The organism is Rhizobium sp. 01T437, assembly GCF_056398505.1.
The window spans coordinates 113,587-170,000 of sequence record NZ_JBFTPM010000013.1 but is presented as its reverse complement, the minus strand read 5'-3'; the positions used below and the strand labels follow the sequence as shown (position 1 = coordinate 170,000).

At 61.6% G+C, this 56,414-nt stretch carries 55 protein-coding genes (1 of these 55 running past the window's edge); 21 read left to right on the top strand and 34 right to left on the bottom strand.

Features of this window, described 5'->3' with window-relative positions; translation table 11 throughout:
* From AC1DM5_RS25065 to glpK, 8 genes are all read left to right on the top strand, one after another.
* On the top strand, positions 1–522 hold a 522-nt coding region (locus AC1DM5_RS25065), incomplete at its 5' end, for a glycerol-3-phosphate dehydrogenase C-terminal domain-containing protein (protein WP_477975916.1).
* A 42-nt stretch (positions 523–564) separates the two neighbouring features.
* Positions 565–1,641, top strand: a complete 1,077-nt coding sequence (locus AC1DM5_RS25060) for an ABC transporter ATP-binding protein (RefSeq protein WP_477820451.1) — start codon at positions 565–567, stop codon at positions 1,639–1,641.
* A 9-nt stretch (positions 1,642–1,650) separates the two neighbouring features.
* The gene (locus AC1DM5_RS25055) at positions 1,651–2,721 is read left to right on the top strand and encodes an ABC transporter ATP-binding protein (protein WP_477820452.1); all 1,071 of its coding nucleotides are present in this window, start codon (positions 1,651–1,653) and stop codon (positions 2,719–2,721) included.
* A 3-nt stretch (positions 2,722–2,724) separates the two neighbouring features.
* Positions 2,725–3,591 carry a carbohydrate ABC transporter permease gene (locus tag AC1DM5_RS25050; RefSeq protein WP_007812230.1) on the top strand — a complete coding sequence of 289 codons (867 nt, stop codon included), beginning with the start codon at positions 2,725–2,727 and terminating at the stop codon, positions 3,589–3,591.
* Between the two features lie 14 nt (positions 3,592–3,605).
* Positions 3,606–4,427, top strand: coding sequence for a carbohydrate ABC transporter permease (locus tag AC1DM5_RS25045; RefSeq protein ID WP_477820453.1), 822 nt, complete (start codon positions 3,606–3,608; stop codon positions 4,425–4,427).
* Positions 4,428–4,439: 12 nt separating this feature from the next.
* A complete protein-coding gene (locus AC1DM5_RS25040) occupies positions 4,440–4,721 on the top strand; it encodes a DUF2160 domain-containing protein (protein ID WP_477820454.1) in 282 nt (93 codons plus the stop codon).
* An 80-nt stretch (positions 4,722–4,801) separates the two neighbouring features.
* Complete coding sequence (locus AC1DM5_RS25035; protein ID WP_477820455.1) at positions 4,802–6,532, top strand: ABC transporter substrate-binding protein; 1,731 nt, start codon at positions 4,802–4,804, stop codon at positions 6,530–6,532.
* 116 nt (positions 6,533–6,648) lie between these two features.
* Positions 6,649–8,145, top strand: coding sequence for a glycerol kinase GlpK (glpK, locus tag AC1DM5_RS25030; protein ID WP_477820456.1), 1,497 nt, complete (start codon positions 6,649–6,651; stop codon positions 8,143–8,145).
* 78 nt (positions 8,146–8,223) lie between these two features.
* Here glpK and AC1DM5_RS25025 read toward each other — a convergent pair whose 3' ends face one another.
* The 14 genes from AC1DM5_RS25025 to oiaX all read right to left on the bottom strand — a co-directional run bounded on the left by AC1DM5_RS25025 (position 8,224) and on the right by oiaX (position 25,047).
* Positions 8,224–9,297 carry an ABC transporter ATP-binding protein gene (locus AC1DM5_RS25025; protein WP_477820457.1) on the bottom strand — a complete coding sequence of 358 codons (1,074 nt, stop codon included), beginning with the start codon at positions 9,295–9,297 and terminating at the stop codon, positions 8,224–8,226.
* Between the two features lie 17 nt (positions 9,298–9,314).
* Positions 9,315–10,835, bottom strand: a complete 1,521-nt coding sequence (locus tag AC1DM5_RS25020) for a DUF5060 domain-containing protein (protein WP_477820458.1) — start codon at positions 10,833–10,835, stop codon at positions 9,315–9,317.
* Between the two features lie 31 nt (positions 10,836–10,866).
* Positions 10,867–11,751: a carbohydrate ABC transporter permease gene (locus AC1DM5_RS25015; protein ID WP_477820459.1), complete on the bottom strand. Its 885-nt coding sequence runs from the start codon at positions 11,749–11,751 to the stop codon at positions 10,867–10,869.
* Complete coding sequence (locus tag AC1DM5_RS25010; RefSeq protein ID WP_477820460.1) at positions 11,748–12,647, bottom strand: carbohydrate ABC transporter permease; 900 nt, start codon at positions 12,645–12,647, stop codon at positions 11,748–11,750. The genes AC1DM5_RS25015 and AC1DM5_RS25010 overlap by 4 nt, the downstream gene beginning before the upstream one ends.
* Before the next feature lie 94 nt (positions 12,648–12,741).
* The gene (locus AC1DM5_RS25005; protein ID WP_477975914.1) at positions 12,742–13,995 is read right to left on the bottom strand and encodes an extracellular solute-binding protein; all 1,254 of its coding nucleotides are present in this window, start codon (positions 13,993–13,995) and stop codon (positions 12,742–12,744) included.
* Between the two features lie 233 nt (positions 13,996–14,228).
* Positions 14,229–16,088 carry a D-apionate lactonase gene (apnL, locus tag AC1DM5_RS25000; RefSeq protein ID WP_477820462.1) on the bottom strand — a complete coding sequence of 620 codons (1,860 nt, stop codon included), beginning with the start codon at positions 16,086–16,088 and terminating at the stop codon, positions 14,229–14,231.
* On the bottom strand, positions 16,085–17,119 hold the full coding sequence (locus AC1DM5_RS24995; protein WP_477820463.1) for a Gfo/Idh/MocA family protein: 1,035 nt from the start codon (positions 17,117–17,119) through the stop codon (positions 16,085–16,087). Before AC1DM5_RS24995 ends, apnL begins: the two co-directional genes overlap by 4 nt.
* A 1-nt stretch (position 17,120) precedes the next feature.
* Positions 17,121–18,185 (bottom strand): ABC transporter permease, encoded by a 1,065-nt coding sequence (locus tag AC1DM5_RS24990; protein ID WP_477820464.1) that lies wholly within the window; start codon positions 18,183–18,185, stop codon positions 17,121–17,123.
* Positions 18,182–19,732 (bottom strand): sugar ABC transporter ATP-binding protein, encoded by a 1,551-nt coding sequence (locus AC1DM5_RS24985; RefSeq protein WP_477820465.1) that lies wholly within the window; start codon positions 19,730–19,732, stop codon positions 18,182–18,184. Before AC1DM5_RS24985 ends, AC1DM5_RS24990 begins: the two co-directional genes overlap by 4 nt.
* Positions 19,729–20,373 (bottom strand): DUF2291 family protein, encoded by a 645-nt coding sequence (locus AC1DM5_RS24980; RefSeq protein ID WP_477820466.1) that lies wholly within the window; start codon positions 20,371–20,373, stop codon positions 19,729–19,731. The genes AC1DM5_RS24985 and AC1DM5_RS24980 overlap by 4 nt, the downstream gene beginning before the upstream one ends.
* Before the next feature lie 77 nt (positions 20,374–20,450).
* Entirely contained in the window at positions 20,451–21,392 is a 942-nt protein-coding gene (locus tag AC1DM5_RS24975; RefSeq protein ID WP_007820525.1) for a D-ribose ABC transporter substrate-binding protein, read from the bottom strand.
* A gap of 137 nt (positions 21,393–21,529) precedes the next feature.
* A complete protein-coding gene (locus AC1DM5_RS24970; protein WP_477820467.1) occupies positions 21,530–22,357 on the bottom strand; it encodes a phosphogluconate dehydrogenase C-terminal domain-containing protein in 828 nt (275 codons plus the stop codon).
* Between the two features lie 96 nt (positions 22,358–22,453).
* Positions 22,454–23,788 (bottom strand): four-carbon acid sugar kinase family protein, encoded by a 1,335-nt coding sequence (locus AC1DM5_RS24965; RefSeq protein ID WP_477820468.1) that lies wholly within the window; start codon positions 23,786–23,788, stop codon positions 22,454–22,456.
* A 2-nt stretch (positions 23,789–23,790) separates the two neighbouring features.
* A complete protein-coding gene (oiaX, locus tag AC1DM5_RS24960; RefSeq protein ID WP_477820469.1) occupies positions 23,791–25,047 on the bottom strand; it encodes a 3-oxo-isoapionate-4-phosphate decarboxylase OiaX in 1,257 nt (418 codons plus the stop codon).
* 182 nt (positions 25,048–25,229) lie between these two features.
* Between oiaX and AC1DM5_RS24955 the strand changes: the two genes are divergently transcribed.
* Positions 25,230–25,934, top strand: a complete 705-nt coding sequence (locus AC1DM5_RS24955; protein WP_025668500.1) for a transcriptional regulator NanR — start codon at positions 25,230–25,232, stop codon at positions 25,932–25,934.
* A 55-nt stretch (positions 25,935–25,989) separates the two neighbouring features.
* Here AC1DM5_RS24955 and AC1DM5_RS24950 read toward each other — a convergent pair whose 3' ends face one another.
* Complete coding sequence (locus tag AC1DM5_RS24950; RefSeq protein ID WP_477975912.1) at positions 25,990–26,733, bottom strand: SDR family NAD(P)-dependent oxidoreductase; 744 nt, start codon at positions 26,731–26,733, stop codon at positions 25,990–25,992.
* A 176-nt stretch (positions 26,734–26,909) separates the two neighbouring features.
* The gene (locus AC1DM5_RS24945; RefSeq protein WP_477820471.1) at positions 26,910–27,476 is read right to left on the bottom strand and encodes a hypothetical protein; all 567 of its coding nucleotides are present in this window, start codon (positions 27,474–27,476) and stop codon (positions 26,910–26,912) included.
* A 244-nt stretch (positions 27,477–27,720) separates the two neighbouring features.
* Between AC1DM5_RS24945 and AC1DM5_RS24940 the strand changes: the two genes are divergently transcribed.
* On the top strand, positions 27,721–28,461 hold the full coding sequence (locus AC1DM5_RS24940) for a DUF6683 family protein (RefSeq protein WP_477820472.1): 741 nt from the start codon (positions 27,721–27,723) through the stop codon (positions 28,459–28,461).
* 7 nt (positions 28,462–28,468) lie between these two features.
* On the opposite strand, the gene AC1DM5_RS24935 is transcribed toward AC1DM5_RS24940, so the two are convergent.
* Both AC1DM5_RS24935 and AC1DM5_RS24930 read right to left on the bottom strand, forming a co-directional pair.
* A complete protein-coding gene (locus AC1DM5_RS24935) occupies positions 28,469–29,101 on the bottom strand; it encodes a pyridoxamine 5'-phosphate oxidase family protein (protein ID WP_477820473.1) in 633 nt (210 codons plus the stop codon).
* Positions 29,102–29,156: 55 nt separating this feature from the next.
* Entirely contained in the window at positions 29,157–29,702 is a 546-nt protein-coding gene (locus tag AC1DM5_RS24930) for a carboxymuconolactone decarboxylase family protein (RefSeq protein ID WP_477820474.1), read from the bottom strand.
* 121 nt (positions 29,703–29,823) lie between these two features.
* Between AC1DM5_RS24930 and AC1DM5_RS24925 the strand changes: the two genes are divergently transcribed.
* From AC1DM5_RS24925 to AC1DM5_RS24900, 6 genes are all read left to right on the top strand, one after another.
* The gene (locus AC1DM5_RS24925; RefSeq protein ID WP_477820475.1) at positions 29,824–30,744 is read left to right on the top strand and encodes a LysR substrate-binding domain-containing protein; all 921 of its coding nucleotides are present in this window, start codon (positions 29,824–29,826) and stop codon (positions 30,742–30,744) included.
* Positions 30,745–30,864: 120 nt separating this feature from the next.
* Complete coding sequence (locus AC1DM5_RS24920; protein WP_477820476.1) at positions 30,865–31,341, top strand: MarR family winged helix-turn-helix transcriptional regulator; 477 nt, start codon at positions 30,865–30,867, stop codon at positions 31,339–31,341.
* Positions 31,338–33,407, top strand: a complete 2,070-nt coding sequence (locus AC1DM5_RS24915) for an FUSC family protein (protein WP_477820477.1) — start codon at positions 31,338–31,340, stop codon at positions 33,405–33,407. Before AC1DM5_RS24920 ends, AC1DM5_RS24915 begins: the two co-directional genes overlap by 4 nt.
* Positions 33,408–33,412: 5 nt before the next feature.
* Positions 33,413–33,622: a DUF1656 domain-containing protein gene (locus AC1DM5_RS24910; RefSeq protein ID WP_025668935.1), complete on the top strand. Its 210-nt coding sequence runs from the start codon at positions 33,413–33,415 to the stop codon at positions 33,620–33,622.
* The gene (locus tag AC1DM5_RS24905; RefSeq protein ID WP_025668936.1) at positions 33,619–34,482 is read left to right on the top strand and encodes an HlyD family secretion protein; all 864 of its coding nucleotides are present in this window, start codon (positions 33,619–33,621) and stop codon (positions 34,480–34,482) included. The genes AC1DM5_RS24910 and AC1DM5_RS24905 overlap by 4 nt, the downstream gene beginning before the upstream one ends.
* A gap of 153 nt (positions 34,483–34,635) precedes the next feature.
* On the top strand, positions 34,636–35,238 hold the full coding sequence (locus AC1DM5_RS24900) for a hypothetical protein (RefSeq protein WP_477820478.1): 603 nt from the start codon (positions 34,636–34,638) through the stop codon (positions 35,236–35,238).
* Between the two features lie 184 nt (positions 35,239–35,422).
* Here the strand turns inward: AC1DM5_RS24900 and AC1DM5_RS24895 are convergent, their stop codons facing one another.
* The 8 genes from AC1DM5_RS24895 to AC1DM5_RS24860 all read right to left on the bottom strand — a co-directional run bounded on the left by AC1DM5_RS24895 (position 35,423) and on the right by AC1DM5_RS24860 (position 42,248).
* Positions 35,423–35,845: a PIN domain-containing protein gene (locus tag AC1DM5_RS24895; RefSeq protein WP_477820479.1), complete on the bottom strand. Its 423-nt coding sequence runs from the start codon at positions 35,843–35,845 to the stop codon at positions 35,423–35,425.
* Complete coding sequence (locus AC1DM5_RS24890) at positions 35,842–36,087, bottom strand: FitA-like ribbon-helix-helix domain-containing protein (protein ID WP_113320197.1); 246 nt, start codon at positions 36,085–36,087, stop codon at positions 35,842–35,844. The genes AC1DM5_RS24895 and AC1DM5_RS24890 overlap by 4 nt, the downstream gene beginning before the upstream one ends.
* 104 nt (positions 36,088–36,191) lie before the next feature.
* On the bottom strand, positions 36,192–36,521 hold the full coding sequence (locus AC1DM5_RS24885) for an L-rhamnose mutarotase (RefSeq protein ID WP_477820480.1): 330 nt from the start codon (positions 36,519–36,521) through the stop codon (positions 36,192–36,194).
* A gap of 4 nt (positions 36,522–36,525) precedes the next feature.
* Positions 36,526–37,644 (bottom strand): mandelate racemase/muconate lactonizing enzyme family protein, encoded by a 1,119-nt coding sequence (locus AC1DM5_RS24880; protein ID WP_477820481.1) that lies wholly within the window; start codon positions 37,642–37,644, stop codon positions 36,526–36,528.
* 26 nt (positions 37,645–37,670) lie between these two features.
* Positions 37,671–39,176 carry a sugar ABC transporter ATP-binding protein gene (locus AC1DM5_RS24875; RefSeq protein WP_477820482.1) on the bottom strand — a complete coding sequence of 502 codons (1,506 nt, stop codon included), beginning with the start codon at positions 39,174–39,176 and terminating at the stop codon, positions 37,671–37,673.
* A 1-nt stretch (position 39,177) separates the two neighbouring features.
* Positions 39,178–40,134: an ABC transporter permease gene (locus tag AC1DM5_RS24870; protein ID WP_477820483.1), complete on the bottom strand. Its 957-nt coding sequence runs from the start codon at positions 40,132–40,134 to the stop codon at positions 39,178–39,180.
* Positions 40,131–41,150 carry an ABC transporter permease gene (locus AC1DM5_RS24865; RefSeq protein ID WP_477820484.1) on the bottom strand — a complete coding sequence of 340 codons (1,020 nt, stop codon included), beginning with the start codon at positions 41,148–41,150 and terminating at the stop codon, positions 40,131–40,133. The genes AC1DM5_RS24870 and AC1DM5_RS24865 overlap by 4 nt, the downstream gene beginning before the upstream one ends.
* A gap of 72 nt (positions 41,151–41,222) precedes the next feature.
* The gene (locus AC1DM5_RS24860; protein WP_477820485.1) at positions 41,223–42,248 is read right to left on the bottom strand and encodes a sugar ABC transporter substrate-binding protein; all 1,026 of its coding nucleotides are present in this window, start codon (positions 42,246–42,248) and stop codon (positions 41,223–41,225) included.
* A 150-nt stretch (positions 42,249–42,398) separates the two neighbouring features.
* On the opposite strand from AC1DM5_RS24860, the gene AC1DM5_RS24855 reads away from it, so the two are divergent.
* Both AC1DM5_RS24855 and AC1DM5_RS24850 read left to right on the top strand, forming a co-directional pair.
* A complete protein-coding gene (locus AC1DM5_RS24855; protein ID WP_477820486.1) occupies positions 42,399–43,388 on the top strand; it encodes an alpha/beta hydrolase in 990 nt (329 codons plus the stop codon).
* The gene (locus tag AC1DM5_RS24850) at positions 43,360–44,376 is read left to right on the top strand and encodes a GntR family transcriptional regulator (protein WP_477820487.1); all 1,017 of its coding nucleotides are present in this window, start codon (positions 43,360–43,362) and stop codon (positions 44,374–44,376) included. The genes AC1DM5_RS24855 and AC1DM5_RS24850 overlap by 29 nt, the downstream gene beginning before the upstream one ends.
* 22 nt (positions 44,377–44,398) lie before the next feature.
* On the opposite strand, the gene AC1DM5_RS24845 is transcribed toward AC1DM5_RS24850, so the two are convergent.
* From AC1DM5_RS24845 to AC1DM5_RS24810, 8 genes are all read right to left on the bottom strand, one after another.
* Positions 44,399–45,694 carry an amidohydrolase family protein gene (locus AC1DM5_RS24845; protein ID WP_477820488.1) on the bottom strand — a complete coding sequence of 432 codons (1,296 nt, stop codon included), beginning with the start codon at positions 45,692–45,694 and terminating at the stop codon, positions 44,399–44,401.
* A 37-nt stretch (positions 45,695–45,731) separates the two neighbouring features.
* Positions 45,732–46,676 (bottom strand): ABC transporter permease, encoded by a 945-nt coding sequence (locus tag AC1DM5_RS24840; protein ID WP_477820489.1) that lies wholly within the window; start codon positions 46,674–46,676, stop codon positions 45,732–45,734.
* Positions 46,673–47,722: an ABC transporter permease gene (locus AC1DM5_RS24835; protein ID WP_477820490.1), complete on the bottom strand. Its 1,050-nt coding sequence runs from the start codon at positions 47,720–47,722 to the stop codon at positions 46,673–46,675. The genes AC1DM5_RS24840 and AC1DM5_RS24835 overlap by 4 nt, the downstream gene beginning before the upstream one ends.
* Positions 47,712–49,238, bottom strand: a complete 1,527-nt coding sequence (locus AC1DM5_RS24830; protein WP_477820542.1) for an ABC transporter ATP-binding protein — start codon at positions 49,236–49,238, stop codon at positions 47,712–47,714. The genes AC1DM5_RS24835 and AC1DM5_RS24830 overlap by 11 nt, the downstream gene beginning before the upstream one ends.
* Positions 49,238–50,686 (bottom strand): amidase, encoded by a 1,449-nt coding sequence (locus AC1DM5_RS24825; RefSeq protein WP_477820491.1) that lies wholly within the window; start codon positions 50,684–50,686, stop codon positions 49,238–49,240. Before AC1DM5_RS24825 ends, AC1DM5_RS24830 begins: the two co-directional genes overlap by 1 nt.
* A gap of 12 nt (positions 50,687–50,698) precedes the next feature.
* Positions 50,699–51,685: a BMP family protein gene (locus tag AC1DM5_RS24820; RefSeq protein WP_477820492.1), complete on the bottom strand. Its 987-nt coding sequence runs from the start codon at positions 51,683–51,685 to the stop codon at positions 50,699–50,701.
* A gap of 142 nt (positions 51,686–51,827) precedes the next feature.
* Complete coding sequence (locus tag AC1DM5_RS24815) at positions 51,828–52,604, bottom strand: SDR family oxidoreductase (RefSeq protein ID WP_477820493.1); 777 nt, start codon at positions 52,602–52,604, stop codon at positions 51,828–51,830.
* A 33-nt stretch (positions 52,605–52,637) separates the two neighbouring features.
* A complete protein-coding gene (locus AC1DM5_RS24810; RefSeq protein WP_477820494.1) occupies positions 52,638–53,528 on the bottom strand; it encodes an aldose 1-epimerase in 891 nt (296 codons plus the stop codon).
* Positions 53,529–53,818: 290 nt separating this feature from the next.
* Between AC1DM5_RS24810 and AC1DM5_RS24805 the strand changes: the two genes are divergently transcribed.
* The 3 genes from AC1DM5_RS24805 to araH form a co-directional block, all read left to right on the top strand.
* Positions 53,819–54,802, top strand: a complete 984-nt coding sequence (locus tag AC1DM5_RS24805; RefSeq protein ID WP_477820495.1) for an arabinose ABC transporter substrate-binding protein — start codon at positions 53,819–53,821, stop codon at positions 54,800–54,802.
* A 68-nt stretch (positions 54,803–54,870) separates the two neighbouring features.
* Positions 54,871–56,376, top strand: a complete 1,506-nt coding sequence (gene araG / locus AC1DM5_RS24800) for an L-arabinose ABC transporter ATP-binding protein AraG (protein WP_477820496.1) — start codon at positions 54,871–54,873, stop codon at positions 56,374–56,376.
* 17 nt (positions 56,377–56,393) lie between these two features.
* Positions 56,394–56,414, top strand: the beginning of a protein-coding gene (gene araH / locus AC1DM5_RS24795; RefSeq protein ID WP_477820497.1) for an L-arabinose ABC transporter permease AraH. 936 nt of this gene lie beyond the right edge of the window; 21 of the gene's 957 nt are visible here — the first part of the coding sequence; it begins with the start codon at positions 56,394–56,396; the stop codon falls past the right edge of the window.

Below are 56,414 nucleotides of genomic sequence, written 5' to 3'. Positions count from 1 at the left end.
GCGCAGGAAGCCACGCGTGACTATGTCTTGAAGGTCGAGGGCAAGCAGGGCGAGGCACCGCTTCTCAATGTCTTCGGCGGCAAGCTCACCACCTATCGGCGGCTGTCGGAACATGCGCTCGAAAAGATCGGCGAGGCGATCGGGATCAAGGGCAGGCCGTGGACGGCAGGCAGCCACCTGCCGGGCGGCGACTTTCCGGTGCAGGGCTACGAGGGTGAGGTCAGCAGGCTCAAGGCGCGCTATCCGTTCCTGACCGAGCCGCATGCCCGCCGGCTTGTCCGTCGCTATGGCACGAAGGCTGCCACGCTTCTCGGCAATGCCCAGAAGATCGACGATCTCGGCAGGCTGTTCGGATCCGATCTCTACGAGGCCGAGGTTCGCTACCTGATCGAAAATGAATGGGCCAGGCAGGCGCAAGACGTGCTCTGGCGAAGAACAAAGGATGGCCTGCGTCTTTCGAAGGAGCAGGTGAGATCACTGGAGGAGTACATGGCTGCCATACCGGCACAGATGGCCGGATAAGGTGGCGTGTGGTCCCCGTTGCGAGGAGGCACGGGAATCGGAATGCTGGAGCTGCGAAACGCCGCCAAGATGGTGGGCGCGGACTATCATATCTATCCGACCGATCTGGTTCTCGAGCGGGGCACGCTGAATGTCCTGCTGGGGCCGACCTTGTCGGGCAAGACGTCGCTGATGCGGCTGATGGCGGGGCTTGATCGGCCGACCGAAGGCTCCGTGCATTTCGACGGCGCCGATGTCACCGGCATGCCGGTGCAGAAGCGCAAAGTCGCCATGGTCTACCAGCAGTTCATCAACTATCCGGCGCTGACCGTCTATGAGAACATCGCCTCGCCGATGCGCATTTCCGGCAAGGATGCGGCTGCGATCGACCGCGACGTGCGCAAGGCAGCCGAACTTCTGAAACTGACGCCCTATCTCGACCGCACGCCGCTCAATCTCTCTGGCGGCCAGCAGCAGCGCACCGCGCTTGCTCGCGCTCTTGTCAAGAATGCGAGCCTCGTGCTGATGGATGAGCCGCTCGCCAATCTCGATTACAAGCTGCGCGAGGAATTGCGCGAGGAACTGCCGAAGATCTTCGCCCAGTCGGGCGCGATCTTCGTTTACGCCACCACCGAACCTTCCGAAGCGCTGCTGCTCGGCGGCAATACGGCGACACTGAACGCCGGCCGGATCACGCAGTTCGGGCCGACGATCGATGTCTATCGGCGACCGGTCGATCTGGCCACCGCCGGCATCTTCGCCGATCCGCCGCTGAACGCCATCGAGGTCACCAAATCAGGTCATGTCTTTGTGCGCCCAGGCGGGGGCACACTTCCGGTTCCGGCCCATCTTTCCACCGTGCCTGATGGACCTGTCACCATCGCGTTCCATCCGCACCACCTCGGGCTCGCGCCGCAGACCGGCGATGCAGCCCGCCTCAAGGCGCGCACGCTGGTGTCGGAAATCACCGGTTCGGAGAGCTTTGTACACCTGGACTATGACGGCGTGCGCTGGGTGATGCTGGCACACGGCATTCACGACATCGATCCCGACATGGAAATCGAAGCCTTTCTCGACATGCGCCACCTGATGGCCTTCGGCGCCGACGGGCAGGCCATCGCCACGGTTGGAAAGGTATAGGAGAGCACAATGGCACGCATCACGCTCGACCATATCCGCCACGCTTACGGCGCCAATCCGAAGAGCGACAAGGATTATTCGCTGAAGGAAGTCGACCACGAGTGGAACGACGGCGGCGCCTATGCGCTTCTAGGCCCCTCCGGCTGCGGCAAGACCACGCTGCTCAACATCATCTCCGGTCTTCTGCAGCCGTCGCATGGCCGCATCCTGTTCGACGGCAAGGATGTCACAGACCTTTCGACCCAAAGCCGCAATATCGCGCAGGTCTTCCAGTTTCCGGTCATCTACGACACGATGACGGTTTACGACAATCTCGCCTTTCCGCTGCGCAATCGCGGCGTGGCTGAGGCAGATGTCGACCGGCGCGTGCGCGACATTCTCGAGATGATCGACCTTGCCGGCTGGGCGAGGCGCAAGGCGCAGGGCCTGACCGCCGACCAGAAACAGAAGATCTCGCTCGGGCGCGGGCTTGTGCGCAACGACGTCAACGCCATCCTCTTCGACGAGCCGCTGACCGTCATCGACCCGCATATGAAATGGGTGCTGCGTTCGCAGCTGAAGCGGCTGCACAAGCAGTTCGGCTTCACCATGGTCTATGTCACCCATGACCAGACCGAGGCTTTGACCTTCGCCGAGAAGGTGGTGGTCATGTATGATGGCCAGATCGTCCAGATCGGCACGCCGGCCGAACTCTTCGAGCGGCCAAGCCACACCTTCGTCGGTTACTTCATCGGCTCGCCCGGCATGAACGTCATGCCGGCAAAGATCGACGGCAGCACCGTCAGGGTCGGCGACGAGACGCTGATGCTCGACTATGCGCCGAAGACCGAGGGCGCGGCCAAGACCGAGCTCGGCATCCGGCCGGAATTCATCCGGCTCGGACGCGAGGGCATGCCTGTCTCGGTGAGCAAGGTCGAGGATATCGGCCGCCAGAAGATCGTGCGCGCCCGTTTCGCCGGCCAGCCGATTGCAATCGTCGTGCCTGAGGATGGCGAAATCCCTGATGACGCCCGCGTCAGCTTCGATCCGTCAGCCATCAGCATTTACGCCGACAGCTGGCGCGTCGGCAGGGAGGCCTGAGCCATGCAGAAGACGTGGAACAACAAAGCCTGGTTTCTGGTCCTGCCGGTGCTGCTGCTCGTGGCGTTTTCGGCCGTCATCCCGCTGATGACCGTCGTCAACTATTCGGTGCAGGATACGTTCGGCAACAACGAGTTCTTCTGGGCCGGCACCGACTGGTTCGTCCAGACCCTGCATTCCGACCGTTTCTGGGAAGCATTGCAGCGCAACCTGCTCTTCTCCTTCATCATTCTGGCGCTGCAGATTCCGCTCGGCATCTTCATCGCGCTCAACATGCCGAAATCGGGGCCGGGCGTTCCTGTCTGCCTCGTCTTGATGGCGCTGCCGCTGCTCATTCCGTGGAATGTCGTCGGCACGATCTGGCAGGTTTTCGGCCGTGTCGATATCGGCCTGCTCGGCCATACGCTGGAAGCGATCGGCCTCGACTACAACTATGTGCGCGATCCGGTCGATGCCTGGGTGACAGTCATCATCATGGACGTCTGGCACTGGACGAGCCTCGTCGTGCTGCTCTGCTATGCCGGCCTCGTTTCGATCCCTGATGCCTATTATCAGGCGGCCAAGATCGACGGCGCCTCGCGCTGGTCCGTCTTCCGCTACATCCAGCTGCCGAAGATGAAGCGCGTGCTTCTGATTGCCGTGCTGTTGCGCTTCATGGACAGTTTCATGATCTATACCGAACCCTTCGTCGTCACCGGCGGCGGCCCCGGCAACTCGACGACCTTCCTCTCCATCGATCTGGTGAAGATGGCGGTCGGCCAGTTCGACCTTGGCCCGGCGGCGGCAATGTCGATCATCTACTTCCTCATCATCCTGCTGCTCTCCTGGGTGTTCTACACCGTGATGACCAGCGGCGACGCGAACGGCTGAAGGAGGGCGCAGACATGACCAGCAAATACAAACCTGCAGGCAGCCTTTCCTGGCTCGTTCCGACAATCTATATCGTCTTCCTGATCCTGCCGATCTACTGGCTCGTCAATATGAGCTTCAAGGAGAATGCCGAGATCACCGGCGCCTTCTCGTTGTGGCCGACGAACCCGACGCTGCGCAACTATGCGGTCATCTTCACCGATCCATCCTGGTACAACGGCTATATCAACTCGATCATCTACGTGGTGATGAACACGGTGATCTCGGTCGCCGCAGCGCTGCCGGCGGCTTACGCCTTCTCGCGCTATCGCTTCCTCGGCGACAAGCACCTGTTCTTCTGGCTTTTGACCAACCGCATGGCGCCGCCGGCGGTCTTCGCGCTGCCCTTCTTCCAGCTCTATTCGGCTTTCGGCCTGATCGACACGCATATTGCCGTCGCACTCGCCCACTGCCTGTTCAACGTGCCGCTGGCGGTCTGGATCCTCGAAGGTTTCATGTCCGGCGTGCCGAAGGAGATCGACGAGACGGCCTATATCGATGGCTATTCCTTCCCGCGCTTCTTCGTGAAGATCTTCATTCCGCTGATTGCGAGCGGGGTGGGTGTCGCGGCCTTCTTCTGCTTCATGTTCTCCTGGGTCGAGCTCTTGCTCGCCCGCACGCTGACGACGACGGCGGCAAAGCCGATCTCGGCGATCATGACGCGCACTGTCTCGGCCTCCGGCATGGACTGGGGCGTGCTGGCAGCAGCCGGCGTGCTGACCATAATTCCCGGCGCCCTCGTCATCTATTTCGTCCGCAACTACATCGCCAAGGGCTTTGCCCTGGGCCGCGTCTGAGGAGGACCGGACATGACCTTTTCCTGGATGGCCTGGACGCTGCCGACGGCGCTCTTCTTCCTGACGATCCTGGCGTTGCTGATTGCCATGAGCGTCTGGGAATATTTTTCGCCGGGCGGCTCGCCGCGTGTCGGCCTGCTGCGCTTCGAGACGACGCGCGGCGACCGGCTCTTCATTTCGCTGCTTGGCGCAGCATTCATTCATCTTGCATGGCTGGGTCTCATCGGACCCGACCTGTGGTGGGCTCTTGGCATCTCCGTGATCTATGCGATCGGCGTGTTCCGCTACGTATGATGCCAAGGTGATACGGATGGCCGGGGGTACTTGGCCGCCTGAGACGTGAGACCTGCAATCGCAAACCCTGGGAGGATATTATGCGAAAGCACTTACTGACGACGACAGCAGGCTTACTGCTGGCAATGACCGCATCGGCCTATGCCGGCATGGATGAGGCCAAGACATTCCTCGACAAGGAGGTCGGCGATCTCTCGACGCTTTCCCGCGCTGACCAGGAAAAGGAAATGCAGTGGTTCGTCGATGCCGGCAAACCCTTCGCCGGCATGGATATCAAGGTCGTCTCCGAAACGCTGACGACGCATGAATATGAATCGAAGGTGCTGGCGCCCGCCTTCACCGCGATCACCGGCATCAAGGTCACCCATGACCTGATCGGCGAAGGCGACGTGGTCGAAAAGCTGCAGACGCAGATGCAGTCGGGCGAAAACATCTATGACGCCTATGTCAACGATAGCGACCTCATCGGCACCCATTGGCGGTACCAGCAGGCCCGCAGCCTGACTGACTGGATGGCCAAAGAAGGCAAGGATGTCACCAATCCTGGCCTCGATCTCGACGACTTCATCGGCACCAAATTCACGACCGCGCCGGACAAAAAGCTCTATCAGCTTCCCGACCAGCAGTTCGCAAACCTCTACTGGTTCCGCTACGACTGGTTCAACGACGAAAAGAACAAGGCTGACTTCAAGGCGAAATACGGCTACGACCTCGGCGTTCCCGTCAACTGGTCTGCCTATGAGGACATTGCCGAATTCTTCACCGGTCGTGATGTGAACGGCAAGAAGGTCTTCGGACATATGGACTATGGCAAGAAGGACCCGTCGCTCGGCTGGCGCTTCACCGATGCCTGGCTGTCGATGGCCGGCAATGGCGACAAGGGCCTGCCAAACGGCCTTCCGGTCGATGAATGGGGGATCAAGGTTGACGAGAATTCGCGTCCGGTCGGCTCGTGCGTTGCACGCGGCGGCGATACCAACGGTCCGGCTTCCGTCTATTCGATCGCGAAATATCTCGATTGGATCAAGGCCTACGCTCCGCCGGAGGCAGGCGGTATGACCTTCTCCGAATCCGGCCCGGTGCCGGCGCAGGGTGCGGTCGCCCAGCAGATCTTCTGGTACACGGCCTTCACCGCCGACATGGTCAAGCCCGGCCTGCCGGTCATGAACGATGACGGCACACCGAAGTGGCGCATGGCTCCGAGCCCGCACGGCGTCTACTGGAAGGATGGCATGAAGCTCGGCTATCAGGACGTCGGCTCCTGGACGCTGATGAAGTCGACGCCTGACGACCGCGCCAAGGCCGCATGGCTCTATGCGCAGTTCGTCACCTCGAAGACCGTGGACGTGAAGAAGAGCCATGTCGGCCTCACCTTCATCCGCGAATCCACCATTCGCGACAAGAGCTTCACGGAACGTGCGCCGAAGCTCGGTGGCCTGATCGAGTTCTACCGCTCGCCGGCTCGTGTTCAGTGGTCTCCGACAGGCACCAACGTTCCTGACTATCCGAAGCTCGCGCAGCTGTGGTGGCAGGCGATCGGCGACGCTGCTTCCGGCGCAAAGACCGCGCAGGAAGCAATGGACTCGCTGTGCGGCGAACAGGAAAAGGTGCTGCAGCGCCTGGAACGCGCCAAGGTACAGGGCGATATCGGCCCGAAACTCGCCGAGGAGCATGATCTCGCCTATTGGAACGCGGACGCGGTGAAAAAGGGCAACCTTGCGCCGCAGCTGAAGGTCGAGAACGAGAAGGAAAAGCCCATCACCGTCAATTATGACGATCTCGTCAAGAGCTGGGCCGACGCCAAGAAGTAGGCGTCAAACCGGCCGGGCGCTGTGGCGCCCGGCCATTCCTTGATTCTCCATAATAATAACGGGGGCAGAGCTGCCGTTCCGGCGGAACGATGGCTGCTGCGCAGGAAACAGATGTCATGAGCGGCCATATCCTTGCCATCGACCAGGGCACGACATCGTCACGAGCCATAGTTTTCGACCCTCAGATGCGGATCGCATCGTCGGCTCAGACGGAGATCACCCAACATTTCCCGCAGACCGGCTGGGTGGAGCACGATGCGAACGAAATCTGGGACACGGTGCTTTCGACGGCCCGTGATGCCCTGGCAAAGAGTGGCGCAGCCCCTGGCGCAATTGCTGCCATCGGCATCACCAATCAGCGGGAAACGACCGTCGTCTGGGAAAAAGCCACCGGCCGGCCGCTCCACAAGGCAATCGTCTGGCAGGACCGGCGCACGGCGGAAATGTGCGACCGGCTGAAAGTCGATGGCTATGAAAAGCTCTTCACCGCCAAGACCGGCCTGCTTCTCGATCCCTATTTTTCCGGCACGAAGCTGCGCTGGCTGCTCGACAATGTCGAGGGGCTGCGTGCCCGTGCCGAAGTCGGAGAAGTCTGTTTCGGTACCATCGACAGCTGGATCATCTACAAGCTGACCGGCGGGCGGACGCATGTCACCGATGCGACCAACGCCTCGCGAACCCTGCTTTACAATATCGCCGAGAACCGTTGGGACGACGAGCTTCTCGAGATCCTGCGCATCCCGCGGGCGCTTTTGCCCGAGGTCAAGGACAGTGCCGATGATTTTGGCACGGTCGATCCTGATATCTTCGGCGCGGCGATCCCGATCCTCGGGGTTGCTGGCGACCAGCAGGCGGCGACAATCGGCAATGCCTGTTTCGAACCGGGCATGGTGAAATCGACCTACGGCACCGGCTGTTTTGCGCTCCTGAATACCGGTGACGATCGCGTGCACTCGAAGAGCCGGCTGCTCACCACCATCGCCTACCGTTTGAACGGCAAGACCACTTACGCGCTGGAAGGGTCGATCTTCATTGCCGGTGCTGCCGTGCAGTGGCTGCGTGACGGTCTCGGCATTATCGGGAAGGCATCGGAAACCGGTGCTCTGGCTGACAGAGCCGATCCACAGCAAAGGGTCTATGTGGTGCCCGCCTTCACCGGCCTCGGCGCTCCCTACTGGGATCCGGAGGCGCGGGGCGCGATTTTCGGCCTGACGCGCAACAGCGGCCCGGCGGAACTGGCGCGCGCCGTCCTGGAATCGGTCGCCTACCAGACGCTCGACCTGCTGGTGGCGATGCGCAGCGATTGGGGCGACCATCCGATCGAAACGGTCCTGCGCGTCGATGGCGGCATGTCGGCCTCCGAATGGACCATGCAGCATCTCGCCAACATTCTCTCAAGTCCCGTCGACCGGGCGGCGACCTTGGAGACGACAGCGCTCGGTGCAGCCTGGCTTGCCGGATCGAAGGCCGGTGTCTGGCCGGACCGGAAGGAGTTCGCACGCGCCTGGACGAGCGACCGTAGCTTTGAGCCCGATATGACTGACGTAGACAGGCAGGCGAGAATTGTCGGCTGGCGCAACGCGATTGCGCGAACGCTCAGCACGGTGACCTGACCTAGGCGGACCACCACCGTAGAGAAAGAGCCGGGCGGTGTCAGGCCGCCCGGTTCATCGATCTATCTATTGCCCGTCTCAAGCGTCGAGCCGGTTCTGTGTCTGTCGGTCGAAGAAATGCACCTTCGGGGTCGCAAAGGACAGCTTGATCCGCTGTTCGGGTGTAAGGTTCACACGCTCGCGCACAACCCAGGTGAGTTCCTTTCCCTCGACCTCGACGGCGACATGGGTTTCCGAACCGGTCGGCTCGATGACCTTCACGATCGCTTCGACGCCGCCCTCATCGCCACCAAGCGAAATATCCTCCGGTCGGATGCCGAGCGTCAGCGACTTGCCCGCCGAATTCTCTGGCGCTTGCAAGAGTTTGACGCGCGCGCCGCCGGGAAGAGCGAGGCTCGGGCTACCGGAATTCTCAAGCGTGCCCTCGAGGAAATTCATTGCCGGTGAGCCGAGGAAACCGGCGACGAAGATATTGCGCGGCCGGTCGTAGAGTTCGAGCGGGCTGCCGATCTGTTCGACGTGGCCGCCCTGCAGCACGACGATCTTGTCGGCCATGGTCATGGCCTCGATCTGGTCATGCGTGACATAGACGATCGTCGTCTTCAGGCGCTGATGCAGCGCCTTGATCTCCGCCCGCATCTTGACGCGCAGCTTCGCGTCGAGGTTCGACAGCGGCTCGTCGAAGAGGAAGACCTTCGGATCGCGAACGATGGCACGGCCCATGGCGACGCGCTGGCGCTGGCCGCCCGAAAGCTGCGCTGGCTTGCGTTCCAGCAGCGGCTGCAGACCGAGGATCGCGGCGGCTTCCGCCACCTTCCTGTCGATCTCCGGCCGCTTGGCGCCGGCCAGTTCCAGGGCAAAACCCATGTTCTGGGCGACCGTCATCTGCGGATAGAGCGCGTAGTTCTGAAAGACCATGGCGATATCACGGTCCTTCGGCTGCAGATTGTTGACGACGCGCCCGTCGATACTGATCTTGCCGGCGCTGATCTCCTCAAGACCGGCGATCATGCGCAAGAGCGTGGACTTGCCGCAGCCGGACGGGCCGACGAGGATGACGAACTCGCCATCGGCAATCTCGACATCGATGCCGTGGATGATGTCGACCGAACCGAAGGATTTCTTGACTTTGTTGATGCTCAATCCGGACATGGGGGCTCCTTCTATCCTTAGCGCTTCCTGCGCACGCGCAGCGCCTGATGCGGCTTGCGCGGCAGTTTGACGCCGAAAGCAGCATCAGGCTTGCCGCCGCGCACGATCGCGCCGTGACGGGTCGGATGCGGGACGGGTGCGGCGACCTTCTCGGCCGGCGTGATCGTCATCTCCCAGGTGTCGATGACATCGACATCGTAATTGTCGTCGTCGAGCGGCAGGCCTGATGACCAGATGACGGGCTGGTGCTCGCCGAGATAGATCAGCCGGAAATCACCGTCACCGTCCCGTGCGCCCGAGACGCGCGACCAGGGCCATTCGCCGATGACGCCGAGCGGCTCCAACCCGTGCTTCACATCCGCTTCGAGCAGATCGCGCAGGAAGCCGATGCGCTTCCAGGCCTCGCCACGCAACTCACCGCCCTTGGCCCACCAGATCAGGTCCTCGGGATGCGAATAGGTCTCGCCGTGGCCGGCATAACCGCCGCGCGCCATGGTGATCCAGTAGCGATGAACCAGTTCCTGCGCCGAAAGATTGCCCCAGGACTGCAGGATGTCGCCCTCATATTCCGGCTCGTCGTTGACGACCGGCTTGCCATAGGCGTTGCGCCATTCCTGCGTGCGCTTGACGTCGGGGTTCTGGATGCAGGTATGGGTGACCCAGGGCTTGCGATGATCGAAATTCGCCGTCACGTCGCCATTATGGATCGAGCGCAGGTGCTGGTAGGGATCGTTTTCTTCCAGGATATGGAAGTAGCGGTCCCACTGCTCCATCGGCTTGGTATCGATCAGGAAGTCATATTCATTGGCAAGCGACCACCAGACATTCCGGTAAGCAGAAAGCCGCGCCGCGAGATAGGCGACATAGCGGAAATCCTGCTCGGCCGACATGTCGGCATAGCCCCAGCGGTCATAGGGGTGAAAGATGATGATATCGGCCTCGATGCCGAGCGCGCAAAGGGCTGCCACCTGCCGGTCGAAATGTTGGAAGAGGGCAGGGTTCGGCCGGTCGAAATCCTCCCTGCCGTCAGCGCCTTTTTCGAAGCAGGCATGCAGGGGCTCGTTGACGTTATAAGGATAGTCCTTCGGGAAGACGCCCATGCGGATCTTGTTGAAGCGGGTTTTCTTCAGCGTCTCCAGTGTCTGGTTCTGCATCTCCAGCGGCTGATGCGTCCAGGCATAGCAGGTCGTGCCGAAGGAGAAGAAGGGCGTGCCGTCGGCATAGCCGAAATGGAACTTGTTGCGCACGCGCACCGGCCCATGATTGCCTTTCGACGGCGCGGCTGCTGTAAACGAACCCGTCTTGCCGCCGAGTGCCGACGTCTTTGAGCGCGTCTTGAAGGACCATTCGCCCTCGACGTCGGGCATGAAGCGGATACGATAGGTGCCGTTGCCGTCATAAAAGCCCGGCACGCGGACCTCGCGGCTCTTGTGCGTGAACACGGCATCGAATGCCACGTCGAGATAGGGATTGCCTTCGGACGGGCCGGCAAAGGCCGCTTCGAACACGCCCCATTTTTCGACTGCTGCATCGGACATTCTGTCTCTCCTCGTAAACAAGATTTCGGTATCAGCCCTTGACGGCCCCGGAGGTCAGTCCGGACACGAAGTAGCGCTGGAACATGAGATAGACGATCGTCGCCGGTAGCACGGTCATGACGATCGCGGCGTTGAGCTGGCCGTAATTGCTGGAAAACTGACCCTGGAACGACATGAGGCCGAGCGGCAGGGTCCACATGTGCTGGTCCTGCAAAAGGACAAGCGCCATGGCGAATTCGTTCCAGGTGGAGACGAAGTCGAGGATCAGCAAGGCGGCGAGAACCGGCAGGCAGACGGGCAGGAAGATCCGCCGGAAAATGGTGAAATGCGTCGCGCCATCGATGAGGGCCGCTTCCGACAGCTCCTTCGGAATGCCCTTGAAGAAGCCGTGCAGGATGAAGACCTGATAGGGAACGCCGAAGGCGATATAGGGCAGGATGACGCCCGGATAGGTGTCGATCAATCCGAAGGAATTCACCAGCGTGAAGAGCGGTGCGAGCATCACCTGGAAGGGGATCATCGTGCCGAAAACGACGAGCAGCAGGAGCGCCTTGCTGATCTTAAGCTTGATCTTGGCAAGCGCGTAGGCGGCCATTGCCGACAGAGCGAGGCCGAGCGGCACCTTGATGACGGTGATGATGACGCTGTTGAAGAAGGAACTGGCGAAATTGCCGCGGCTCCAGGCGTCGGCGTAGTTTTGAAAGGCGAGTTCGGTCGGCGGCATGAAGGCGCCGGTGCTGGTGACCGCGGCCGGCGTCTTCAGCGAGGTGAAGACGATGAAGACGAAGGGTGCTACCCAGATCAGCGCGACAAGGACGAGGGCGATCCACAAGCCGATTAGGATGGGATCGCGCTTCAGGCGAAGGGGCTTGGTATCGATGTCGAGATCATCGGCTTGCGCTCCGAGAACTGTCACGATTCGACCTCCTCATGCTTTTGCGTCCAGCGCAGATAGGGGATGACGATCGCCATGGTGATCAAAAGCAGCACCACCGAGATCGCCGCACCACGGCCGAAATCGAAGATCTGCATGGCCTGGGTGAAGGCCCAGAGTGCCAGCATCTGGGTCGACTGGGCGGGACCGCCGCCAGTCAGGCCATAGACGATGTCGAAGGCCTTCAGCGACGAGATGATGGAGAGAACCAGAACGATGGTGATGGTGGGTCGCAAGGCCGGCAGCGTAACATGCTTGAAGACGGCCCAGCGACCGGCGCCATCGATGCGGGCGGCTTCCACCAGCGTCTGCGAGACGTTCTGGAGGCCTGCCAGGAAGAGCACCATCGAGAAGCCGACGGTCTGCCAGAGATAGGCGATGAAGACGGAATAAAGCGCGATATCCTTGTTGCCGAGCCAGTCCTTGATCCAGGTCTGCATGCCCCAGGAGGTCAGCATCTGGCTGAACAGGCCGAAGAAGGGATCGTACATCCACTTCCACATGGTGGCGACGGCGATCGGCGCAATGATGACGGGCAGGTAGAAGATGGCGCGCAGGCTGTTGCGGCCAAAAATCTTCTGGTTGAGGCTGAGCGCCAAGAGCAGCCCGACCAGCGGCGGGAAGACCAGGCTCATCAGCGTCCAGATCACGGTATTCCGAAAAGCGACCCAGAAGACCGGATCGCGCGTGAAGATCGCCGTATAATTCGCGAGGCCGACGAAGGGCCGTTGCGGATCGAGCCCGTTCCACTTCTGGAAGCTGATAATAACCACGTTCAGCATCGGGTAGAGCGCGAAGATCGCGTAGATGGCCAGAGCCGGGACGAGCAGGATGAAGGCCTGCACGCGTGGATCATGAGTTGTTTGGCGCAATGACATGCTCACCTCCGGGCGGGACGTTGCCCCTGCCGGTCTTGCGAATGCGGCGCCAGCCGACCGACATTGTGTCGGCCAGCCGGCGTCTCGGGAGGAGTTAGGTTCTACCGGCGATGAAGGCCTGCATCTGCTTGGCTGCTGCGGCCGGCTCGATACTGCCGGAGGCAACATCGTTGATGACGCGGAAATATTCCGTCGTCACGTCAAGCGGAAAGGCCTGGTCGCCGTTCATGTAGATCTTGCTGTAGGTCTTGAAGATATCCAGCCACTCGGCTTCCAGAGGCTTCTGGTTGGTGTACTGGACATTCTTGTTGACCGAGATCGAGCTGATCTGGCCGACGAGATCCTGCTGCACCTTCGTCGACAGGAAATAGTCGATGAATTTCGCAGCCATGTCCGGGTTCTTGGTCTTGGTGCTGATGTAGTTGTACTCAGCGAAACCGTAGAGACGGTTGGTGTTGGTCGGGAAGGGGAAGATCCCGTAATCGTCGAGATTGACGCCGCTGCCGGAAAGCTGGCCGACCAGCCAGTCGCCTTCCAGCATCATCGCCGCGCGACCGGCGGTGAAGAGACTATAGGATTGCTTGTTGTCGATGCCCATGAAAGGCTGCAGCGTATAGTCCTTCGTCCACTTGGCGAATTCGGTGAACGCGTCGGTGGCGCAGGGCTCCTTCGACCAGTCGAGCTTCATCAGCTTCAGCTGGTCGTGCTTTTCGGGCCCGCATTTGGTTTCCAGGATCACATCCATCAGGCGCATGACGTGCCAGTTGACTGTGCCGCCGAAGGTGAAGCCAGGAATGCCGGCTGCCTTCAGCTTGTCGGCTGCTGCCAGAAGCTCGTCATAGGTCTTCGGCTCTTCGGTGATGCCGGCCTGCTGGAAGAGCTTCTTGTTGTAATAGACGGCCTCACCCTTGAAGGTGAAGGGCGTGCCTTGCTTGCCGCCCGGATAGAGATCGGCAAAGGCAGCCGCAGAGGGAAGCAGCTCGTCGTTCCACTTGTATTCGGTGTAGTATTTGTCGAGCGGCAGCGACAGGCCGGCCTTCACATATTCGCCGCCGAGGCCAAGGCCTGCCCAGCTGAAATAGATGTCCGGGCCGCGGTTGGAACCGGCAGCGACGCGCAGCGCCGTCTTGTGCTCGTCGACGGCGCGCTGGACGATCTCGATATGGGTTCCGGGGTTTGCCGCTTCGAAGTCGCTCGCAACCTTCTTCAGTGCCACGTTGGCGGCATTGTTGTCGAAGTTCAGCGTCCAGAGCGTGATGTCCTCAGCCTTGACGGGGGTGACCGCAATAGCCGCAATTGCGATGGCGGCCATGCATGAAGACTTCAATTTTGCAGAAAGCGTCAGCATTACGTCCTCCTCTTGTAAGCTGGAGCCTTTCTTGCCGGATGCTCATTGACATGTCAACTGGTATGATGAGCTAACCATGGAGAGTCTGCTCACATTTCTTTCAGTGGGTGTTGCAGATGAAAGAAATGCCCGGTCGGCAAGCGAGGCCTTACCGGCGCGACAGCGGCCGAATGCGACAAGGCTAGCGGCGCCCGTTGGCGTTCGGGTCGATGAGACGACCGATGATTTACCGGTTAATCGGCGAGGCGAATGGCCGTCGTCGCGAAGGCACCAAGGGTCACGCTTCCCCCCTGTGAAGCCGATCTGAAGGCCGCAATATCGACGCTTCGCTCCTCTGCGGCCAGATTGACGATATGCAGTATCGCAGTTGATGACTGCCGGGATACGAAAGCCAACAGCTCTGCCGGACGCGAAGAAACACAGCCGCTCCAGGCCGATCCGGCAAGGTCGGCCAGCAGCTTCACCACGTTAAAGAGCGGCCTGTTGCCGCCTTCTTCCGTTGGTTCTGCCTTACCGGCAACCAGGCCGAAGGGGCCGGTCGGCGCTGCGAGCGTCAGGCATTCGAGATCGGCGTCCAGCACGCGGATAGCATAACCGAGCGCAAACGCTTCCGCGAAGCGGCCATTGTGGCGTGGATCGCGGTTTGCCATCGGAATGCGGCCGCCGGCGGGATTATCCATCGTGCGGCTGCCATAGGGGTTTTGCCGCATGGGAATGGTCGATGGACCGATCCGGTAGGGCTTGTCGCCATAGATGGCGCGTACCGAGCCCGTGATGAAGGGCAGCGCTTCCAGTGTCTGCATGACGCTCAGATCATCGGCGGCATGGACGATCGGGTTGGTGCAGTGGCTGATAAAACCGAGGCGATCGGCCGGCACGCGCTTGCGGTTGAGCTCGGTGAAGTAGCTCAGCATGCCGCCGCCGATGCGAATACCGGCAAAGGCCTCGTGCGCTGCGGCATAGATCTCTTCAAGCGGTGGGCATTCCGGCCACTTGCTGCCCGGAGGCGTCGACTGCCGGTCGACGGAGGGGGAGATCATGATGGCATTGGGGCGGAAACCCGCAGCCTGCATCTGCTTGGCAATTTCGGCAGTTTCGGATGCTGGCGACTGCTCGCAGGGCAGGGCGATCTCCAGCGTCGACCGTCCGCGGTGAAGCGCGGCAATCGCGGCAAAATCCTGCAATGCTTCGGCGCCATGCCCGGCATTTGGGTCGAAGTGGAAAAGCAATTCCTGCGGGGCAATCCCGGAAAGCAGATCACGGGCCGCAAGCACGGCCTTGGCTTCATCAGGCGCGACGATCAGGCCAATGGCCGGCATGGTGCCGCTGTGCTCACCCGGTTCTAACTGGATGGCGCCAGCAGCCGAGCCGGCGGCTGATATCTGTCCGCTTCGGGTGTCGCGGATGGAAAGGACGATCCTCTGCCGCACCGGTTCGTTGGCGGCGATCTGGTAGGGCCAGGGAAGCGCCAGCGGGCGCACATAGGTCTTGTAGGAGGCATCCGACCAGTTGCGCTGGTCTTCCATCTCGAATGTATCGCCTTCCATACGGCATTCGGCTGAAACGCCCGGCAGCACCTGATGGGTGATCGCCCGCATATCCTTGAAGGGCTGCCAGGGGTCGATCCGGTCGGGAAAGCGCGTCTCGTTCACGCGACCATCGACATGCTCGACCTTGGCCGGGCTTCCGGCAATGCCGACGATCGGGTGCAGGATGCAGAAGCCGCAGCGATTGGTCTCGAAACCGGTCGGCGAGAGCGCTCCGGCTTCGAAGATCAGTTCATGCTCGGTTGCCGCAATATGCACGGAAATGGCAAGCCTGTTATCCTCGGGTCCCTTGCAATGGGCGACATAGCGGACGGAAAAGGCGCCGTTGCCCTGCTCGACCCAGAGATCCTCGATCCGGGGGTGATAGGTCCCCCAGTCGCGGTCGCGCACCAGATAGGAGACGGCACGCAGCACCTCGATACCGTCATAGCGGATCGTGCGCAGATTGCCGTTGGCAAGACCGGCCGAGAGGCGCCCGGCGGTCAGGCGGGCCGGATGCTCTTCGGCCTCATGCGTGCCGTAGAGGGCGAAGGCGTCCGTGGTCATCTCAGCATTGCCTCCACGTCGATCGTCTTGCCGGACGCGGCACTGTCATAGGCCGCTTCGACAAGGGCAAAGGTCTTGAGATTGTCGGCGCCGGACGTCGCGGGCTCGCCGCCATTTTTCAACCGGTCGACCCAGTGCTTCTGGATTGCATAGACGCTTTCCTGAATATTGTGCCAGGGCCGAGAGGCCCAGGAGAGCAGCTGCGGCGAGGCATCGGTGACGACTGTGCCGGCAGCATTGGTCACTTCGAGCCGATAGCCGGCCGAAAGGCGGATCGTGCCATCGGTGCCGTCGAGCTCGATCAGCGTTTCCGGGAAGGGCTCGGTGCCAAGCTTCGTCGCATAGCTGACGTCGACGATGGAGGTCGCGCCGCTTTCATGGTCGAGCAGGATCGTCGCCACATCCTCGCCCTTGATCTTTGGGTTGACGCGCTTTGTACGCGCCGTCAGCGTGTTGACGTCGCCGAGGATGAAGCGGGCAATATCCAGCGTGTGGATGCCGAGATCTTCGATGATGAAGCGTTCGCCTTCGGCGAGATAGGGCTGACCGGAAAATACGTCATAGCCGGAGCGGAATGAGAAACGGCCCCAGAAGGGTATGCCGATTGCCTTGTTGTCCAAGAGCCGGCGCACCGTCTGGATCGGCGTCTGCCAGCGGAAATTCTCGTGCACCATCAGCGGAATGCCGGCCTTCCGGCAGGCTTCGACCATCGCCTTGGCATCGGCAAGCGTCTTGGCGAAGGGTTTTTGGCAGATGGCCGGGATCTTGTGGCTGGCCGCCATTTCCACCAACGTCCGGTGGCTCTGGACCGTGGTGGCGATATCGACGAAATCGAAGCCGCCATCGGCAAACATGGCAGCCGCATCCGTATAGCGCCTGTTAATGCCGAACTGGTCGCCGACGATCTTCAGCCGCTCCGGATCGCGGTCGCAGATTGCCACGATCGTGGCACCATCAACATCCTTCCATGCGTGCAGCTGATTGATCGCAAAGAAGCCGCAACCGATCAAAGCACCTTTCACGTCAGTCATTTCAACCTGCCTTTGCCATCTGCATGAGGGTCACGCGCTGCTGCAGCCGACGCTGCGCCTGGTCTACGACGACGGCGATGATGATCACCAGACCCTTGATGACCATCTGCCAGAACGAGGAAACCCCCATCATCACGAGGCCGTCGGAAAGAATGCCGATCACAAACGCGCCGATGATCGTGCCCCCGATCGTACCGCGCCCGCCAGACATCGAGGTGCCGCCGAGCACGGCTGCGGCAATCGCGTTGAGTTCGAAGCTTTCGCCCGTTGCCGGATGCGCGGCCATCAGCTCCGAGGAGATGACGATGCCGACGATCGCGGCGCACAGGCCGGAGAACATGTAGACGAAGATCTTGACCAGATCCACGCGGATGCCCGACATGCGGGCGGCGCGCTCATTGCCGCCGACGGCGAAGATGTGTCGCCCGATCGGCGTCGAGCGCGCCACATAGGCGGCAACGAGCGCCAGCACGATCAGGATCCAGATCGATACCGGCAGGCCAAGAACGCGGCCCGCACCGAAGAAATCGAAGCCGGTCGTCGCATATTCCGGCCGGCCGACAAGGTTCGGAAAGGTCTGGCCGTCGGAGGAGAGCAGCGCCAGGCCGCGGGCGACATAGAGCGTGCCGAGTGTGGCGATGAAGGGCGCGACATTGAGCTTGGTGATCAAGAGGCCGTTGATCAGGCCGATGAAGAGGCCGATTGCCAGCGTGATCAGCACGATCTCGACGAGGTTGAAATAGACCGTATAGCCGATCGGCAGTTCGATGCCATAAAGGATCAACCCGCCGGCGACCATGCCGCACAGGCCGACGATCGAGCCGACCGAGAGGTCGATACCGCCGGTGATGATGACGAAGGTCATGCCCATCGCCAGGAAGGCGTTCAGCGCCACATGTTTCGACATCAGGATCATATTTGCGGTCGAGGTGAAGTTCGGCGCGAAGATCGAGAAGAAGATGATGACGGCAAAGAGCGCGATGAAGGTTCGAAGCTTCATTAGCGTCAAGAGGAAGGAGCCGTTCGCGCTCTTTGGCGCGGAAGTGGATGCGGTAGCCGCCGTCATGACGCGAGTTTCCCTTGATGTTCGTGCCCCTTGGCGGAGGCCGCGATAATGGCCTCTTCCGTTGCTTGCGCGCGGTCGAAGACGGCGATGAGATGGCCGTTGCTGAGCACCGCGATGCGATCGGAAAGCGCCATGACCTCTTCGAGATCGGATGTTGAAAACAGGATGGCGAGGCCATTGGCGGCAAGCCGGCGCATGGTGCGGAAAACATCCGCCTTGGCGCCGACATCGATGCCGCGGCTCGGCTCGTCCATCAGCAGAACCTTCGGATTGGTCATCAGCGCCTTACCGATGACAACCTTCTGCTGGTTGCCGCCGGACATCGAGGTCACCTCGAAGTCCGGGTTCGGTGCCTTGATGGAGAGATCGCGGATCGCCTCGACGATGGCGTTCTTCTCGGCCTTGGCATTGATATGGAAGAGGCGCGTGAAGCGGCCGAGGCTCGCAAGCGTCAAGTTGGATGCGATCGAGAGGACCTGCACCAGGCCCTCGCGCTGCCGGTCCTCGGGAATGAGGGCGAGACCCCGGCGGATGCGCCGCGTGGTGTCGCGCGCCCGTACTTCCTTGCCGTCGATGAAGATCTTGCCGGTCGAGTGCGTATGGCGGCCGATGACGCATTCGAAAAATTCGCTGCGCCCGGCGCCCATCAGCCCGTAAATGCCGAGGATCTCGCCTGCCTTGACCGACAGTGAGACATTATCGACCGCAAGCCCGCCGGTCTGGCGCGGGAGGCTGATATTTTCGGCGCGGAACATTTCCTTGCCGAGCGCATGATCCTCGGATTTCGCAAAATCCTTGGCATCCGAGCCGATCATCGAACGCACGATCCAGCGGGTGTCGATATCCCTGACCATGGCATGGCCGGTAATCTGCCCGTCGCGCAGCACGGTGATGTAATCGCCGATCCGCATCAGCTCTTCGAGGCGATGCGAGATATAGACGATCGCGACCCCTTGCGCCTTCAACTCGCCGATCACCTTGAAGAGGATCTCGACTTCGGCTGCCGACAGCGCCGATGTCGGCTCGTCCATGATGAGGATGCGGGCATTCAGCGACATCGCCTTGGCGATCTCGACAAGCTGTTGCTGACCGATAGGCAGGTCCTCGACCATGGTCTCGGCATCGATGCCGGCATCGAGACGCCCAAGGAATTCGTTGGCCTTGCGAACCTGTTCCTTATGGTCGATGCCGAGCACGCCGCGGGTCAGTTCGCGCGTCGCAAAGATGTTTTCGGCAACCGACATGTTGGCGAAGAGATTGAGCTCCTGGAAGATCATGCCGATGCCATGCGCCTGCGCATCGGCGGGGCTGGCGAAGGAAACGGTTTCGCCGTCCAGAATGATATTCCCGAGTGTCGGCCGTTCGACGCCGGCGATGATCTTCATCAGCGTCGATTTGCCGGCACCGTTTTCGCCGACCAGCACGTTGACGGCGCCGCGGCGCAGCTCGAGATTGGCACGCTTGACGGCGACGATGCCGGAATAGACCTTCGACACGTCGTCGAGGCGCAGGATGATCTCGTCCTTTGGAGCCTCGGCGATAGTCATGGTGCCACCTTCAGCGCCGAAGGGGTCACGAGCGGCAGATCGCTGCCCGACGGTAGCGGGAAAGCGCCGGTCACGGTCACCGTCTTGCCGACCAGGCCGTCGCGCGGGATCGCCGACAGGAAGGCGCCATTGGCCTTCTCATTGAAGGACTTGCCGAACTGTGCCCATTCGATCTGGTTCTTGAACTCGTTGAAATTGACGAAATCCAGCGTGTCGCGCAGCGCCGTGCCACGAATGGCAGGCCCGATCTGTACTTTTGCGTCGGCTTTGCCGTCGCCATTGGCATCGACATCGAGCGTCGCCGCCCGCGAGGCGGTATCGGCGGCAACGACCTTGCCGCTGAACTTGACGGCATAGGTCCAGGGCGAGCTCGCCTGCTTGTGCGGATTGCCGTATTTCTCGCCGGCCTGGTCGGGGCTCGAAGCGGCAAGTGCTGCGACATCCTTCAGCTCGCCGGCGCGCTTTTCATAATAGGGCACGACTTGCGGCTGCCAAATGGCATCGACCTTGGCATTCGGATCGAAAGCGCTCTTTGCCGCCGCTGCGGCTTTTTCTTCCGCAGTCGGCGTCTTGATGATCTTGCAGCCGGGCAAAGCCGCCGCGACAAGCGCGGCGATCAGGGCGCCCCTGATCCTCAACATGCGATAAACCTCGAAATGAAAGAGAATAGGCTGCAGGGAGCGCGGTCTCCCGCGCTCCCTGCAGCAGTCGGTCCGCCTTACTTTGCGATGGCAAAGGTCTCGAGCTTGCCCGCATTGTCGGCATTGATGAGGACGCAGTCCATGAGCTGCTTTTCTTCCTTCGGTGCCGTCTTGTTCTTGATATAGGCATCAGCCTGCTCGACAGCCATCTGGGCCTGCGCATAGGCCGGCTGCAGCACGGTTGCCTTGATGCCGCCTGATTTGATGGAGTCGCGCACATCGTTGGAACCGTCGAAACCGACGACGATCACGTCCTTGCGGCCGGCAGCCTGAAGAGCGGCGATTGCGCCCATGGCCATCGTATCATTGCCGGAGATGACGCCCTTGATATCAGGGTTTGCCTGCAGGATGGTTTCCATCTTGGCGTAGGCTTCCGTCTGGCTCCAGTTGGCCGACTGCTTGGCGACAGACTTCAGATCAGGATAGTCGTCGATGACGTCATGATAGCCCTGCGAGCGGATGCCGGCATTGGTGTCCGACTCTTTACCGACGAGCTCGACATAATTGCCCTTCTCACCCATGAGCTTGACGAATTCCTGCGCGCCGAGCTGGGCGCCCTGATAGTTGTTCGACACGATCTGGGCGACGGCAACGCCGGTCGCATTGATTTCGCGGTCGATGAGGAAGGAGGGGATGCCGGCATCCTTGGCCTTCTTGACGGCGGCAACTGAAGCATCGGCGCCGGCATTGTCGAGGATGATCGCCTTGGCGCCGCGGCCGATGGCGGTATCGATCATTTCCGACTGCTTGTTGGCGTCGTCGTCATGGGTCATGACGAGCGCCTCATAGCCAAGCTCCTTGGCCTTGGCTTCGGCGCCGACGGCTTCCGCCTTGAAGAAGGGGTTGTCGTGGGCCGGCGTGATGATGGCGATCAGGTCAGCCGAAAAGGCCGGCATCGCAACACCAAGCGACAGGGCACCGGCGAAGGCTGCAAGGGTCAGTCTACGGGTAAGCTTCATGGTTTCTCCTCCCAGGTTTGACGCATGGCCGAACCAATCCCGGTTCGGTTCAATCCATGCGAAATCGAAAACCGGCCCGTCTTCAAAGTCCCCCCGGGCCGGCAAGGCGGCAAGGCCCGAGCCCTGCCGCGGCAGTATCAGGTGATGCGCCGGATGCTGTCGGCGATCTCCTGAGGTTCGAAGACCTTCTTCCAATCGTCGCGCATAAGGGCCGGAATGCCGAACTCGATTGCCTTGTTGCAGGCATCTGAGAACACGCCGTCGACTTCCTTGAAGATGACGGCGCCGAGCACGTTCATATGCCCGAGCAGAAAGTCGCGGGCGGCTTCCGCCGGAACACCGCGGGCGACACATTCGTCCATCGCCTGGCGCATGATGACGAGCAGCGAGGCGCAGACGGTTTCCGAAAGGCCGGGCTCCAGCATCGCCATCTGCTCGACCGTGACGCGATGCGAGCGCATGACCGGCGCCCAGATCACCTTGGCGATCTCTTCGCCGAGGCCGTATGCGCTTTCCGGGCCCTGCATCAGGGCGGAGACGATATGCTGCTTGGCAAAGAGGCCGCCGAAATGGTCCTTCTTCGCCTGCATCTCCGTCTCGTCGTTGAAGATCGGCGGATGGCAGGGATGGGTGACGAAATAGGTAAGATCGTCACGATCAGGCAGATGGCCGGCAAAGGGGGCTGCCGCGTCGAGAGCGACGACCATCGTGCCGGGCTTCAGCTTGTCAACGATACCAGCTGCAACCTTGCCGATCGCGGTATCCGGTACGGCGAGGATCACGACGTCAGCACCGTCGAGTGCGGCATCGGCCGGCGTGCAATCGATGCCGAGATCGTTCTTCAGGCGCGCCTTGCCGGCATCGCTGACCTCGACATGGCGAACATCAAAACGGGAACCTTTGAGATTTTTGGCCAGCCGGTATCCCATTTTTCCGCCGGCGCCAAAGAGGGCAATTGCAGTCATGTTTCCTCACCTTCATATGCGGGATTGGTATCGTAACTGGTATGATGAGTCAATCACCATCCCATTATCGTTCGCGGACGGAGTCACCCGGTTGCATCATGCCTTCCGTCCATCCCGGATCTGCGCGAAATAACCGTCGGCGCCGACCTGCCCGCCCTTCAGCGCAATCTGCAGCCCGTCCGTCGGCGCGTAGCCGCCATGGGCGGTGCAGAGCGGCGAACCGGGGGTCTGCGGCAGCGGCAAGAGGGTCGTCAGTGCATCGACGCGCAATTCCTTCAGCGCATGGCTCGACGTGTCGCCGCCGGCGATGACGGCGCGCGAAAGCCCTTCGGTTTGGACAAGGCGGCGCAGGATGGTTCCGAGCGCGCGACCCAGCCGATGGCGGGCGCCAGGCAACTGGTCGATATCGGTACCGCGATCGGCCGAGGGTCCAAGGGCGGTGTGCAGGATGACGCTGCGGCCGGCTTTCAGGGCGGCAAGGCCTGCGGCGACCGCGACGTCAAGTGCCGCCTCGGCATTGGTGCCGACCAGTGCCAGGGGATCGAGCGGAATATCATGAAAGCCGTCAGCAACTGCCGTGCGGATCTGCCGTTCCGTCGTCGGCGAAACGCTGCCGGAGACGACGGCGAGCCGATCCACCTTAGCCGGCGACTGGAACTCGACGCTCTGGCCGATCAGGCCTTTTTCGCGCCACGCATTGATGAGCGAATATTCTATGCCGGAGGAACCGGCCACGAACGCGCCCTTGGCAGCCGTGATGCGCTGCAGCTGCCGGCCGGCGGAAGCCTGGCTCTCGACGGAATCGACATCGAGCAGCAGGATGCCTGACGCCTCGGCGATCAGCTGATCGGTTCTCGCGTCCGCATCAGGTGATGCAAGTAGCGTCAGGTCGGCGAGCGAAACGGCAAGGTCGGTCTGTTTGCCGAGATGAACGGCAAGATCCGCCTCATGCATCGGTGTGACGGGATGACGGCTCATGACCGGGTGGCGGTCGATGCGGAAAACGCGCCCCTGATAGGCGGCAAAGAGATTGCCGAAGGCTGTATAGCGCTTGAGTTGCGGCGCACCGACGATGACGGGCACCAGCTGCTGCTCGAAGATCTCTTTGCCGATCTCGATCGCCTTGCCGATATTGCCGACCTCGGGCGCGGAGTCGAATGTCGAGCAGACCTTGTAGTGGCAGATATTCGCCTGCAAGCCTTTCAGCCATTGGAAGGCCGGGGCAAGATGTTCCTGCATCCAGGCCGGGCTCTCGCTGCGGCTCGTTCCGGCAATGCCAACGGCGCGGCAATCTCGGAAGCGGTCGAGCAGTGCCTGATCAGGAATGCCGAGGAAGAGCACGGTCGGAATGCCGTTGCTGGCGAGCGCTTCCATCACATCGGTGGAGCCGGTGAAATCGTCGCCGTAATAACTGACGAGCAGGTCGCGCATCCTCACGGCGCCTTGCCGTCGCTGAACTTGGCGATCGAAGCGGCAAGCTCGGGATGATCTTTGGCGTAGTCGTCGAGCGGAATGTCGGCGACTGCTGCCTGCCAGGCCTGCTGCACGGCGCGTACGCCGGCTGCCGGTCCCTGCGGATGGCTGACGATGCCGCCGCCGCAGAGATAGAGAAGATCGGTGGTGCGGCCGGTGCGCTGATAGGTTTCGGGCGCCTGGCCGCCCCACTGGCCGGAGCCGGCAACGGGAAGCGGGCAGTCGGAGGGGGTAAAGAGTGGCGTGCTGATCGCCTTGAAGGAAGCAACGAAGCTTTCGTCCGGCTCCCAGTATTTGACACGGATGCCGTTGATCTGGAACTGGTCGACGCCGAGCAGCCGCCAGAGCTGTTGATAGACCTTGAAGTCGAGGCCGATGCCGGGGTGGCGCGTCAGGACGTCCCAGCCGTTGCGATGCGCATGCAGCACGAGGCCCGAGCGCTTGCGCAGGAAGCTCATGCCGCCAAAGCCGATCGAATTGATGTTGACGACGGCGCAGTTGCCGCCAGCCGCAAGCACGAGATCGTGGTTGCGCATCATCTCGTCGGGATCGGCATGCGAGATGCCGAACGCATACATGACCTTCTTGCCGGTCTTCTGCTCGTGATCGAGAATGCGGGGCATAATCGCCGCCACGCGCTCTTTCAGCGGCGAATAGGCGGGGCTCATCAGCTTCTCGTCGTCCTTGATGAAGTCGACGCCGGATTCGATCAGTTCGCCGACAAGCTCCGCCGTTTCATGCGGGCGCAGACCGAGCGCCGGCTTGACAATCGTGCCGATGATCGGCCGGCCCTCGACGCCGGTCAGGCGCCGGCTGCCGGGAATGCCGAATTGCGGGCCGGGATGGGCTTGTCTGAAGGCCTCCGGAAGCTTCATGTCAACGACGCGCAGGCCGGTCATGCCCTTGATGGAAAAGGTCCCGCCGATCGCGATCGTCATCAGGGCCGAAAGATCCGTGCCGATCGCATCGAGCGGGAATGCGATATCGACATCGGCGCGCTGCAGCCGCACGCCCTCGGGCGCCTCCGGCCAAGAGGGATGGCTCGCATCTTCCAGCGGACGGATGGCGAGCACCCGGGCGGCGACCCGCGACTTCAATTCCTCTGTCTCGCCCGGAACCGAAACAAAGGTGCCGGTCGATTGATCAGAGGCGATTTTGTTCGCCATCGCTTCGACGCTGCCCGGCGTCTCGACGCGGTAGGTGAGGGTTATCATCATGAAATTGCCGGTTGCTCCTCTCGCCACGTCAAGAAGCCATGGCGCCAACTTGTAATCTGGTATAATGAGTATTCCATTTTCTGCAACGGAAATTTTCAACAGGTGTGAATTTCGCTTGGCGCGCTTTGTCGTCGGTCGGTGAAAATGCTAAGGGGAGAGAAGATTTGAGCCAGCGAGACGCCATGACCTCAGCCATCGAGCCAATTGTCCGTCGAAAACTGTCTGATGAGGTTTTTGACCGGCTGGAACGGCTGATCACTTCAGGAGAGTTGCAACCGGGCGACGAGATGCCCTCCGAGCGCGTTCTAATGGAACGCTTCGGCGTCGGCCGTCCGGCCATCCGCGAGGCGATGCAATCTCTCGCCAACAAGGGCCTCGTCAGCATCTCGCACGGCGAGCGGGCGAAGGTCCTGAAACTGACTGCGCAGTCGATCTTCCGGCAGGTCGACCTGACGGCGAAGATCATGCTGTCGCAATCGGCGGATTCGCTGGAGCACCTGAAAAGCGCCCGTATCTTCTTCGAGCGCGGCATGGCGCGCGAGGCCGCCCAGCGCGCCAAGCAGGCCGATGTCGAAGCGCTTCGCGAGATCATCGACCATCAGCGCGCTTCGCTCGGCCACGCCGAAGAATTCATTTCCGCAGACATGCGGTTCCATACCCGCATCGCCCAGATCTCCGGCAATCCGATCTATGTGGCCGTCAGCGAAGCCATGCTGGCATGGCTGAAGGAATATCATACGGAAATGCTGATCTGGACCGGCAAGGAAAAATATACGCTCGCCGAACATGAAGAGATCCTGGAGCAGCTTGCCGCCAACGACGCCGATGGCGCCGAAGCGGCGGTGCTCAAGCATCTGGAGCGTTCGCGTTCGCTTTATATGAAGTAGAGCCAGCCGCTTGCGGCGAACGGCGCAGCAATGCCATTCACTCGCAAACAGAATGTCAGTGGTGACAGCAATCCTGAGCCACTTCAGGCGCTGGCGGAACGTAAGCGGCAAATTCCTGCTCAAGTGCCTTTACGACGCCGGTGCGCCAGCCATCGGCAACGCGTTCGGAATAGGGGTCGGGGAAGATATCCTCCTCGCCTCTTTCGAAACCGTCGAGGATTCCCGCTGCCACCAGGGCAGGCGTCGACTTCGGCACCTCGAAGCCGCGTGTCATGTCGGTATCAACCGGCCCCGTGAAGCAGCTGTGCACCGCGACACCGCGCGCTGACAAGAGCGCTCGGAAGGCCTGCATGAGATTATGTGCCGCCGCCTTCCAAATCGAATAGGCCGGCGTGGAAGGGACCGGCACGAGTGCCGACAGGGAGAGGTTGTTGATGATGGCGCCTTTCGACCGCGTCAACGCCGGCACAAAAGCCTGGGTCACCCTCAGCGGCCCGAAAAAATTGACCGCCAGATGGCGATTGATGATGTCTGTATCACCGAGATCGTCGGGCATGAAGATTCCGGCATTGTTGATGAGGATATCGAGGTTCTCGACGGTGGCGGCCACCTGCCGGACATCATGCTCGTCGGTGATATCGAGTTTGAAGAAGGTGACGCGCTCATCCCCATGCTGATGCTCGCTGCGCGATCCCGCGTAAACGCGCTTTGCACCGCGCCGCAGCGCTTCGTCCAAGAGAGCCCGGCCGATGCCGCGATTGGCGCCGGTGATCAAGACCGTTTTGTTTTCGATGTTCAAGACATGCTCCTATAATTGACCATGCCATCAGGAGGGGTTCCCTGATGATCGCCGAGGAGCCTAGGCCGGGCCGCCAATGAGCGGGAGTAACAAGTCTGGCGGGATTTCTGGAGCGCTGATGACGGCAACAGTCGCCCGTTTCGCGTTGTATAATGCCCTCTATTCTCGGTTCTTTGCTACTTAGGCAGCTTGCCCAATTGCTGCGCCACCGACGGGTCGATCACCACAAGGAACATCAAGGCGCCCGCGGGCGCAAAGGCATTGGCAAGGCTGATGCCGAAAAAGGCTTTTCGTCCGCTGCCATCAACGATCCAGTAGCGAAAGCCCGGAGTGATTGACGACTTCATCTCGCCGACGAACTGGCTTGTCTGGAATGTCGCGAGCAAAGTCTCTTCCTGAAGGCTGCCGCCACCCATTCCGAGAACCATGCAACCCTTTGCGGGCTTTTCCAGGACGGTGCCTTCGCTCACCTCCAGCAGAAAATCGTCGGGTGATTTCTTCCCCGGTGTTCCGACCTCCCAGAAGGTCTTGCTGGTCGGCATCATCATCGGCACGTTCGCCGGGCTGAGCCTATCGGTGGTGGTCGAGCTCTTGGAGGGTTGATAGGGCGCCATATCGATATTCTTGAAATCCGGAAACTGCGCGAGACAGGTCTTCATGAAGACCTCGGCGACCCTGCCTTCAGCCATTGCCGACGATGCCAGGAGAGTGAGGCCAAGACATGCCGCAAGATGAGCCTTCACCGGAGCCTCCATCGTTTCTGTCCGGATATTGCTCAAACTATCCCCGGAGGCTGGGGCAAAGTCCAGTTGCTGCTCAGGCTACAGGCGGGATATGTTCGATGCCGGTCAATGTCGCACATTCGCAATACGGTTCTGCGAGGATACGAAACTGCGGGCAAGCGAAGTAGGCCGCAAGCCATCTCTCCACCTTGCCGACCCGAACACGCCGCATATATTCGCCTCGGCTGCGCCTTGGGGTTCCTTGATGAGACATGTTCGGATTATCGTCGTTGGGTTCATTCTCTGCCTGCCGGTGAGCGCAAGCGCCCAGGCAGATTTTGCCGGGCCGCTGAGCCCCGGCGCCTTCGAGGCCACCTTGAATATGGGGCCGATCGCCGAGACGCTGCGCCGGCAAATACAGCCCCCGTTGCCGCAAGGGAAGGCAGGAAAGCAAGCGCCTGCCGCCACCAAGCCGGTCAGCGTCGCAGACTTTCGCTATACACCGTCGAAGTCGCGCCGTTCCGCCAATCTCGAGAATTTCGTATCGAAGACCAAAGCCGTCGATCCGAAAGGTGCTGACACGCTCGCCAAACTCGTTGCCTCGCAGGATATCATCGAGGCAATGCGCCCACCGCTTGCCCGCTACGGCCTGAGGATCGACAATGTTGTCGATGCCTATACCGTCTGGCTGATCAACAGCTGGCAGGCGACGCGCGGCACGACCGACGATCCGAGCCCGGCATCCACGGCTGCCGTGCGCCGGCAGGTCATGAATGCCATGGCATCGGCCGCCATCGTCACCACCGCAGACGACGCGTCGAAACAGGAGATGGCTGAAGCCCTGCTGCTGCAGGCGCTGCTGGTCGAAAGCGCCGTCGAGCAGTCTCAGAGCAATCCCGACCAGCTCCAGGCCGTCGGCCGGGCAGCAGCCCAGGGCGCACTTGGCATGGGCATTGACCTCGCCAGTATGACGCTCACCGATCGGGGCATGGTTTCGGCTCAGTAGCCAAGCGCTACTCGGTATCTCCAGGGCGCGCGATCTGCGCCCGCAAGGCGGCATTCTCGGCCTCCAGCTCTGCGAGACGCTCGCGAAGCGGCTGGACGGCGACGGCGATCTCCGCCTCGGTATAGCGCGGCGTGATATGCTGCGGGCAATTCCAGTCGAAAGCTTCGAGGCGCAGGCGGAAGAGGCGTTCCGGCTTTGCGCGATAGGAGGGCGCGGCGACAAGCTCCGTCAGCGCAGGATCGGCATCGAGCGCCAGCTTTTCGGCATGCGCATAGATCTTCAGCCGCGCGCGGCGGGGATAATCCATGAGAAAGAGGCAGACCCGCTCATTGGCCGCCAGATTGCCGACGCTTATATACTGGCGGTTGCCGCGATAATCCGCAAAGGCAAGCGTGCGATCATCGACCACCTTGAGAAAGCCCTGCGGGCCGCCCCGGTGCTGGACATAGGGCCAGCCCGTTTCGGAAACGGAGGCCATGTAGAAACTGTCGCGCGACGCAATGAAGGCGCTCTCGTTTTCAGTGAAGCGGTCGAAGCTGCGGGCCGTCGGCAGGTTGGTCCAGAAATCCTGAACACCCATTTCGGCCTGGGCGGCGCGCACGCTGGGCGTCGAGGCTATGTCGAGAAATCCATAGGACATGATCCATCTCCTCAAGGTTGGGAGGGAGCGGAGCTTCAGCCCCGCTCGTCATCCGTCAGGCGGCATTGGCAGCAGGCACGACCGGGAAGTCGATATCGGTCTTGGCGACTTCGTTCAGATAATTGGTGAAAGTGTTTTCGGCGACCAGAGCGACGATTTCGACGATCTGCGCATCCGAAAAACCGGCAGCGCGGACGCTCGCGATGTCGGCGTCGGCGACATGGCCGCGCGCTTCGGCAATCTTTGCCGCAAAGCCGACGGCAGCATTCGCCTTGGCATCGGCCGAGGCACCCTTCCGGTTGAGGGCGATTTCTTCCGGGCTGATCTTTGCAAGGTTGAGGCCGAGATAGGTATGGGCCGACAGGCAGTAGTCGCAGCCGTTCACTTCAGCGACGGCCAGTGCGATCCGTTCACGCGTCTTGACATCGAGTGTCCTGGAAAGAGCGTTCTGGAAGCTGGTGAAGGCGGTCAGCGCGGCCGGGCTGTTGGCGACAAGGCGGAAGATATTCGGAACCGAGCCCAGCGCCTTCTGGATGGCGTCGAGCGTTGGCTTTGTTGCTTCTGGCACATCGTCCTTGGCGGGAATGAAAATGCGGGACATGGAGATCTCCTTCGCTGCTGGCAAACCGTGATTGGCTTGTTGATGCAAATGTGTCGATTTCCATTCACCAAGAGAATATGCTTAAAATGAAAGTGATTTTACCGGAAAATGGAAGAGTAGTTTGGACCGGTTCGAAGCCATGTCGATGTTGCTGGAGGTGGTGGACAGGGGAAACCTGTCGGCGGCCAGCCGTTCGTTGAAAATTCCCCTGCCGACGCTGAGCCGCAAGATCACCGATCTGGAGACGCTGCTCGGAACCAAGCTGCTTACCCGCACCACTCGCAAGATCGCCTTGACCGATGCAGGCACTACCTATGTCGATGCCGCCAGGCGCATCCTCGAGCAGGTGGAGGAGGCCGAACGTCAGGCATCCGGCGAATTCGCCATGCCGAAGGGCGAGTTGGTGATCACAGCTCCGGTGCAGTTCGGCCGCCTTCACGTGCTGCCTGTCGTGACGGACTTTCTGGCGACCTTTCCGGCAATCAACGTGCGGCTGATGCTGGCGGACCGCAATATCGATCTCGTCGACGAGCATGTCGATATGGCCGTGCGCATCGGCAATTTGCCCGACAGCGCCATGGTCGCCACGCGCGTCGGTACGGTTCGCAGGGTCGTCTGCGGCAGTCCGGCCTTCTTTGCCGGCCGCGGTGTGCCGAAGGAGCCAGCCGATCTTCTGAGCCTGCCCTGCATCAGCGTCGAGATCCTGACGCCAGCTGTCGGCTGGCAGTTCCAGAAGCCCGGAGCAGCAAAGGCCATTGAGGTGCCGATCAGCCCGCGGCTTTCCGTCACCACGACCGAGGCGGCGGCCGAGGCCGCCATCCGCGGCGCCGGCATCACCAGGCTGCTGTATTATCAGGTCGCAGGGGCGATCGCGGCCGGCGCGCTCGAACTCGTGCTCGAGGACTTCGAACCGGAGCCCGCTCCCATCCACCTGATCCATCTCGCACGTGGCCAGATGCCGCTCAAGATGCGCCACTTTCTGGATTTCGCCGCACCCCGGCTGCGGGCGAGCGTCGCTGCCCTGCACTCTTCCTCCAGGTAAGGAAAATCCTGCCCATGTCCATCCTGACGCCAGTTGTCTTCGGACATCCGTCGGGAGCAATTTTCCGTTCTTTCTAGAATACCATTTGAATCCTAACTATTTTAATGCTACTAGAATAGCATGCAATCATTTACGTCCCTTCAGCGCGTTTTCACCGCGAACCTTTTGTCGACCGGCCGCCAATGGCGCCGAGCGGTGGATCTTGCGCTGACCTCCCACGGCATCTCGGAAGCCTGCGCAGCACCATTGCTCTGGATTGGCCGTTTGGGCGGCGGGGTGCGCCAGGTCGTGCTGGCCAATCACGTCGGCATCGAAGGGCCTTCTCTGGTCAGGTTGCTCGACCAGCTGGAAGCGCTCGGGCTTGTGGTGCGCAAGGATGATCCGATCGACAGGCGGGCAAAGGGTCTCTGGCTGACGGAGGAGGGCCAGAGCCTCGCAACCCGGATGGAGGCCGTTCTCGATGACCTGCGCGGCAGGATCCTCGTAAACGTCAGTGAAGCCGATCTCGAAGCGGCGGTCCGCGTTCTGCAGGCCTTCGAAGAGATCAGCCCGTCGCAGGTTGCGGCGGTTGCACAGCAGTTTGAGGAAACATCGTGACCCTTCCCTCCTGGCGGGACTGGCTTTTCTCAGCGAAGGCCTTCCTCGCCTCCATGCTTGCCCTTTTCATTGCCTTGTCCCTGGACCTGCCGCGGCCTTACTGGGCGATGGCGGCCGTCTATGTCGTCGCCAATCCGCTCGCGGGTGCGACAAGTTCGAAGGGCCTCTATCGCGCGCTCGGCACACTTCTCGGCGCAAGTGCGGCCGTTTTCTTCGTGCCGCTCTTCGTCAACGCGCCGGAGCTTTTGAGCATCGTCATCGCGCTCTGGACCGGCACGTTGCTCTTCATCTCGATGCTGGACCGTTCTTCACGCAGCTACGTCTTCATGCTGGCCGGCTATTCCCTACCGCTGATCGCGCTACCGTCAGTCGGTTCGCCTGACACCATCTTCGACACAGCCCTTGCCCGCTCGGAAGAGATCATTATCGGCATCGTCTGCGCCAGCCTCGTCAGTGCCGTCGTCTTCCCGACCAGTGTGCGCAGCGTGCTCGGCCAGCGCATTTCCACTTGGCTTGACGATGCCGGCAGCTGGGCAAATGATATTCTGCGCGGCGAGGGTGCGACGCCGGCAACGCCCTTGAAACGGCAGAAGCTTGCCGCCGACGTCACCGGCCTCGACCTCATCATCAGCCAGCTTGGTTACGACGCAGGCAGCCGCGATATCGTGCGCCATTCGCGCGAGCTGCGCGGCCGTCTCCTGATGCTGCTGCCGCTCTTCTCATCGCTCGCAGATCGTCTTCACGCGCTGAAGACCGAGCGCGAGGTGCTGCCAAAAGATTTGATCTGCCTGCTGAACGGGGTCGCCGACTGGCTGAGCCTTGGCGCAAAATCTCAGGCTGACGACACGGCTGAAAAGCTGGCGCAGCGGATCGAAAGTCTCCGCGAGGCCGACCCAGATCGGCGCTGGGGCGACCTGCTGCTTTCAAGTGCTCTGGCGCGGCTGAAGGAGATCGTCGATCTCTGGCAGGATTGCCTGACGCTGCGCGACGAAATCATAAGCGGCAAACATTCCGGCCCCTGGCGGCCGGCCTTTCGCCATCGCCAGATCGTCGGCCGTATCAGGCATTTCGATTATGCGCTGCTGGCCTTCCAGGCGAGCGCCGTCGTTGCCGGTATTCTCATCGCCTGCCTGTTCTGGATCTACAGCGGCTGGCAGAATGGCGCCGGCTTCGTCACCATGGCAGCCGTTGCCTGCTCCTTCTTCGCAGCGCTTGATCGGCCGGCCCCCTTCATCACCTCGATGTTCATCTGGTGCGGCATCAGCCTCATCATCTCCTTCGTCTATATTTTCGGCATCCTGCCGATGGTCAACAGCTACGAGCTCCTGGTTCTTGTCTTCACTCCGCCCTTCCTGCTCTTGGGGCTGATGATCCCCAAGCCGCAGTTCAACATGCTGGCCATGCTGCTGACAGTAAACAGCGCCTCCTTCATCGCGCTGCAGGATCGCTACACGTCCGATTTCACCACCTTCACCAATGAAGCGGTCGCTGCACTCGCCGGCATCGGCTTTGCCTTGGTCTGGACGCTGATCGCCCGTCCTTTCGGCGCCGAACTCGCCGCCTGGCGGCTGGTGCGGGCCGGCTGGACCGATCTTGCCGAGACGGCGGCGGGCGAACGCCGTGCCGATCACCAGCGGCTTTCCGGCCGCATTCTCGATCGCCTCGGCCAGCTCGTACCGCGCCTTGCCGTCGTCGAGGACCGCGAATTGAAGAAGGTGGATGGCTTTGCCGAAGTGCGCATCGGCTTCAACGTGCTGATGCTGCAGGGCGAACGCAAGAGACTGCGTGGCGCGAGCGCCGCATCGCTTGGCGCGGTTCTCTCCGGCATTGCCGATTTCTATCATGACCGTATTGCGGCCGGTCGGGCGCTCGATCCGCAGGAGGGCCTGCGTCAGTCGATCGACGACAGCCTCAAAATCATCGCGCTCGAAGACAACAGACGCGGCGCCGACAGCATCGACGCCCTCGTCGGCCTCAGACGCGTCCTTTTCCCTGACGCAGCCCCGCCAGCAAGCTGGCACGCGGCCGAGGCTGCGCCACAACTCCTCCCGCTTGCCGCTGAGTAATTGTCATGCCTGCAGAATTTGATGTTTACGGCGTCTATGTCCCACGCCTCCTCGTCCTCATGGTGCTGAGCCTGATGCTGATCATCGTCATCAGACGGATGCTGGCCTGGCTCGGTGCCTATTCCCTCGTCTGGCACCGCGGTCTCTTCGACCTCGCCCTCTACGTGCTCGTCCTTGGAGCCGTTTCCTCCTTCACACGCTGGTATTTCGCATGAACTCCCTGAAATTCATTGGTCGCCTCATCGTCACTCTTGCCGTGGTCGTCGCCGCCGTCTTCGTCGGCCGCGGGCTCTGGGGCCACTATATGGACGAACCCTGGACGCGCGATGCGCGACTGCGCGCCGATGTCGTCGGCCTAGCGCCCGATGTCTCTGGCCTCGTCAGCGAGGTGCTCGTCACCGATAATCAGGCGGTGAAGAAGGGCGATATCCTCTTCCGCGTCGACCGCGCACGTTTCTCGATCGCGCTCGCTCAATCCGAAGCGGCACTCGAAGGCAGCAAGGCCGCGCTCGACCAGGCACACCGCGAGCGCGAGCGCCAGGAGCGCCTCGGGCAAGCCGCGTCCCTGCAGCAGAAGGAACAGGCGCAGACGGCCGAAGAACAGGCCGAGGCCGCCTTCCGCCAGGCGACTGCCAACCGCGATCTCGCTGCGCTCAATCTTGAACGCTCGGAGATCAAGGCGACGGTCAATGGAACGGTCTCCAATCTCAGCCTGCGCCCGGGCGATTATGTCAGCGCCGGAACCGCCAAGATTGCGCTGATCGATACGGATTCGCTCCGCGTCGAAGGCTATTTCGAAGAAACCAAGCTGCAGCGCATCCACCCCGGCGACAAGGTATCCATCCACCTGATGGGCCAGACGAAAAGCCTTGACGGCCATGTTGAAAGCATCGCTACCGGCATCGAGGACCGCGAACGTACCGCCGGCACCGGCCTGCTCGCCAACATCAACCCCACGTTCAGCTGGGTGCGCCTTGCCCAGCGCGTGCCGGTGCGCATCAGCATCGACACCGTGCCTGATGATGTCAGGCTGATCGCCGGTCTGACGGCAACCGTCGAGGTGGGCAAGAGCTGATGGCAAGCTCTCGTCTGGCCTCCGAATCTGGATAATAATGCAGGCTGAACAAGATCGAAGGTGAGATCACTGGGGCTTCGCAGAATGATAAAATCCGCTTGCAGGCACGCAGTCCTTGTCGCTGCTGTGCTGCTGTCATCGGTGGTCGCCACAATGGCGCAGAGCCAGCCCGCCTCCGTCTGGAGCGACTTCATCCGGGACAGGCGCGATCTCGCCGCTCTCAATGAGCACAAACGGAAAAAAATCCTCAATGACCTCGGTGCGGCGATCATGGCCGATCCCGACGGCGTGAGTATCGAGATCGAAAGAAGCAGGGGCGCGCCGGCGCTTTGCCAATATATGCGCGTCATGTTCGCAAGCGACAGAACGCCTGAGGTGGTTGATCAGCTTGACGCCGTGCTCCATTGGGGCAAACCGGATAAATCCATCCGCGAGATGCTGAGTGCACCCGCTTATGACGACGGCAGCACCTGGTTTCCAAGGGCGAAGAGAGCTGGCTATTTCACCGGTTGCGTGGCCGGGGTTCTTGATGGAAAGAGGAGAAGCAGCACGAGCCTCGCGGGCCGATTGCCTTTGCTCCTGAGTTCGAGGGATCAAACCATCATTGCCCTGCAGATTGCCGAGCGCTTGAAGATTGGACGGCCATCCAAAGGCGATAGCTATCGCGAGTGGATGCTGAATGGCCTATCGAAAAAAGACCTTGTCTCGCCGGATGTGATGGATTGGTTCGAGCTTGGTTTCGACAGAGCGTATTGAATGGGTTCAATAAGTACAGCCGTCGCAATCGCGATGCGGCCCGGCAATTATCTTGCCTGCCGGACGTCGAGCAGCACCACCACACTGACGAGAAGGATCAGCAAGGATAGGGCCGGCCTAGGCGTGGATAGTCGGAAAATTTGCAACCGACCGACCCCGGCCCTGATGAGATCGCCTGTTTAGATCAGCTTGCCTTCCATGGGTTCACGATCGCCAGGCCGATATTCTCGAAATCGGCTTCGTTGCGCGTCGCAAGCGACGCGCCGCGAGATAAGGCTATGGCTGCGATTTGTGCATCAAATTGGCTGATTGGGCGGCCGGCAGCGCGCCGCCTGGTCGCTATAGCGGCATAGACGTCAGCTGCTTCGCGATCGAAGGGGAGGACACGCCCAGCAAGATCCTCATTGAAGATCGGCAATATTGCGGCCTCTAGCTCCCGATGGCGGCGACCTTCGGGTAGTAACCGCAAGCCGTACAGGATTTCTGCCTCGGTGATAGACGTCGTGAATACCGAAGCTGGGCCCTGCTCGGCCAACCAGTCGATGACGGCAGGGCTCGGCGATGACACCAGCAGCTCGGAAAGAACATTCGTATCGAGGATGATCACTGTTCGAAATCCGGCATGTCACGAATAGGCTCACGTGCGGGAATATCAAGGTCAACGCCACCGGTCGGTGCAACGCGTGCCCTGATGGATTGAACAAGGTTGCGTGGTGTCTCGCCGGTGGCCAGTGCCGATCGAAGAATATCGCGCGCTTCGTCTTCCATGGACCGGCCGTGGCTCGCAGCCCGGATTCGCAGGCGCCGTTTCAGCGCATCATCGATATTGCGGATAGTCATGCTGGCCATAAAAGCCTCCTGATATCATTGATTGCATATAATGCAATGATGGCAGAATTGCAATTCAATGGAACCCGGAAGCGTTCTGTTTCGAGCGCGTGAGCAACGCCCGTTCAATCACAGTGAAACACTTCCGGCATCATCGCCCACCACTCACCGTCCTTGCGCGTAGCAAGCGGCTTCTGGCAGGGCATGCAGGCCGCCCACCATTCCCGATTTGCCGGATCGGCGGCCATCTTCGCCATGTCGGCTTCGAAATCGTCACCGACATATTCCCAATAGCCGAACAGCAGGTTTTCCGGCTCCTTCAGGAAGATCGAATAGTTGGTGATGTTGCAGGCAGAAATCAGCGCCAGGATCTCCGGCCAGACGGCCGCATGCAGTGCCTTGTAGTCTGCGACCCTGTCCGGCTCCAGACCGATCACCATGCCCATGCGCTGCATATTGCTACCGCCCCTGGGTAATTTCTGTCGTGAATTCGGCGATGCTGCGTTTCTTGACGGCGTCCCAGTCCCATTCGATGCCGATGCCGGGTTCGGAGGGGGCGATGGCGCGGCCGTCGCGGATTTCCATACCCTTGGTGGTCAGATCGTCGAGCTGCGGAATGTATTCGACGTATTTGCCGTTCTGGATGGCGCAGACCAGGCTGACATGCAGCTCCATCAGAAAATGCGGGCAGACGGGAATATCGAAGGCCTCGGCCGCATGCGCCACCTTCAGCCAGGGGGTAATGCCGCCGATGCGGGCAACATCGACCTGCACGATCGAGCAGGCGCCCTTCTGCATATATTCGCGGAAATGCCGGATCGAATAGAGGGATTCGCCGACGGCAATCGGTGTCGGGGTCGAGCGCGACAGCCGGATATGGCCGTCGAGATCGTCGGCCGGCAGCGGCTCTTCGATCCAGGCGAGATCGAGTTCCCTCAGACGCGCCGCCCGGCGGATCACTTCATCGACGGTAAAGCCTTGGTTGCAGTCGGTCATGATCTCGAAGCCGTCGCCGAGGGCGGCGCGCATCGCAGACAACCGGTCGTAGTCGTCGGCGCCGTGAGGCTTGCCGATCTTCACCTTCGAGCCGGAAAAACCCTTCGCCTTCGCCTGCAGGGCGTCTTCGACTAGCGCCTCCTTTTCGATATGCAGCCAGCCGCCTTCGGTTGTATAGAGCGGGCAGCTCTCCTTGGCACCGCCGGCAAGCTTCCAGAGCGGCAGGCCCTGCTTCCTGGCTCTCAGATCCCAGAGCGCTGTATCGACGGCGGCAAGTGCCAGCGCGGTGATAGCACCGATCGTCGTGGCGTGGGTCGCAAATTCCAGTCTGTGCCAGATCGCCTCGATGCAATCGGCATCTTCGCCGATCAGGAGCGGGACCAGATGGTCCGACAGAAGCCGCATGACGGAGGAGCCGCCCGTGCCGATCGTGTAGGAATAGCCGGTGCCGGAGGCACCGTCGGAATCGGTGATGGTGACGATTGGCGTTTCCTGGCTGACGAAGCTCTGGATGGCGTCGGTGCGCTTCACCTTCGGCGGCAGGTCCACCATGCGCAATTCGATCTTTTCAATGCGGGCCATGGTTCCTCCTAGCGTGCCATGCGGGTTTAAGCGGGTTCGGCCGCGTGGATTGCCGACATGATGGCGCGGCTTGCCGTCTCATATTTGCGGTCGTTTTCATGTTCGTGGACGATCCTGAAATCGTGCATGACGAGGATGCGGTCGGCGAGCGCCACCATTTCCGGCATGTCGCTGGAGATCAGCAGGATCGCCATGCCCCTGTCGGCAAGCCCGTTGATCAGTTCGTGAATATAGGCCTTGGCCTTGATGTCGATGCCGACGGTCGGCTCGTCGATGAAGAGGATATCGACATCGGCGGCGAGCCACTTGGCGAGCGACACCTTCTGCTGGTTGCCGCCCGAGAGATTGCCGACGAGCTGTTCCAGATTGGGCGTGCGGATTTCCAGCTGCCGGGCAAGTGGTGCGGCGGTCTTGCGCTCCTGGCCGGCGCCGATCAGGCCGAAGGTCGAGGCGATCCTGCCCCAGACGGTCATGGCAATATTCGAACGGATGGGATGGGCGAGGATGACGCCCTCGTGTTTCCTGTCCTCGCTGACATAGCCCATGCGAAAGCGCTTGATCGCCTCTTCGACCGAGCCGATGCGCACCGGTTTGCCGTCGATCAGAACCGTACCCGACTTGAGCTTGTCCTTGCCGATGATAGCGCGAACGAGCTCCGTGCGGCCGGCGCCGACGAGGCCGTAGAGGCCGAGGATTTCACCGCGACGGAGGGAAAAAGAGATATTGCCGTGGCCGGTCGCTGTCGCGACATCGCGAAGCTCGATCTTCGGCGCGCCTTCCTTTGGCTTGCCGGAGCGGGCAATCACCGGCCGCTCCGCGCGGCCAATCATCGCCTCGATCAGCGTCTGCCGTGTCATGCCGGCCATCGGCGCGCCACGCAGCGTCGTTTCGCCGTCGCGCAGAACCGTGACCTGGTCGCAAAGGCTCAAGACCTCTTCGAGCTTGTGGCTGACGAAGAGGATCGCGGTTCCCTGATCACGCAGTTGTCGCACGAGCCTGAAGAGAATTTCGGTCTCGGCATCGGTGATCGATGCCGTCGGCTCGTCGAGCAGCAGAACCTTGGCCTGGTGGCTCAGCGCCTTGGCAATCTCCACCATCTGCATCTGGGCGACGCTGAGGCGGCGCACTTCGGTTGCCGGATCGACATCGAGGCCGACCTTGTGAAGGTGTTCGCGCGCCTGTTCGTTGGCGCGGCGAAAATCGACGAGGCCGTTTCGAACCGGCAGCCCCTCCAGGAGAATGTTCTCGGCCACCGAAAAGCGGGGAATGAGGTTACGCTCCTGATGCACCGCCGAAATGCCGAGCGCGATCGCGTCACGCGGCGAAGCGAGCGATAGCGGCGCCCCATCCAGCGTCACTGTCCCGCTGTCTGGCCGATGGACACCGGTGATGATCTTGATCAGCGTCGATTTGCCGGCGCCGTTTTCGCCCATCAGCGCGTGGATCTCGCCGCCATTGAGGCTCAGCGACGCATTGTTGAGCGCCCGGACGCCCGGGAAGGATTTGCCGATTCGGTCCAGAACGAGTGCCATCTCAATCCTCCCCGACCCGGACTGCGCGGTAGCGGTTGACCCAGACGGCGGCGAGGATCAGCGCGCCGAGCAGGAAGGTGACCCAGTAGGGATCGACCGCCAGCAGCACCATGGCATTCTGGATCAGCCCGACCAGCAACACGGCGATGAGGGTGCCGAGGATGGAGATCGAGCCGCCGGCAAGGCTCGCCCCGCCGATGATCGGCGCTGCAAAGGAAATGACCACCCAGTCCGCGCCGATCGTCGGCTGCGCCGAACCGAGCTGGGCGACGGCGAGCACGCCGGCGGTTGCGGCCAGCAGGCCGGAAAGCACATGCGCCATGATCGTCGCGCGGGCGACCGAAATGCCCGACAGTTCCGCCGCATGGGCATTGCCGCCGACCGCCAGCATGTAGCGTCCCTCGACCGTGCGGGCAAAGAAGATGACGAGCAGCACGGTCACCACCAGCGGCACGATCAGCAGCAGCGGGAAGGGACCGAGGCGTCCATTGCCGAAGGCGACGAAGGCCGGCGACAGATTGTAGAATGGAATGGCCTTGGTGATGCCGAGATTGATGCCGGCAAAGGCCGATCCGGTCGCGAGTGTGACGATGAAGCCGTTGATGCCGGTGCGCACCGTCAGCCAGCCATTGATAAAACCGGCAAGGCCGCCGAAGGCGATGCCGACAATGATCGCGGCGATGGCCGGCAGTCCCCAGACATCCATAAGCCCGCCGGTCACGACAGCGACGAGCCCGCCGAGCGCCCCGACGGAAAGGTTCATCTGGCCGACGCCCAGCATGACCATCTGGCTGAAGGCGACGAGCAGCGATACGCAGATGCTGCGCAGCATGACGAACCAATTGAATTCCGTCATGAAGGCGGGGGAGGCGAAGGCGAGCGCGATGCCGCCGGCGATGACGCCGACCAGGATGCCGGACCATTGTGTCCTTGCGGCAAGGGAAATCAGCGTCTTCATGCGCGCCTCGTCTGTTCGCGGATTGCGAGCTTCGTCCGGTAGCGTTCGAACAGGATCGCCGAGAGCAGGAAGATGCCGAGGAAGAGCTGCAGCCAGAAATTCCCGACCTGCAGCACCAGCAGGCCACTGCGGATGGTTGCGACCAGCATTGCACCGAGGATCGTACCAACCACCGACACCATTCCGCCGGCAAGCGCCGTGCCGCCGATGACGGGGGCAAGGAAAGAGGGCAGCAGCCAATCGTCGCCGGCAACGCCGGGCATGGCAGCTGACAGTCGTGACGTCAGCATCAAGGCTGCCGCTGCGGCCAGCGTTCCCGAGAGCACATGCACGAAGATGATAATCCGTCCGACGGGGACGCCCGACATTTCCGCCGTGCGCGCATTGGCACCGACGGCCAGGATCTGCCGGCCGAGCACCGTATGCTTGAAGAGGATGTAGAGCAGGGCGCCGATCAAAAGCGCGACGACCGCCAGTGACGGCACCGGACCGATGCCGCTGCGGCCGAAAGCGCCGAAACTCGCCGGCAAACCGTTCAGCGGCACGCCCTTGGTGAAGATCAGCATGCCGCCGGAAAACAGGCTGGCGCTGGCGAGCGTGACGATGAAGCTGTTGACGCCGGTCTTGACGATCGCAAGCCCATTCAGCGCGCCGAGAAGGCCGCCGAAGGCGAGTGTCAGGGTGATCGCAACCGGAATGGGCAGGCCTGCCGTCTGCATCAGATAGCCCGCAGCCATGACGGAGCAGACGCCGATCGCGCCAACGGAAAGGTTCATGCCGCCGGTCGCCAGCACCACCATCTGCGCGAAACCGACGACGACATCGATCGCGACCGAGCGGCCCATCGAATTCAGGTTGAAGCGCGACAGGAAGCCCGGCGCCAGACTGGTGAAGACGGCCCACAGGATCAGGAGGATGATCAGCAGGCCAAGCTGCGCCGGCCCCCTGGTCAGCAATCCGAGCAGGCTGTGTCTGCCTGCATCCGGGGCGGGGCTATCATTGTCGATGGGTGCCATGCGCTGGGATGACCGGTCTCGTGGAATTTGGGCGATCCAGGGCGGGGCCTGTTCGACCCCGCACCGTGTTTGTCACTTGCAGGAGAGGTAGGTGTCCTTGAAACTTCCCTGCAGCTTCTTCGTCAGCGCCTTCAGATCGTCCTTGTAGCTGGCGACGTTCTTTTCCGAGATCAGCAGCGTGCCGGAATCGACGAAATGCGCCGTCTGAGGTGTGGCGATCCACGGGGCGTCCGCCTTCACGCTGCAGCCTGCCGCCATCTGGTCGAGCACATAGGCGCCGATATAGGCCTGGCCATAGGGGTTCTGTGCCATGGTGCCGGCGACGAAACCGTCGCGGATGCCGTCAAGGATGATCTTGTCATCGTCGATGCCGACGAGCTTGATCTTCTTGTCGCCAAGGTTCTTGAGCGCGGTCGCAGCCACCACCGAGGAAATATAGCCGGTGGCGATCAGGCCGTTGATCTTGTCCTTCTGCGCAGCAAGCAGGGCATTGATCTTCTGGTCGCCCTGTTCCTGGCTATCGGTATCGCCGACCGTCTGCAGAAGCGTGACGGCGCCATTCGTCTCGCCGACGGCCTTCTCGACCGCCTTGACGCGCAGGGTCGTATTCGGGTCGACGAGCAGGCCTGCGAGATGAACAATCGTGCCCTTGCCGCCGATCGCCTCGATCAGCGCCTTGGTGCCGAGATAGGCCGACTGCGAAACATCGGTCGCCAGGCAAAGCCCGACATCGGTCGGATCCTGCGCGCAGCCGCCAAGTGCCACCGAGGGAATGCCGTTGCTCTTCATTTCCGACAATATGGCGTTGACGCCGACTGCGTCACCCGGAAACACGCCGAAGCCATTGGTGCCCTGTGCCGCAAGGCTTTCCAGAAGCTCAGTCTGCGCCTCCAGTTTCCACTCGCTCGGCACTTTGTACTCGACTGCAGCGATGCCGAAATCCTTGGCGGCATCGGCGGCAGCCTGTTCCCAGGGCGCGAAATAGGGGTGCGGACCGCCCGGAACCAGGGCGATCTTGTTGTCCGAGGCGAAAGCGCTGAGCGGCGCGACTGCCACAGAGCATGCAAGGCCTGCAGCAATGAAACTGCGAATTGTCATGACATCCTCCCGTTTGGGCAAGTCCGGTCCTCTTCCAGCATTGCCATGTGCAATCGCTAACACGATCGAATATCGCATGCAATATTCGATTATTGACTTTTTTGTCATCTTCCCTTTCCATCGCACCAGGCAATCGGCAAGGAGGAGTTGATGGAGCCGCAAGAGAACGGGGCGCGTGTCGACCGATCGAGGCTTCTGCCGGAATATCGGACCATGCTGGAGGAGCAGGACGCGCTTGGCGGAGCTGCGATGGAGACGCTCCCGCCGCAAAAGGCGCGCGCCGATTCCGAAATCCGGCTTGCCCTTCATTGGGGCGCGAAGGACGCGGTCTCCGGCATTGAGGATCTGGAGATTCCTGGCGGCGACGTCAGGCTGAAGGCACGGCTCTACCGCGTGGCCGGAACCGGGCGGACCATCCTGTTCTTCCATGGCGGCGGCTGGATGGTCGGCAGCATCGAGACCCATGACGGGCCGGTTCGCACGCTCGCCAATGCCGCCCACGCCAATGTGCTGTCGGTCGAATATCGCAAAGCGCCGGAGGCACCGTTTCCGGCGGCCTTCGAGGATGCCGAGGCGGCACTTCTCTGGCTTCAGGGAAATGGCGCAACACTTGCGCTCGATGCGGGCAAAGTGATCCTCGCTGGCGACAGCGCCGGTGCCAGCCTTTGCGCATCGCTGGCGATCCGGGCGCGCGATCTCGCCATCCCGCTTGCCGGGCAGGTTTTGATTTATCCGGCTACCGATCTCTCCGGCACGACAGAAAGCCGCCAGGAATTCGCGAACGGCTTTTCCCTGCAACAGTCGACGATGATCTGGTTTGCGGCACATTATCTTTCGGGCGGCACGCTACCCTCCGACCCTCGCGTCTCGCCGCTACTCGCCAGTGATCTTTCGCGCCTCGCACCAACCCTGCTGATCACCGCTGACCACGATCCGCTGCGCGACGAGGGCCGCGCTTATGCACAGCGCTTGATTGCCGCCGGAAATGACGTCTGTTACGAGGAATGGCAGGGAACCATCCATGGTTTCTTCATCATGGATCGCGCAGGAAAAACCGCCCGCAAGCTGATCGGGCGCATCGGGAAATGGGCAGACGGCCTTTGGAACAGACATGACGATGGCAAGCGGGGTGGAGGCTGAAACCGCGGCCACGGCTGTGCGGTCCGAGCCGATCTATCTGACGATCTATCAGGTTCTTCGTGACCATCTGGAGCGGGGGGCGCTGGAGCCCGGCCTCATTCTCGGGCAGGCAAGCATTGCTCGCGCCTTCAATGTCAGCCGTATCCCGGCCGGTATCGCGCTGGCGCGGCTCCTGTCGGAAGGCCTGATCCAGACCTTCGAAGGGCGCGGTTATATCGTGCCGGGCGGCGAGCCGCAGCGCGGCGACCTTTTTGTCGCGGGTCTCGATCTGCCGCATTCGCTGACCGTGCCGGTCGTCAACCGAAGGGAGCAGATCTATCCGGAAGTCGAACATGCCGTTGCCGTCTGTCTTGCCTATGGCCGTTTCCTGCTGAACGAGACAGCACTTGCCCAGCATTACGACGTCAGCCGCACCATCGCCCATGAAGTGCTGACCCAGCTGGAGCGCAGCGGCATCATCGAGCAGGACAGCAATAACCGCTGGTATGCCGGGCCGCTCAGCGCCAAGGTCTTCCGCCATCACTACGACATGCGCCGCCTGCTGGAGCCGGAAGCCCTGCGCCAGGCCTATCCTTTCCTCGATAAGGAGGGTCTTGAGGAGCGCCGGCAGAGATTGAAATCCCTCGGCCCCTATCCACAGGCGCCGGAAAAGCTGGAGCAGGCGGAAGCAGACCTGCATCTCGATTCACTCGCGCCCTGCCCCAATACGGTGCTTCTCGCGGCCGTGCGCCGCAGCCAACGCGTCCTCATCGCCACCCACTCGACCTTCGCCAAGCTGCGCACCGAAGCGGAAATTTCCATGATGATATCGGAGCATACGCGCGTTTATGACGCGCTGCTCGCCGGCGATATCGAGAAGGCCTGCGCAGCACTTGCAGATCACCTGCGCCGGGCGCTCGACCCCAACCTGAAGATCCTCCAGCACTTGCCCGCCATGCCCTCAGGCCTGACACCACCCTATCTGATCCAGGTCAAGGGCGAACGCTGAACGCGCGCATCCAAGAAGAGGTCTAGGCGCCGGGGACGATCGGCGCATAGGCGGCCCCGTCAACCGTTGCCGGGCGCCCGGCAAGATGCAGTTCAGCAATCTGCGGAGCCGAACGCGCGATGACCTTGCCGCGGCGGATGACAGTCAGCCGGTTCGCCTTCAGCCTGAGCGCTTCCACCGGATCGCGCGCCTGCAGGATGACGAGATCGGCATTCCTGCCCTTTTCCAGGCCGTAGCCATCAAGGCCCATGGTTTTGGCCGAGTTGATCGTCAGCGCATCGAAGATCTTCTTCTTGTCTTCGATGCCGGCCATCTGCGCCACGTGGATCGCCATATGGCCGACCTCCAGCATGTCGCCGGAGCCCATGGAGTACCAGGGGTCCATCACGCAGTCATGGCCGAAGGAGACGTTGAGGCCGGCTTCCATCAGTTCGCGCACCCGCGTCATGCCGCGCCGCTTCGGATAAGTGTCGTGGCGGCCCTGCAGCATGATGTTGATCAGCGGATTGGGAATGACGTTGATCTCCGCCTCCGCCATCAGCGGAATGAGCTTGGAGACGTAATAATTGTCCATCGAATGCATGGACGTCAGGTGCGAGCCGGCAACGCGACCCTGCAGGCCGAACCGCACCGTCTCTGCTGCCAGCGTCTCGATATGGCGTGACAGCGGATCGTCTGTTTCATCGCAATGCATGTCGACGGGCAGGCCGCGATCGGCGGCGATGCGGCAAAGAGCTGCGACGGAGGCCGCACCATCAGCCATGGTGCGCTCGAAATGCGGAATGCCGCCGACGATATCGAGGCCCATGTCGAGGGAGCGGTTCAGAGCGTCAACACCGCCTGGCGAACGATAATAACCATCCTGCGGAAAGGCGACGAGCTGCAGGTCGATATAGGGGGCGACTTTCTCGCGCACCTCGATCAGCGCTTCAGCAGTCACCAGCCTGGGATCGCTGGTATCGACATGGCTGCGGATGGCGAGAAGCCCCTGCGAGACGGCGAGATCGCAATAGCGCAAAGCCCGCTCCACCAAGGCTTCGCGTGTCAGGATTGGCCGCAGTTCACCCCAGAGCGCAATACCTTCAAGCAGCGTGCCGGAGCGGTTCATGCGCGGCAGGCCAAGCGAGAGCGTCGCATCCATATGAAAATGCGGATCGACGAAAGGCGGGCTGACAAGGCGGCCGCTCGCATCGATCTCCTCGACGGCCTCGGCTTCGATCCTGGAAGCGACCTCGGCGATCTTGCCCTTCTGAATGGCGATATCGATGCCGCTGCGGCCATCGGGAAGATTTGCGTTTTTGATGATCAGGTCAAACATGGCGGCACCGGTCTGTTGAGGAATTTGGGCATGGCAATCAGCGCTCGCCGCGGCGATAGGGCTGCATAAGCGCCTGCGGCACGCGGGCGCGCCGCGCCATCACGGCAAGGGCTGCGATCGACAGGAGATAGGGCGTCATCAGGAAAAGCTGATAGGGCACGTACCCTCCCAGCACCGTCTGCAGTCTCAGCTGAAAGGCATCGAAGAAGGCAAAGAGCAGGGCGCCGAAGAGGGCCCGGCCCGGCCGCCAGGAGGCGAAGACGACGAGCGCGATGGAAATCCAGCCGCGTCCCTGGACCATGGTCGGGAAGAAGCTGTTGAAGGCTGCGAGCGTCAGGAAGGCGCCGCCGACGGCCATGATCGCGCTTCCCGCCATGATCGCGCCATAGCGGATCCTGATCGGATTGATGCCCTGGGCTTCCGCCGCATGCGGATTTTCGCCGGTCATGCGGATCGTCAGGCCCAGTGGGGTTCGAAAGATCAGATAGCCCATCGCAAGCGCCAGGAAGATCGCCAGATAAGTCGGCGCCGTCTGTGCAAAGAGGGCAGGGCCGAGGAAGGGCAGGCCGGAGAGAAGCGGGATGTCGAGCGGCTGGAAGGGCACGATCGTCGGTGGCGTGCCGGCGAGCGGCACGACCAGGCGGAAGACGAAATAACTGAGGCTGGAGGCAAAGAGCGTGATGCCAAGGCCCGTGACATGCTGCGAGAGGCCGAGCGTCACGGTCAAAAGCGCATGCAGCAGCCCGAAGACCGCGCCGGCGAAGGCCGCGACCAGAAGGCCGGTCCAGAGATCGGCGCCGTGGAAGACCGCAAGCCAGCCGATCATCGCCCCGAAGGTCATGATGCCTTCGATGCCGAGATTGAGCACACCCGCCCTTTCGCAGAGCAGTGCGCCGAGCGTGCCGAAGATCAACGGTGTCGCGATGCGCAGCACGGCAGCCCAGAGGCCCGCGGATGAGACAATGTCGATGAGAGCCATCATCTGCGGATCCTGTATTGGGTGAAGAACAGGGCAATAAGCATTGTGAGCAGAGAAACTGCCACCGTCACGTCGGCGATATAGGTCGGTATGCCGAGTGCCCGACTCATGCCGTCGGCGCCGACGAACATCGTGGCGGTGAAGAGGGCGGCGAAGATCACGCCGATCGGGTGCAGGTTGGCGAGCATGGCGACGATGATGCCGGAATAGCCGAAGCCCGGCGACAGATCGGTCGTCACATAGCCCTTCACGCCCATGACCTCGATTGCGCCGGCAAGACCCGCCAGCCCTCCGGAGAGGCAGGCGACCTTCACCAACGTCATGCCGAGCGGCACGCCTGCAAAGACGGCGCCGGCGGGATTGAGGCCGGCTGCGCGTGAGCGCAGGCCAAAGACGGTACGCGACTGGAGGAGGTGGACGGCGAGCGCAATGACGATGGCGATGATGAAGCCGACATGCAGCCGCGAACGCGCCACCAGCTTTGGCAGCAGCGCATGATCGCTAACCGGCGTGGATTGCGGCCAGCCGAAGGCGAGCGGATCCTTTAAGACACCATCGATCAGCATGGAAACGAAGAGCAGGGCGACGAAATTCAAAAGCAGGCTGGTCACCACTTCATCGACGGAAAAGCGCAGCCGCAGCCAGAGCGGCACCAGGATCAGCACCATGCCGGCGACGGCGCCCGCAATCAGCAAGGCGGGGATAAGCAACGCTGCGGGCAGTCCGGCCAAGAGCTTGGAGCCGAGTGCGGCAACTGTAATGGCGCCAAGATAGAACTGGCCTTCGGCGCCGATATTCCAGAGCCGGGCGCGGAAGGCGACGGCTGCGGCTAGGCCGGTAAGCATCAGGGGTGTGGCCCGCGTCAGCGTCTCCGTCGCCGAAAGCCGCGTGCCGAAGGCGCCGGTGAGGATACGCCAATAGGCTTCGAACACGGGGGCGCCGGCAAGCGCAATCAGGATGCCGGCAATGGCGAGTGCGGCGATGACGGCGGCAATGGGCGCTGCCACGACCAGATAGAGCGGACGGTGATCGCGGCGTTCAAGACGCATGCTGGGCCTCGGACGTCCATTCGCCTGACATCATCAGGCCGAGCTTTCGGGGATCGGCACTTTCCGCATCGATCGATGGCGACAGGCGCCCCTTGACGATCGCCTGGATGCGATCGGCAAGGCCGATCACCTCGTCCAGATCCTCTGATATCAGAAGCACGGCCGTGCCCTCCTTGCGTGCCTGCAATATCCTTGCATGGACAGCGGCGACGGCACCCTCGTCGAGCCCGCGTGTCGGTTGCGCCGCAATCAGGATCTTCGGCCTGTCATGCAGGTTGCGGCCGAGGATGAGCTTCTGCATGTTGCCACCTGACAGAAGCCGCGTGCGTGTCGCCGGGCCGCCGCCGCGTATATCGAATTCTGCGATAATCTCCTGGGCGAAGGCCATGCCGGCCTTACGGTCGACCAGCCCGTGACGCGAAAAGCGAGGCGCGGCGATGCGCTCCAGCACGGCATTTTCCCAGACAGCGAGTTCGCCGATCGCGCCTTCCTTGTTGCGATCCTCAGGTATGCGACCGATGCCGGCAGTAATCAGGCTTTCGACGCCGATCTCGGCGACCGGCTGTCCGAACAGCAGGATCTCGCCGCTGCTCCAGCCGGCAAGTCCGCTGACGAGATGGCTGAGCGTCGCCTGGCCATTGCCGGAGACGCCGATAATGCCGAGCGTTTCGCCGGCATGAAGCTGCAAGCTGATATCCTTCAGCCGCTCCTGGCCGCCGTCGTAAACGGTGACGCCGACGGCTTCGAAGACGACAGCGCCGGGCGTTGACGCCTCGCGCACCGGGCGTGTCACCCGCCTGCCGACCATGAGTTCTGCGAGCTCGGACTTGCTGGTCTGACCGGTCAGCCGTTCGGCGACGACCTTTCCGCCGCGCAGCACGACGACGCGGTCAGCTGCGCTGATCACTTCGTCCAGCTTGTGCGAGATGAAGATCAGCGACAGCCCCTGCCGGGCCATTCCCCTAAGCGTCTGGAAGAGGCGTTCCGCCTCGATATTGGTGAGCACGGCCGTCGGCTCGTCGAGGATCAGGATGCGGGCGTCGTTATAGAGCGCCTTGAGGATTTCGACGCGCTGCTGTTCGCCGACCGAGAGATCGCCGAGCCGGGCATCGGGATTGACATCGAGGCCGAAGCGCGAAGAGATCGACAGCAGTTTAGCGCGGCCGGCCGCCTTCTCCGACTTCCAGGACCAGAGCTTTTCCGTTCCCGTCATGACGTTTTCGAGCACCGTCAGGTTCGGCGCCAGGGAGAAATGCTGGTGCACCATGCCGATGCCGGCGCGGATCGCCGCTCGCGGCCGGCCGGCCGGCAATTCGGTGCCCTCGATATGGATCGTTCCCGCATCCGGCACATAGTGGCCGAAGAGGATGCTCATCAATGTCGTCTTGCCGGCGCCGTTTTCGCCGAGCAGCGCCAGCACTTCGCCCTTGGCGAGGCTCAGCGAAATATCCTCATTGGCCTGGATCGCGCCAAAGCGCTTGCTGATGCCGGCAAGCTGAAGCACGGGAGCTGTTATCATGGGGCAAATCCCGCAATGGCATGGGGATGGATCCAACGTTGCTCCGCTTCCAGCCGCGAGGCAAGGGCAAGCAGCAGGGGTTCCCCGCCCATCGGTGCCAGTAGCTGAAGTGGAAGCGGCATTCCGTCCGGATCGCGTCCATAGGGCAGGGTCAGCGCCGGAAAGCCGGATATATTGGCAAGGCAGGCGAGCGGCGCAAAGCGCGCCATGCGGTTCAGATGCAGTTCCGTGTCGTGATGATCGGTCGGAAAAGAGCCGATCGGAAGCGGTGCTGTGGCAAGCATGGGTGTGAGCAGGCAGTCGATGCCGTCGAACAGTCGCCAGAGATCATGGCTGACATGCGGCATGGCGCTGAGGGCCTGCCAGAGCGCGGTTGGCGCAAGCACTGCCCCACGCGCCGCAAAGGCGGCCGTCAGCGGCTCGGCCTTCGAAAGGTCGAGATGCAGGCTTTCGACGAGCCATGCCAGATTGATCGAAATGATATCTGCGAAAATGGCGGCACTTGCAGCGACGCTTGCTGCAAGGCGCTCCCATTCGACGGTGACGATCTCATGCCCGTCCTGTTCGAGGCTGCGGGCCGCGGCTTCGACGGCTTCCTGGCGTGCCGGCTCGGTCGGGAAATCGCTGCTGGTCTGCGTCAGCAGGCCGATGCGCAGGGGGAGTTTTTCGCTCTTGTCGAGGGCAGGCTCCGCATAGGGACCGGCGGGATTTCCGCGCAGGGCTTCGAAGATCGCACCTGCATCGCGAACGGAACGGCTGACGGCCAGCTCGCTGGCGATGCCGCCGAGATGATTGCCGAAACCCGGACCGCCGGGAATGGCGCCGCGGCTGGGTTTCAGGCCGACGAGCCCGCAACAGGCAGCCGGCACGCGGATCGAGCCGCCGGCATCCGTTGCATGGGCAATCGCGACGATACCGGCTGCGACGGCTGCAGCCGCACCGCCGGAAGAACCACCCGCCGTCAGGGAGGGATCGAGCGGATTGCGACAGATAGGCCCGCGCACCGGCTCGCTTGCAAGCGAGAGGCCGACTTCCGGGCTGGTGGTGAGGCCAAACAGGCTGAAACCGGCCTGCCTGAAGCGCGCCGCCAGATCAGAATCAGCCGATGCGTCGAGCATCCCGTCGAAGAGCCGCGAGCCGGCACGAACGGCCAGCCCCTTGAACGGGCCGCCGAGGTCCTTGGCAAACGTCGGCACACCGGCAAAGCGCCGGGCGGAGAAAGTCGCGGGATTGTTTCTAAATTCGTGGTCGAGCGCAGCGGCATCCGCCATGCCCAGCGCTTCGTCGATATGACAGATCGTGCCAAGCGCCTCGTTGGCCCTGGCGGCTGAAATCGCCTGCTTCATCGCCTCGGCACAACCAAGTGCACCGCTCCTGATCCGGGCGGCGAGCGCTATCGCGTCGCCGCCCGGTATCGAGCCCTTGCTTGCATCAGTCCCGTTCATGCGGCTGCCGGCTTATTTCGGCTCCTCGGGCATGATGGGCACTTCGAAGGCGCTGGACTTGATGGCGGCGCGCTTGGCCTCCATCGCCGCTTCGGCTTCTGCCGGTGCGACGCCCTTGACGTAGACGATATCGCTGCCGCCTTCCTTCATCAGGCCGAAGCGCGTGTAATTGTTGCCGGTCGGCTTGCCGGCCTTCACATCGGCGATCGCGGCATTGAGGATCGGGCGGAAGCCCCAGATGGCGTTGGCAAAGACGGTGTCGGGATAACGCGGCGTATAGTCGATCAGCGAGCCGACGGACTTGATGCCGCGCTCCTTGGCGGCATCCGCCGTGCCGATACGCTCTCCGAACAGGATGTCGGCACCGGCATCGATCTGGGCGAGGCCCGCTTCACGCGCCTTCGGCGGATCGAAGAAGGTGCCGATGAAGGCAACGAGATGTTTGGCATCCGGGCGGACTTCCTTCACGCCGGCCGCAAAGGCATTCATCAGCATGTTGACTTCGGGGATCGGCAGCGCGCCGACCGAGCCGACGATGCCGGATTTCGTCATCTTGCCGGCCAGCATGCCGGCGAGATAGGCGCCGTCATGGTTCCAGGTGCCGAAGACGCCGAAATTGTCGCCCGATGCTTCGCCGCTCGAACCCAGCATGAAGGCGGTCTTCGGATAATCGGCAGCAACCTGGCGGGCTTCACGCTCGACGGCATAGGCTTCGCCGACGATGAGTGCTGAACCCTGTTCGGCATATTCGCGCATGGCGCGCGGATAGTCGGTGCCCGAGACGCCTTCAGAGAAGACATATTCAATCACGCCTTCGGAAGCGGCGTCCTGCAGCGCCTTGTGCAGACAGGAGTTCCAGGCATTTTCCACCGGCGAGGCATGAATGCCGGCGACCTTCAGTTTTTCCTGCGCCCAGAGCTTGGGTGCAAAGGCGGTCGCGCCGAGTGCCATGCCGGAGGCGAGGACCGTACGACGGGAGATAGTGATCTGATTTTTCATGAGTTCCCCTCTTTTTTACCAGATGGATAAAACTCTATGGATCGCCCAAAATTGTGTCAAGTAATGCTGCTGCGCAAAAACTAGACAATGGTTGTGAGCGTCCGCGTTCTGAGGCCATGGAGAGAGGAGAAAAGGCCCGCTGTTATTGATGCTGCATGACGCTCAAGCCGCCGTCGATCGTCAGGCAGGTGGCATTCATAAAGGTGCATTCGTCCGAGATCATGAAGACTGCGGCCATGGCGATTTCCTGCGGCGTAGCGATACGCCCACCCGGATGCAGCTTCATCGTTTCGGCCTTGGCCTTTTCCGGATCGGGGAAACTGTTCCAGTAATCGATGACCTTCTGGGTCGAGACGTAGCCGGGCGCAATCGCATTCACCCGCACGTTTTGGGGCACATATTCGATACCAAGAGACTTGGTCATGCCGAGTAGCGCATGTTTGGCGAGCGGGTAGGGGAAGGTGTGGGGAATGATGGTGAAGGCGTGCGTCGAGGCGATGTTGAGGATCACCCCGCCGCCTTCCGAAATCATCTGCGGCAGAACCGAACGGCAGCAGTGCCAGGCGCCCTTGAGATTGATGTCGAAGCAGCGCTGCCACTCTTCATCTGTCGTCTGCAGAGGCTCGGCAAAGACGTTGACGCCGGCATTGTTGACGAGGGCATTGATGCTGCCGATCTGCTCTTCCGCCTTGGCAACGGCCGCCTTTATAGCCGAACCATCGGTGATGTCGGCCGCCTGATAGCCGAGCACGGCGCCCTTTGCGGTAAGAGCGGCAGCGGTCCCCTCGAGCAGCTTCTCATCGCGGTCGACGAGGAAGAGGCGGGCATCCTCGGCCGCAAAAGCTTCGGCGATTGCCTGTCCGATCCCTTGCGCTGCGCCCGTGATGAAGACCCGTTTTCCGGAAAGGCGGTTTGGCATCCTCTGTTTCCTCTCTATGCTCATTCTCTGTGATCAGGATATGGCCTGCGGCTGCAGGCGGATCGAGCCTTCCAGGCTTTCTCCCGGCTGCAGGACCTTGAGATCGCCAAACCCGGGAAGATTATGCCCGTTGGCGAGATGGGACATGGGCTCGAAGCAGAAATAATCGCGGCGGAATCCGGGGTCGAAGCGCTCGTCCGACAGGAAGATGACCGCATGGCGGAAGATCGGGTCTGCCGTCAGGTCCAGCGCTGTGCAGGCCTCGGGCCAGGTAATGCGCGCGTTACCGCTCCAGCCCTCGAAGCCGTTATTGATCCAGCGCCGCGGCAGGGCCGCCGGCTGCGAGAAATCGAGATCGGCAGGGATCTCGGCCGGTTCGCCCGGCAGCCAGCCCTCCGTCTCGGTCCAGAAGCGCTGTGCCTTGGCAAGAAGCGTCGTCTGTTCCGTCAGCGGAAAGAACGGATGCCAGCCGAGCCCAAAGGGCAGGGCCGCCTCACCGGTATTCTCCACGCTCATATGCAGCTCTAGCCCCTCGCCCGACAATCCGAAGCTCTGCTTCGCCTTATAACTATAGGGCGAACCGTCCGCCCGGTGGCGGAAACCGATCTCAGCGCCTGCAGCGCTCTCGGAAAGAAGCGCCCAGTCCGCCAGCCAGCCATCTCCGTGGAGGTAGTGTGGGTCCCAGGACGTGTTCGGCTGAAGGCTGTAGTCGCGTCCTTCGAAACTGAAGCGATTGCTCCTCACCCGATTGCCGAAGGGCACGAGCGGATAGCAGGCCGACGACAGTGCATCGGCATCATCGCCTGCCGGCCTCAGAAGCGGAATTTTCCGGCCATCCCGCATCCAGGAGAAATCAAGGAGCACACCGCCGGCCGTCGAGAGACGGGCCGAAAGTGCACCGTCCTGCAAATCGATGATCGCCATGAAACAATGCCTTCCCCACGGATCGAGGCTGATCCGGACCGTGGCGGCACCCTATTATCGGTCGATTGATTGTCAATATAGATAGGATTTATTTTGCTTATCCGGCGGCGCTAAGCCCCGAGTTTCTGGTGATTTCTGCGCACCAAGTCGTGCCAATATGAATTTAGCCGGCTTTTCACCCGCTGAATCGAATAAATAATCATACACAAATATTGACTGGTATGATGTTTCTTTTTATTCAATGGCTGCTGCCGAGTGAGCGGCAGATCGAGATTTTAGGGAGAGAGATTATGCGCTTCTTCAAAGCAGCCATCCTCGCTGGCGCCTTTGCCGTTCTGGCCGCCGGCTCCGTCTTGGCGGAGGATGTCAAGATCGGTTTCATCGTGAAGCAGCCGGAAGAGCCCTGGTTCCAGGACGAATGGAAATTCGCCGACCAGGCCGCCAAGGAAAAGGGTTTCACCGTCGTCAAGATCGGTGCCGAAGATGGCGAGAAGGTCCAGTCGGCGATCGACAATCTCGGTGCACAGGGCGCCCAGGGTTTCATCATTTGCACGCCTGACGTCAAGCTCGGCCCCGGCATCGTCGCCAAGGCCGCCGCCAACCAGCTTAAGCTGATGACGGTCGACGACCGTCTGGTCGGTGCCGATGGCAAGCCGCTGGAAGACGTGCCGCATATGGGCATTTCCGCTACCAAGATCGGCGAGGGCGTCGGCCAGGCAATCGTCGACGAAATGAAGAAGCGTGGCTGGGACATGAAGACTGTCGGCGCAATCCGCGTCTCCTACGACCAGCTCCCGACCGCTGTCGACCGTGTCGAAGGCGCGATCTCGGTGCTGAGGGCTGCCGGCTTCCCGGCTGAAAACATCTATGACGCGCCACAGGCAAAGACCGATACGGAAGCGGCACTCAATGCCGCCACGACCGTTCTCAACAAGCATGCCGACGTGAAATACTGGGTCGCCTTCGGCCTTAACGACGAGGCCGTGCTCGGCGCCGTGCGTGCCTCTGAATCGGTCGGCATTCCCACCGACAACATGATCGGTGTGGGTATCGGTGGTGCGGAATCGGCGATCAACGAGTTCAAGAAGCCGTCTGCGACCGGCTTCTTCGGTACGGTCATCATCTCGCCGAAGCGTCACGGCTATGAAACCGCGCTCGACATGTATGACTGGATTGCCAACGGCAAGGAGCCGGCAAAGGTGACGCTGACCTCGGGTTCGCTGGCGCTGCGCGGCGACTACGGAAAGGTTCGCAAGGACCTCGGCATCGAATAATCATCCTCTGATGATGATCTCATCCCGGCGGCGTTTCGGCCGCCGGGCATATTCGCGACGGAGCGATGATGGCTTTCCTCGAATTCAAGACCATTTCCAAGGGCTATCCAGGCGTCCAGGCGCTCTCCAACGTCTCCTTCGGCGTCGACAAGGGCGCCGTGCACGGGTTGATGGGCGAAAACGGCGCCGGCAAATCCACCCTGATCCGCGTGCTCTCGGGCGACCAGTCAGCCGATGAGGGCAGCATTCTCATCGATGGCGTCGAGCAGAAATACAGCTCCGTCCGCGATGCCTTCCATGCCGGCGTCATCGTCATCCATCAGGAACTTCAGCTTGTTCCGGAACTGACGGTTGCCGAAAACCTCTGGCTTGGCCGCTTTCCCGGCAAGGCCGGCGTCATCAACGGCAAGACGCTGGTCGAGACTGTGCGCGCCAAGCTCGATGAGATCGGTATCGACGTCGATCCCTCGGTAAAAGTATCCGCGCTTTCGATCGGCGCCCGCCAGATGGTGGAGATCGCCAAGGCCGTCATGCTTGACGCCCGCGTCATCGCGCTCGACGAGCCGACCTCGTCGCTATCCTCGCGCGAAAGCGAAATCCTGTTTTCCCTCATCGGCAAGCTGAAGGCCAAGGGCACCGTTATCCTCTATGTCTCCCATCGCCTCGACGAGATCTTCCGGCTTTGCGACAGCCTGACCGTCCTGCGTGACGGCAAGCTTGCCGCCCACCACCCAAAAGTCGCCGAGACGACCCGCGAGCAGATCATCGCCGAAATGGTCGGGCGCGAGATCAGTAATATCTGGGGCTGGCGCGAACGCCGGCTCGGTGAGGTACGCCTCGAGGTCAAGGCCCTCTCCGGTTCGAAGCTCCGTACCCCAATCAGCTTTTCCGTCCGCAAGGGCGAAATCCTCGGCTTCTTCGGCCTGATCGGTGCCGGGCGAAGCGAGATGGCCCGTCTGCTCTATGGCGCCGACCACCGCCATCAGGGCAGTGTTGCGATCGATGGCGTTGCTGTTTCTCCCAACAATCCGAAGGCGGCGATCAATGCCGGCATGGTTCTCTGCCCGGAGGACCGCAAGTTCGACGGCATCATCCAGGGCCGGTCGATCGAGGAAAATATCGCGATCTCCTCGCGCCGGCATTTCTCGCCCTTCGGCGTTCTGAACCCGAAGAAGGAAGCCTCGGTCGCCGACCAGTTTATCGCCAAGCTCAGGGTGCGCACGCCCTCGCGCAAGCAGGACATCATCAATCTCTCCGGCGGTAACCAGCAGAAAGTCATTCTCGGCCGCTGGCTCTCGGAACAGGGCGTCAAGGTGCTGGTCATCGACGAGCCGACGCGCGGTATCGATGTCGGCGCCAAGTCGGAAATCTATGAAATCCTCTACGAGCTCGCAGCCGGCGGCATGGCGATCGTCGTCATCTCCAGTGAGCTGCCCGAAGTCATGGGCATTTCCGATCGCATCATGGTCATGTGCCAGGGCCGCGTTGCCGGCGACGTGGTGCGCGCCGATTTCGACGAACGCAGCATTCTAACCGCGGCACTCCCCGACAAGAATGCCGCCGGTACCATCTAATTTCAGGAACAGCAGTGATGAACGCGTTAAAAAAAATC

Bases quoted from the DNA above. Each gene is read 5' to 3' on its own strand.
- AC1DM5_RS25060 (WP_477820451.1), top strand. From the start codon at position 565: ATGCTGGAGCTGCGAAACGCCGCCAAGATGGTGGGCGCGGACTATCAT.
- AC1DM5_RS25055 (WP_477820452.1), top strand. From the start codon at position 1,651: ATGGCACGCATCACGCTCGACCATATCCGCCACGCTTACGGCGCCAAT.
- AC1DM5_RS25050 (WP_007812230.1), top strand. From the start codon at position 2,725: ATGCAGAAGACGTGGAACAACAAAGCCTGGTTTCTGGTCCTGCCGGTG.
- AC1DM5_RS25045 (WP_477820453.1), top strand. From the start codon at position 3,606: ATGACCAGCAAATACAAACCTGCAGGCAGCCTTTCCTGGCTCGTTCCG.
- AC1DM5_RS25040 (WP_477820454.1), top strand. From the start codon at position 4,440: ATGACCTTTTCCTGGATGGCCTGGACGCTGCCGACGGCGCTCTTCTTC.
- AC1DM5_RS25035 (WP_477820455.1), top strand. From the start codon at position 4,802: ATGCGAAAGCACTTACTGACGACGACAGCAGGCTTACTGCTGGCAATG.
- glpK (WP_477820456.1), top strand. From the start codon at position 6,649: ATGAGCGGCCATATCCTTGCCATCGACCAGGGCACGACATCGTCACGA.
- AC1DM5_RS25025 (WP_477820457.1), bottom strand. From the start codon at position 9,297: ATGTCCGGATTGAGCATCAACAAAGTCAAGAAATCCTTCGGTTCGGTC.
- AC1DM5_RS25020 (WP_477820458.1), bottom strand. From the start codon at position 10,835: ATGTCCGATGCAGCAGTCGAAAAATGGGGCGTGTTCGAAGCGGCCTTT.
- AC1DM5_RS25010 (WP_477820460.1), bottom strand. From the start codon at position 12,647: ATGTCATTGCGCCAAACAACTCATGATCCACGCGTGCAGGCCTTCATC.
- AC1DM5_RS25005 (WP_477975914.1), bottom strand. From the start codon at position 13,995: ATGCTGACGCTTTCTGCAAAATTGAAGTCTTCATGCATGGCCGCCATC.
- apnL (WP_477820462.1), bottom strand. From the start codon at position 16,088: ATGACCACGGACGCCTTCGCCCTCTACGGCACGCATGAGGCCGAAGAG.
- AC1DM5_RS24995 (WP_477820463.1), bottom strand. From the start codon at position 17,119: ATGACTGACGTGAAAGGTGCTTTGATCGGTTGCGGCTTCTTTGCGATC.
- AC1DM5_RS24990 (WP_477820464.1), bottom strand. From the start codon at position 18,185: ATGACGGCGGCTACCGCATCCACTTCCGCGCCAAAGAGCGCGAACGGC.
- AC1DM5_RS24985 (WP_477820465.1), bottom strand. From the start codon at position 19,732: ATGACTATCGCCGAGGCTCCAAAGGACGAGATCATCCTGCGCCTCGAC.
- AC1DM5_RS24980 (WP_477820466.1), bottom strand. From the start codon at position 20,373: ATGTTGAGGATCAGGGGCGCCCTGATCGCCGCGCTTGTCGCGGCGGCT.
- AC1DM5_RS24975 (WP_007820525.1), bottom strand. From the start codon at position 21,392: ATGAAGCTTACCCGTAGACTGACCCTTGCAGCCTTCGCCGGTGCCCTG.
- AC1DM5_RS24970 (WP_477820467.1), bottom strand. From the start codon at position 22,357: ATGACTGCAATTGCCCTCTTTGGCGCCGGCGGAAAAATGGGATACCGG.
- AC1DM5_RS24965 (WP_477820468.1), bottom strand. From the start codon at position 23,788: ATGCGCGACCTGCTCGTCAGTTATTACGGCGACGATTTCACCGGCTCC.
- oiaX (WP_477820469.1), bottom strand. From the start codon at position 25,047: ATGATGATAACCCTCACCTACCGCGTCGAGACGCCGGGCAGCGTCGAA.
- AC1DM5_RS24955 (WP_025668500.1), top strand. From the start codon at position 25,230: ATGACCTCAGCCATCGAGCCAATTGTCCGTCGAAAACTGTCTGATGAG.
- AC1DM5_RS24940 (WP_477820472.1), top strand. From the start codon at position 27,721: ATGAGACATGTTCGGATTATCGTCGTTGGGTTCATTCTCTGCCTGCCG.
- AC1DM5_RS24935 (WP_477820473.1), bottom strand. From the start codon at position 29,101: ATGTCCTATGGATTTCTCGACATAGCCTCGACGCCCAGCGTGCGCGCC.
- AC1DM5_RS24930 (WP_477820474.1), bottom strand. From the start codon at position 29,702: ATGTCCCGCATTTTCATTCCCGCCAAGGACGATGTGCCAGAAGCAACA.
- AC1DM5_RS24920 (WP_477820476.1), top strand. From the start codon at position 30,865: ATGCAATCATTTACGTCCCTTCAGCGCGTTTTCACCGCGAACCTTTTG.
- AC1DM5_RS24910 (WP_025668935.1), top strand. From the start codon at position 33,413: ATGCCTGCAGAATTTGATGTTTACGGCGTCTATGTCCCACGCCTCCTC.
- AC1DM5_RS24905 (WP_025668936.1), top strand. From the start codon at position 33,619: ATGAACTCCCTGAAATTCATTGGTCGCCTCATCGTCACTCTTGCCGTG.
- AC1DM5_RS24900 (WP_477820478.1), top strand. From the start codon at position 34,636: ATGGCGCAGAGCCAGCCCGCCTCCGTCTGGAGCGACTTCATCCGGGAC.
- AC1DM5_RS24890 (WP_113320197.1), bottom strand. From the start codon at position 36,087: ATGGCCAGCATGACTATCCGCAATATCGATGATGCGCTGAAACGGCGC.
- AC1DM5_RS24885 (WP_477820480.1), bottom strand. From the start codon at position 36,521: ATGCAGCGCATGGGCATGGTGATCGGTCTGGAGCCGGACAGGGTCGCA.
- AC1DM5_RS24880 (WP_477820481.1), bottom strand. From the start codon at position 37,644: ATGGCCCGCATTGAAAAGATCGAATTGCGCATGGTGGACCTGCCGCCG.
- AC1DM5_RS24875 (WP_477820482.1), bottom strand. From the start codon at position 39,176: ATGGCACTCGTTCTGGACCGAATCGGCAAATCCTTCCCGGGCGTCCGG.
- AC1DM5_RS24870 (WP_477820483.1), bottom strand. From the start codon at position 40,134: ATGAAGACGCTGATTTCCCTTGCCGCAAGGACACAATGGTCCGGCATC.
- AC1DM5_RS24865 (WP_477820484.1), bottom strand. From the start codon at position 41,150: ATGGCACCCATCGACAATGATAGCCCCGCCCCGGATGCAGGCAGACAC.
- AC1DM5_RS24860 (WP_477820485.1), bottom strand. From the start codon at position 42,248: ATGACAATTCGCAGTTTCATTGCTGCAGGCCTTGCATGCTCTGTGGCA.
- AC1DM5_RS24855 (WP_477820486.1), top strand. From the start codon at position 42,399: ATGGAGCCGCAAGAGAACGGGGCGCGTGTCGACCGATCGAGGCTTCTG.
- AC1DM5_RS24850 (WP_477820487.1), top strand. From the start codon at position 43,360: ATGACGATGGCAAGCGGGGTGGAGGCTGAAACCGCGGCCACGGCTGTG.
- AC1DM5_RS24845 (WP_477820488.1), bottom strand. From the start codon at position 45,694: ATGTTTGACCTGATCATCAAAAACGCAAATCTTCCCGATGGCCGCAGC.
- AC1DM5_RS24840 (WP_477820489.1), bottom strand. From the start codon at position 46,676: ATGATGGCTCTCATCGACATTGTCTCATCCGCGGGCCTCTGGGCTGCC.
- AC1DM5_RS24835 (WP_477820490.1), bottom strand. From the start codon at position 47,722: ATGCGTCTTGAACGCCGCGATCACCGTCCGCTCTATCTGGTCGTGGCA.
- AC1DM5_RS24825 (WP_477820491.1), bottom strand. From the start codon at position 50,686: ATGAACGGGACTGATGCAAGCAAGGGCTCGATACCGGGCGGCGACGCG.
- AC1DM5_RS24820 (WP_477820492.1), bottom strand. From the start codon at position 51,685: ATGAAAAATCAGATCACTATCTCCCGTCGTACGGTCCTCGCCTCCGGC.
- AC1DM5_RS24815 (WP_477820493.1), bottom strand. From the start codon at position 52,604: ATGCCAAACCGCCTTTCCGGAAAACGGGTCTTCATCACGGGCGCAGCG.
- AC1DM5_RS24810 (WP_477820494.1), bottom strand. From the start codon at position 53,528: ATGGCGATCATCGATTTGCAGGACGGTGCACTTTCGGCCCGTCTCTCG.
- AC1DM5_RS24805 (WP_477820495.1), top strand. From the start codon at position 53,819: ATGCGCTTCTTCAAAGCAGCCATCCTCGCTGGCGCCTTTGCCGTTCTG.
- araG (WP_477820496.1), top strand. From the start codon at position 54,871: ATGGCTTTCCTCGAATTCAAGACCATTTCCAAGGGCTATCCAGGCGTC.